Annotated in this window: 54 protein-coding genes and 1 pseudogene (1 of these 55 only partly in view); 34 read left to right on the top strand and 21 right to left on the bottom strand. The window is 59.9% G+C overall.

Features of this window, described 5'->3' with window-relative positions:
- The first annotated feature begins 144 nt into the window (after positions 1–144).
- A complete protein-coding gene (zigA, locus tag AC4LE2_RS10105) occupies positions 145–1362 on the top strand; it encodes a zinc metallochaperone GTPase ZigA (RefSeq protein WP_491825627.1) in 1218 nt (405 codons plus the stop codon).
- A gap of 126 nt (positions 1363–1488) precedes the next feature.
- On the opposite strand, the gene xopAK is transcribed toward zigA, so the two are convergent.
- The 4 genes from xopAK to AC4LE2_RS10085 form a co-directional block, all read right to left on the bottom strand.
- Positions 1489–2658 carry a XopAK family type III secretion system effector gene (gene xopAK, locus AC4LE2_RS10100; RefSeq protein ID WP_491825626.1) on the bottom strand — a complete coding sequence of 390 codons (1170 nt, stop codon included), beginning with the start codon at positions 2656–2658 and terminating at the stop codon, positions 1489–1491.
- Between the two features lie 254 nt (positions 2659–2912).
- Positions 2913–3590 (bottom strand): GNAT family N-acetyltransferase, encoded by a 678-nt coding sequence (locus tag AC4LE2_RS10095; RefSeq protein WP_491825625.1) that lies wholly within the window; start codon positions 3588–3590, stop codon positions 2913–2915.
- 39 nt (positions 3591–3629) lie between these two features.
- On the bottom strand, positions 3630–4613 hold the full coding sequence (locus AC4LE2_RS10090; protein ID WP_491825624.1) for an endonuclease: 984 nt from the start codon (positions 4611–4613) through the stop codon (positions 3630–3632).
- A gap of 59 nt (positions 4614–4672) precedes the next feature.
- Positions 4673–5200: a P-loop nucleotide/nucleoside kinase family protein gene (locus tag AC4LE2_RS10085; protein WP_491825623.1), complete on the bottom strand. Its 528-nt coding sequence runs from the start codon at positions 5198–5200 to the stop codon at positions 4673–4675.
- A gap of 137 nt (positions 5201–5337) precedes the next feature.
- Between AC4LE2_RS10085 and AC4LE2_RS10080 the strand changes: the two genes are divergently transcribed.
- Positions 5338–6522 carry an MFS transporter gene (locus tag AC4LE2_RS10080; RefSeq protein ID WP_491825622.1) on the top strand — a complete coding sequence of 395 codons (1185 nt, stop codon included), beginning with the start codon at positions 5338–5340 and terminating at the stop codon, positions 6520–6522.
- Between the two features lie 27 nt (positions 6523–6549).
- Here the strand turns inward: AC4LE2_RS10080 and AC4LE2_RS10075 are convergent, their stop codons facing one another.
- A complete protein-coding gene (locus AC4LE2_RS10075; RefSeq protein WP_491825621.1) occupies positions 6550–7014 on the bottom strand; it encodes a CGNR zinc finger domain-containing protein in 465 nt (154 codons plus the stop codon).
- A gap of 52 nt (positions 7015–7066) precedes the next feature.
- Here AC4LE2_RS10075 and AC4LE2_RS10070 point away from each other — a divergent pair.
- The 14 genes and pseudogenes from AC4LE2_RS10070 to AC4LE2_RS10005 form a co-directional block, all read left to right on the top strand.
- Positions 7067–7393, top strand: a pseudogene (locus AC4LE2_RS10070) (alpha/beta fold hydrolase); the annotation flags it as partial.
- 30 nt (positions 7394–7423) lie between these two features.
- Complete coding sequence (locus tag AC4LE2_RS10065; RefSeq protein WP_491825620.1) at positions 7424–8149, top strand: haloacid dehalogenase type II; 726 nt, start codon at positions 7424–7426, stop codon at positions 8147–8149.
- Positions 8150–8242: 93 nt separating this feature from the next.
- A complete protein-coding gene (locus AC4LE2_RS10060; protein WP_491825619.1) occupies positions 8243–9421 on the top strand; it encodes a DUF2252 domain-containing protein in 1179 nt (392 codons plus the stop codon).
- An 88-nt stretch (positions 9422–9509) separates the two neighbouring features.
- Complete coding sequence (locus tag AC4LE2_RS10055; RefSeq protein ID WP_491825618.1) at positions 9510–10640, top strand: metallophosphoesterase; 1131 nt, start codon at positions 9510–9512, stop codon at positions 10638–10640.
- A gap of 94 nt (positions 10641–10734) precedes the next feature.
- A complete protein-coding gene (locus tag AC4LE2_RS10050) occupies positions 10735–11451 on the top strand; it encodes a 2OG-Fe(II) oxygenase (RefSeq protein WP_491825617.1) in 717 nt (238 codons plus the stop codon).
- 118 nt (positions 11452–11569) lie between these two features.
- The gene (gene ada, locus AC4LE2_RS10045; RefSeq protein ID WP_491825616.1) at positions 11570–12667 is read left to right on the top strand and encodes a bifunctional DNA-binding transcriptional regulator/O6-methylguanine-DNA methyltransferase Ada; all 1098 of its coding nucleotides are present in this window, start codon (positions 11570–11572) and stop codon (positions 12665–12667) included.
- Positions 12634–12975, top strand: coding sequence for an Ada metal-binding domain-containing protein (locus AC4LE2_RS10040; protein WP_491825615.1), 342 nt, complete (start codon positions 12634–12636; stop codon positions 12973–12975). The genes ada and AC4LE2_RS10040 overlap by 34 nt, the downstream gene beginning before the upstream one ends.
- Positions 12976–13220: 245 nt before the next feature.
- On the top strand, positions 13221–14615 hold the full coding sequence (locus tag AC4LE2_RS10035; protein ID WP_491825614.1) for an iron-containing redox enzyme family protein: 1395 nt from the start codon (positions 13221–13223) through the stop codon (positions 14613–14615).
- Complete coding sequence (locus AC4LE2_RS10030; RefSeq protein ID WP_491825613.1) at positions 14530–14892, top strand: Rieske 2Fe-2S domain-containing protein; 363 nt, start codon at positions 14530–14532, stop codon at positions 14890–14892. Before AC4LE2_RS10035 ends, AC4LE2_RS10030 begins: the two co-directional genes overlap by 86 nt.
- 46 nt (positions 14893–14938) lie before the next feature.
- Positions 14939–15907, top strand: a complete 969-nt coding sequence (locus AC4LE2_RS10025; RefSeq protein ID WP_491825612.1) for a class I SAM-dependent methyltransferase — start codon at positions 14939–14941, stop codon at positions 15905–15907.
- A 59-nt stretch (positions 15908–15966) separates the two neighbouring features.
- Positions 15967–17253 (top strand): MFS transporter, encoded by a 1287-nt coding sequence (locus tag AC4LE2_RS10020; RefSeq protein ID WP_491825611.1) that lies wholly within the window; start codon positions 15967–15969, stop codon positions 17251–17253.
- A 14-nt stretch (positions 17254–17267) separates the two neighbouring features.
- Complete coding sequence (locus tag AC4LE2_RS10015) at positions 17268–18200, top strand: alpha/beta hydrolase (protein ID WP_491825610.1); 933 nt, start codon at positions 17268–17270, stop codon at positions 18198–18200.
- Entirely contained in the window at positions 18197–19471 is a 1275-nt protein-coding gene (locus AC4LE2_RS10010) for an ATP-grasp domain-containing protein (protein ID WP_491825609.1), read from the top strand. The genes AC4LE2_RS10015 and AC4LE2_RS10010 overlap by 4 nt, the downstream gene beginning before the upstream one ends.
- Complete coding sequence (locus AC4LE2_RS10005) at positions 19468–20388, top strand: alpha/beta fold hydrolase (RefSeq protein ID WP_491825608.1); 921 nt, start codon at positions 19468–19470, stop codon at positions 20386–20388. The genes AC4LE2_RS10010 and AC4LE2_RS10005 overlap by 4 nt, the downstream gene beginning before the upstream one ends.
- Here AC4LE2_RS10005 and AC4LE2_RS10000 read toward each other — a convergent pair.
- Positions 20351–20971 carry a FadR/GntR family transcriptional regulator gene (locus AC4LE2_RS10000; RefSeq protein ID WP_491825607.1) on the bottom strand — a complete coding sequence of 207 codons (621 nt, stop codon included), beginning with the start codon at positions 20969–20971 and terminating at the stop codon, positions 20351–20353. The two genes, AC4LE2_RS10005 and AC4LE2_RS10000, sit on opposite strands and share 38 nt — an antisense overlap.
- 226 nt (positions 20972–21197) lie before the next feature.
- On the opposite strand from AC4LE2_RS10000, the gene AC4LE2_RS09995 reads away from it, so the two are divergent.
- The 4 genes from AC4LE2_RS09995 to AC4LE2_RS09980 are packed head-to-tail and all read left to right on the top strand — an operon-like array spanning position 21198 to position 25461.
- Positions 21198–22940 carry a gamma-glutamyltransferase family protein gene (locus tag AC4LE2_RS09995; protein WP_491825606.1) on the top strand — a complete coding sequence of 581 codons (1743 nt, stop codon included), beginning with the start codon at positions 21198–21200 and terminating at the stop codon, positions 22938–22940.
- Between the two features lie 16 nt (positions 22941–22956).
- A complete protein-coding gene (locus AC4LE2_RS09990) occupies positions 22957–24384 on the top strand; it encodes an MFS transporter (RefSeq protein ID WP_491825605.1) in 1428 nt (475 codons plus the stop codon).
- The gene (locus tag AC4LE2_RS09985) at positions 24377–24856 is read left to right on the top strand and encodes a GAF domain-containing protein (RefSeq protein WP_491825604.1); all 480 of its coding nucleotides are present in this window, start codon (positions 24377–24379) and stop codon (positions 24854–24856) included. The genes AC4LE2_RS09990 and AC4LE2_RS09985 overlap by 8 nt, the downstream gene beginning before the upstream one ends.
- Positions 24853–25461, top strand: a complete 609-nt coding sequence (locus AC4LE2_RS09980; protein WP_491825603.1) for a nucleoside/nucleotide kinase family protein — start codon at positions 24853–24855, stop codon at positions 25459–25461. The genes AC4LE2_RS09985 and AC4LE2_RS09980 overlap by 4 nt, the downstream gene beginning before the upstream one ends.
- A gap of 217 nt (positions 25462–25678) precedes the next feature.
- Here AC4LE2_RS09980 and AC4LE2_RS09975 read toward each other — a convergent pair whose 3' ends face one another.
- Complete coding sequence (locus AC4LE2_RS09975) at positions 25679–26602, bottom strand: dihydrodipicolinate synthase family protein (RefSeq protein WP_491825602.1); 924 nt, start codon at positions 26600–26602, stop codon at positions 25679–25681.
- Positions 26603–26800: 198 nt separating this feature from the next.
- On the opposite strand from AC4LE2_RS09975, the gene AC4LE2_RS09970 reads away from it, so the two are divergent.
- The 3 genes from AC4LE2_RS09970 to AC4LE2_RS09960 all read left to right on the top strand — a co-directional run bounded on the left by AC4LE2_RS09970 (position 26801) and on the right by AC4LE2_RS09960 (position 29914).
- Positions 26801–27766 carry a GntR family transcriptional regulator gene (locus AC4LE2_RS09970; protein ID WP_491825601.1) on the top strand — a complete coding sequence of 322 codons (966 nt, stop codon included), beginning with the start codon at positions 26801–26803 and terminating at the stop codon, positions 27764–27766.
- A 31-nt stretch (positions 27767–27797) separates the two neighbouring features.
- Positions 27798–28583: an SDR family oxidoreductase gene (locus AC4LE2_RS09965; protein ID WP_491825600.1), complete on the top strand. Its 786-nt coding sequence runs from the start codon at positions 27798–27800 to the stop codon at positions 28581–28583.
- Positions 28584–28708: 125 nt separating this feature from the next.
- Positions 28709–29914, top strand: a complete 1206-nt coding sequence (locus AC4LE2_RS09960) for a pyridoxal phosphate-dependent aminotransferase (protein WP_491825599.1) — start codon at positions 28709–28711, stop codon at positions 29912–29914.
- A 45-nt stretch (positions 29915–29959) separates the two neighbouring features.
- Here the strand turns inward: AC4LE2_RS09960 and AC4LE2_RS09955 are convergent, their stop codons facing one another.
- From AC4LE2_RS09955 to AC4LE2_RS09925, 7 genes are all read right to left on the bottom strand, one after another.
- Positions 29960–31132: a M24 family metallopeptidase gene (locus tag AC4LE2_RS09955; RefSeq protein ID WP_491825598.1), complete on the bottom strand. Its 1173-nt coding sequence runs from the start codon at positions 31130–31132 to the stop codon at positions 29960–29962.
- A 1-nt stretch (position 31133) separates the two neighbouring features.
- Complete coding sequence (locus AC4LE2_RS09950; protein WP_491825597.1) at positions 31134–32234, bottom strand: mandelate racemase/muconate lactonizing enzyme family protein; 1101 nt, start codon at positions 32232–32234, stop codon at positions 31134–31136.
- Positions 32231–33400: a M20 family metallopeptidase gene (locus AC4LE2_RS09945; RefSeq protein WP_491825596.1), complete on the bottom strand. Its 1170-nt coding sequence runs from the start codon at positions 33398–33400 to the stop codon at positions 32231–32233. The genes AC4LE2_RS09950 and AC4LE2_RS09945 overlap by 4 nt, the downstream gene beginning before the upstream one ends.
- 9 nt (positions 33401–33409) lie before the next feature.
- Positions 33410–34168: an amino acid ABC transporter ATP-binding protein gene (locus tag AC4LE2_RS09940; RefSeq protein WP_491825595.1), complete on the bottom strand. Its 759-nt coding sequence runs from the start codon at positions 34166–34168 to the stop codon at positions 33410–33412.
- 12 nt (positions 34169–34180) lie between these two features.
- Complete coding sequence (locus AC4LE2_RS09935; RefSeq protein WP_491825594.1) at positions 34181–34906, bottom strand: amino acid ABC transporter permease; 726 nt, start codon at positions 34904–34906, stop codon at positions 34181–34183.
- A gap of 69 nt (positions 34907–34975) precedes the next feature.
- Positions 34976–35803 carry an ABC transporter substrate-binding protein gene (locus AC4LE2_RS09930; protein ID WP_491825593.1) on the bottom strand — a complete coding sequence of 276 codons (828 nt, stop codon included), beginning with the start codon at positions 35801–35803 and terminating at the stop codon, positions 34976–34978.
- A 200-nt stretch (positions 35804–36003) separates the two neighbouring features.
- Complete coding sequence (locus AC4LE2_RS09925; RefSeq protein WP_491825592.1) at positions 36004–37248, bottom strand: glutamine amidotransferase-related protein; 1245 nt, start codon at positions 37246–37248, stop codon at positions 36004–36006.
- A 981-nt stretch (positions 37249–38229) separates the two neighbouring features.
- Between AC4LE2_RS09925 and AC4LE2_RS09920 the strand changes: the two genes are divergently transcribed.
- Positions 38230–39456: a tyrosine-type recombinase/integrase gene (locus AC4LE2_RS09920; protein ID WP_491828107.1), complete on the top strand. Its 1227-nt coding sequence runs from the start codon at positions 38230–38232 to the stop codon at positions 39454–39456.
- Between the two features lie 16 nt (positions 39457–39472).
- On the opposite strand, the gene AC4LE2_RS09915 is transcribed toward AC4LE2_RS09920, so the two are convergent.
- The gene (locus AC4LE2_RS09915; RefSeq protein ID WP_491825591.1) at positions 39473–39607 is read right to left on the bottom strand and encodes a hypothetical protein; all 135 of its coding nucleotides are present in this window, start codon (positions 39605–39607) and stop codon (positions 39473–39475) included.
- 538 nt (positions 39608–40145) lie between these two features.
- Here AC4LE2_RS09915 and yghU point away from each other — a divergent pair.
- Both yghU and AC4LE2_RS09905 read left to right on the top strand, forming a co-directional pair.
- A complete protein-coding gene (gene yghU / locus AC4LE2_RS09910) occupies positions 40146–40982 on the top strand; it encodes a glutathione-dependent disulfide-bond oxidoreductase (RefSeq protein ID WP_491825590.1) in 837 nt (278 codons plus the stop codon).
- Positions 40982–41290 (top strand): DUF2845 domain-containing protein, encoded by a 309-nt coding sequence (locus AC4LE2_RS09905; RefSeq protein WP_491825589.1) that lies wholly within the window; start codon positions 40982–40984, stop codon positions 41288–41290. The genes yghU and AC4LE2_RS09905 overlap by 1 nt, the downstream gene beginning before the upstream one ends.
- A gap of 69 nt (positions 41291–41359) precedes the next feature.
- Here AC4LE2_RS09905 and AC4LE2_RS09900 read toward each other — a convergent pair whose 3' ends face one another.
- Positions 41360–42136: a substrate-binding domain-containing protein gene (locus tag AC4LE2_RS09900; protein WP_491825588.1), complete on the bottom strand. Its 777-nt coding sequence runs from the start codon at positions 42134–42136 to the stop codon at positions 41360–41362.
- 184 nt (positions 42137–42320) lie between these two features.
- On the opposite strand from AC4LE2_RS09900, the gene AC4LE2_RS09895 reads away from it, so the two are divergent.
- Entirely contained in the window at positions 42321–42545 is a 225-nt protein-coding gene (locus tag AC4LE2_RS09895; protein ID WP_491825587.1) for a hypothetical protein, read from the top strand.
- A 185-nt stretch (positions 42546–42730) separates the two neighbouring features.
- On the opposite strand, the gene araD1 is transcribed toward AC4LE2_RS09895, so the two are convergent.
- The 5 genes from araD1 to AC4LE2_RS09870 are packed head-to-tail and all read right to left on the bottom strand — an operon-like array spanning position 42731 to position 48281.
- Positions 42731–43726 (bottom strand): AraD1 family protein, encoded by a 996-nt coding sequence (araD1, locus tag AC4LE2_RS09890; protein ID WP_491825586.1) that lies wholly within the window; start codon positions 43724–43726, stop codon positions 42731–42733.
- 30 nt (positions 43727–43756) lie between these two features.
- Positions 43757–44932: an L-rhamnonate dehydratase gene (locus AC4LE2_RS09885; protein ID WP_491825585.1), complete on the bottom strand. Its 1176-nt coding sequence runs from the start codon at positions 44930–44932 to the stop codon at positions 43757–43759.
- A gap of 28 nt (positions 44933–44960) precedes the next feature.
- Positions 44961–45965, bottom strand: a complete 1005-nt coding sequence (locus AC4LE2_RS09880; protein ID WP_491825584.1) for a 4-hydroxythreonine-4-phosphate dehydrogenase PdxA — start codon at positions 45963–45965, stop codon at positions 44961–44963.
- The gene (locus tag AC4LE2_RS09875; RefSeq protein WP_491825583.1) at positions 45962–46912 is read right to left on the bottom strand and encodes an amidohydrolase family protein; all 951 of its coding nucleotides are present in this window, start codon (positions 46910–46912) and stop codon (positions 45962–45964) included. Before AC4LE2_RS09875 ends, AC4LE2_RS09880 begins: the two co-directional genes overlap by 4 nt.
- Entirely contained in the window at positions 46905–48281 is a 1377-nt protein-coding gene (locus AC4LE2_RS09870; protein WP_491825582.1) for an MFS transporter, read from the bottom strand. The genes AC4LE2_RS09875 and AC4LE2_RS09870 overlap by 8 nt, the downstream gene beginning before the upstream one ends.
- A 304-nt stretch (positions 48282–48585) precedes the next feature.
- Here AC4LE2_RS09870 and AC4LE2_RS09865 point away from each other — a divergent pair, with 304 nt between their 5' ends.
- The 7 genes from AC4LE2_RS09865 to AC4LE2_RS09835 all read left to right on the top strand — a co-directional run.
- Positions 48586–49602, top strand: coding sequence for a tripartite tricarboxylate transporter substrate binding protein (locus AC4LE2_RS09865; protein ID WP_491825581.1), 1017 nt, complete (start codon positions 48586–48588; stop codon positions 49600–49602).
- A gap of 53 nt (positions 49603–49655) precedes the next feature.
- Positions 49656–50189, top strand: a complete 534-nt coding sequence (locus AC4LE2_RS09860; protein WP_491825580.1) for a tripartite tricarboxylate transporter TctB family protein — start codon at positions 49656–49658, stop codon at positions 50187–50189.
- Positions 50186–51712 carry a tripartite tricarboxylate transporter permease gene (locus tag AC4LE2_RS09855; RefSeq protein ID WP_491825579.1) on the top strand — a complete coding sequence of 509 codons (1527 nt, stop codon included), beginning with the start codon at positions 50186–50188 and terminating at the stop codon, positions 51710–51712. Before AC4LE2_RS09860 ends, AC4LE2_RS09855 begins: the two co-directional genes overlap by 4 nt.
- 72 nt (positions 51713–51784) lie before the next feature.
- Positions 51785–52720: a LysR family transcriptional regulator gene (locus AC4LE2_RS09850; protein ID WP_491828106.1), complete on the top strand. Its 936-nt coding sequence runs from the start codon at positions 51785–51787 to the stop codon at positions 52718–52720.
- 403 nt (positions 52721–53123) lie between these two features.
- Positions 53124–53774: a hypothetical protein gene (locus AC4LE2_RS09845; RefSeq protein WP_491825578.1), complete on the top strand. Its 651-nt coding sequence runs from the start codon at positions 53124–53126 to the stop codon at positions 53772–53774.
- Between the two features lie 103 nt (positions 53775–53877).
- Complete coding sequence (locus AC4LE2_RS09840) at positions 53878–55503, top strand: methyl-accepting chemotaxis protein (RefSeq protein WP_491825577.1); 1626 nt, start codon at positions 53878–53880, stop codon at positions 55501–55503.
- A gap of 136 nt (positions 55504–55639) precedes the next feature.
- Positions 55640–56393 carry the 5' portion of a CopD family protein gene (locus AC4LE2_RS09835; RefSeq protein WP_491825576.1) on the top strand. The gene runs 92 nt beyond the window's last position, so only the first 754 of its 846 coding nucleotides appear in the window; its start codon is at positions 55640–55642; its stop codon lies beyond the right edge, outside the window.

Below are 56393 nucleotides of genomic sequence, written 5' to 3'. Positions count from 1 at the left end.
TCTGCCCTCAACCCCCGGTGACCTTAAAGGCCGCAACTTAGGCACGGACTGTAAGTGAGACAAGCCGCGCGAGAAAAGGCTGTCGTTATTATTTGTTATAATATAACATTTGAGCTTATCGCTTTTCCGCCTGCTGGAGCCTCCATGAACAGCCTTGCTATTACGCCCACAGAGGGCCTTACACGCCTGCCCGTCACCGTGCTCTCGGGGTTTCTCGGTGCAGGGAAAACCACACTCCTCAACCACATTCTGACTAACCGTGAGGGGCGGCGGGTGGCGGTGATTGTCAACGACATGTCCGAGGTCAACATCGATGCAGCTCTGGTGCGTGGTGGCGGAGCGGCGTTGTCGCGCACGGACGAAACACTCGTGGAAATGAGCAATGGCTGCATTTGTTGCACGCTGCGCGAGGACCTGCTGATCGAGGTCGCGCGGCTGGCTAAAGAACATCGTTTCGATCAGCTGGTGATCGAATCCACGGGCATTTCAGAACCTCTGCCGGTGGCAGAAACCTTCACCTTCACCGACGAGGAGGGCGTTTCGCTGTCGGCTTTCGCCCGCCTGGACACGCTAGTAACGGTGGTCGATGCCTTTAACTTTCTGCGTGACTACAGCAGCGAAGACAGTATTGCCCAACGCGGCGAATCACTGGGGGAAGAGGACACCCGCAGCGTGGTGGACCTGCTGATCGAGCAGGTGGAATTCTGCGACGTGATCCTGGTGAACAAGCTGGACCTGATAAGCCCTGAGCAGCAACACCAACTGTGCACCCTGCTAACCCGGCTGAACCCCCGGGCCCGGATCGAGTTGGCCGAATTTGGCCAAGTGGCCTTATCGAAAGTACTGAACACCGGCCTGTTCGACTTCGACCAGGCTGCCAGCGCACCGGGTTGGCTACAGGAACTGCGCGGCGAGCACCTACCTGAAGCCGAAGCCTACGGCATTGCCAGCTTCGTGTACCGGGCTCGCCGGCCGTTCCACCCGGTACGCTTCTATACCGCGGTGAATGAAGGCTGGCCGGGCGTGGTACGCTCGAAGGGCTTCATATGGATCGCCAATCATCCCGCCGAGGCATACGGCTGGTCCCAGGCAGGCGCGATCTGCCGCCGCGAGCCAGCCGGCCTTTGGTGGGTGGCGGTGCCCCGCGAGCAATGGCCTGAGGACCTTGCCGAGGTGGCGGCTATCGAGGCGCTGTGGCAGGCCAATGTGGGCGACGCCCGCCAGGAATTAGTGCTAATCGGCATGGGCATGCAGCCCGATTCGCTAACCGCCATGCTTGACCACTGCCTGCTGACCGACGCAGAAATGGCCATGGGGCCCAGCGTCTGGGAACGCTGGCAAGACCCGGTATTACCCGAGTGATAGCCTGTTCTGTAGCAGGGTCAGTTCCGGCTGTGAGCGAAATCTGGCGGCACCTCTAACCCCTTGTTTCGCCGTTCTGCAACCAAGGGCACAGTTCGATGCAGGTGTAACAAGAGCTTCTATCTCTCAGCGGTAGAGTGTGTCGCGACCGTACAGAACCCGGTTAGGCATCAGCAGAACATTGACACTGTTGTCCTCGCCGGTATGCGCGTCCTCTTCGCCTTCGGACACATGCAAGCGCACGCCTTCGATTGAATAACTGCCTTTCAATGCCAAAAAGCTTTGCTCGTCGGCATAGCTGCCAGCCTCTTCCTCTTTGGGCATGATCCTGCCACCTACCAGACAGTACCTGATGCGCACAGCACCTTTGTCACGCATCGCCCGGTCGAGCGTAGCCATCGTTTCCTCTGGTAAACCGATCCCACTGTGGTGGGACACACCCAGCACCGGAAGCCCTTCTTTATCCATGCCTCTTGCACAGACCGCAATGCAGGGCCCCAGGCCGCTGGTACCAATGCCTTGACAGCCGTCTTTCGAATTGATGACATCGAACTCGTCCATGTCGACATCCCTCACGTTTTTGGCCGACACGTTGCTGCCTTCAGGCACACATTCAATCGGCCCACCTCTAAACAACTCGGCGTGCAGCCGCCCAAGCTCCCTGAAGGGCGCGCGGTCCTGATCATTGACCGGGCGGTGGCTTAAGTTGGCGAAGGCAACCTGGAAATTTATCGTTTCCGCCTTCAACTGCTGATCAATGATTTGCAATTGTTGGCCAATGCCCTCACGCGACACCCCTGGCTGATTGAGCTGCGCGCCCCATTGAGATTGGAGCCGCAAAAGCCGCTGAATTTTTTGCTGCACACCCGCCGTGGCGGAGAAGCGCTGGCGGTACAGCTCAGACTTTTCTTCCAATTGTTGTTTCAGCGGATGGTCGTGGCGTAGCGACTGCGCTGCTACCTGGTGGGCACCCATTTGCTGATGCAGATACCACATCAATGCATCAGGTGCCGCGCCCTTTGCAGGATGTTGTACGTTGACAGCGGTACTGTTCACAGGCCGCCGCCATACCATGTTTTCACCAAACGTCACGGCAGCCAGGTGCAGGTCACTGCTGCCCGGTACTGAATGAAAGTTCAACAGCACCGGGGCGCGGGTTCCGTCGGCTCTCGTCAAGGCAATATGGTAGTCAGCGCGGCTGGCGGATGCTTGTTGTGTCTGTAGGCGGCCCTCGCTTATTTCCTTATGAATACACGCACCCAGTTGAGGGTCATGGCTATTGACGAGCCAATTCATCGAAGAAGTATCGGCAACCTGTCCATTCAGCAACGGCGTTGAACCCTCGATGTTGGGCCGCAAGGGTGTTGTTTGAGCGTTAGTCGCATAAGAGGGGGTGCCGCGTGCAACGCCATCCATATCGGGCCTTTCAGTCAGTGCAGTTAGCTTGCTGAGTCGTCATGCGGGATGGGCGGTTCCATTTTTCCAACGTTGTTGATGAGACGCTTGATGCGGAGCGTTAAGCGATAAAACGGAGCGTGCGTATCAGCAAACTAGGGGCGTGATGTGAGCAGCCGTTGCGCCTGGCGCTCCAATTGGTCGAGGCGATAGTCGCGCTGCTTCTCGGCCTCTACCATGGCCTTGCGCCCGTGCTGGTTGAGCAAGTAGGTATGGATCTGCTGCACTTCCAGAGTCTGATAGATCCGCGCTGTGTCCAGGCGGGTGCTTTGCACCGGGGTGCGCACCTGCCGAGTGCTCATCACGACCTGAGGGCCAACTGCCCCCACCAAATGCCAGCCCTGTGCCTGAAACCAACCCGCCACGCTGATCGCGCACGCCACCTCGGTATGGGGATAACGCGCGCCCACTTCAGCCAGGAGCGCTTGGCCGATGCCATGACGTCGATGGCGGGGCAGCACCGCGAGGTACAGCACTTCGCTCGCGCCAGTGGCGCCTGGGGCGGGGAGTAGAAGGGCGAAGCCCAACACCGTGCTGGCCTCTTGCTTATCCAGCGCCAGTACGCACTCGACCGTCAGGTGCTCATCGCTGCCCATAGCCTGAAGGTACTGGTGTACTTCAAGGCCCAGGCCATATTGGTACAGCGGGTACAACCGATTGCTCGGCGCCAGCGCGACGCTGCTCAGCACGGTGAGGTGGTCCATGGCCAGCCGTTGTACCTGGCTGGCCATGGCTTCAGAGGGTGGGGTAACGAGGTAGCTTAGGGTGAACATGGGCGCTCGCGTATTAAAAGGGCCGGCATGATACCAGCACTACCGACCGCAATTACCGGCTTTGCGGTAGCCTGCCGCCAGCGCGTCGCGTTCGGAGTGGAAGGTGATACGGTTTTTGTTGGCCACCTTGGCGTAGCTCGGGCAGCCAACAGGCAGGTGATACACGTGGCTATTAAGGTTGCCAATGATCGCCCCAGTGGAGGCGTCGCTGGGCTGCGCGTTGGCGTTAGTGCTGGCTGTAGCCGGGGCAGGAGTGGAGGCCGGGGAGGGAATCGGGCTGACCACACCGTCACCTACGGGAATATAACCCTTTACCCACGTGCGCTCACCGGTCACGAAGGGGTTGGGGTGGCCCATGATGGCGGCAATCCGCGTGTTGCGTTCGCGCTCCCAAGGCGTGACCGGGAACTGTGCGCTCCACCCCATGAGCAGCTGCTCTTGCTGGCGGGAGAGGTTGAGCTTGTAGCGGTCGAACATGTAAAAGGTGGTACGTGCAACCAGGCCTTTTACCTCGTCACGGGGCTCGGCCACCCGTTGGTGGAAGTCTACTTTGGTCTTGCACTGACCATATTGCGGCGCCACCCCAACGGCCACACCGTAGTTAAGGTTGCTACGGTCGCCGTTCACTTCACCTACGGAGGGGTAGAGGTTGAACAGGTCTGCTTCCATGGCCTGGAACACCGGGTCATCGCTTTCACAGTAGTCACGCCCACCCCGTTGCCAGCACTGCCGCTGCTGACCAAACGTCCAGGCCGGCACAATATGCTCCCACTCGGTACGCTGCGCGCGGTTCGCCTGCGTGCGCGTCTTCAGGCCACAGGACTGCGCATCGATCCGCCCGCCCGATTTACCGACCCACGTCCACTGGCAGCCACAATACAACTCACCCAGGGTGCTGTTGCCCTGATCGTAATACACGGCTTGTTTAGCAATCACCTTGGCCTCCGCAAAGGTTGCAGGAGGCTCGGCAAAGGCCGAAAAAGACACGAAAGAGACGAAGGCAGCGAGCAGGTAGGTTTTCATGAATAATGCAGTAACAAAATGATGAAGGGGTGCATTATGCCGGTATTGAGAAGCGGGCGTCAGGCCTCACTAATGTCGGCGCCCATCACGCGCAATCGGTCGCTAATCATCGCTACGGCATGGGCAGGTGATACCAGGGCGGTATCGAGCGTCCATGGCGCTTCAGCCCACGGCTCATAGTCATGGTTGAGCACAGCGCTCCATGAGGGGGGCAAGAGGCCAGGGATATCAGTCGCCCGACACTCGACCCTGCGCTGATGTTCACGCCTATCCGAGCAGATGATCTGGATATCAAGTAAGCGTGTGCCCGCCCGCAGCGCCACGTCTGCCCAGGCGTTCCGGCTTTCAGCTACCGGGTTGACGCAATCTACAATCACCGTGGCGCCCAACTGCAGGTTACCGAGCGCCAGCCCGTTGGCAACGAAATAACCACTGCGCCCTACGTCGTGTAGCCCAAATGCGCCCGAGTCCCGAATCGCTTGCTCGATGGTGTCGAGGCGCACGTACACTGCACGTGTCCGCGTGGCGAGTTCACGGGCCAGGGTAGTTTTGCCCGTACCGGGCAAGCCGCTGAACACAATAAGCATGGCGTGACCTTTGTTAAGCGAGAGGCGGTATGGGCGTGGCATCTGACCATGAAACCCAGCAGCAATACACCCCATTGGTTTGACTATCCCTGCCTATATCCCTAGGGTGGCCAGCCGTTTTCATACTTGAGACCACGATGACCAACCGCTCTACACTGCCACCCACCGTCTATCTCCTAGGGTTGACCATCTTCACCCTGGTGACGGCGGAGTTCATGGTGGCCGGCATCATGCCCGCCCTGGCGCAAGCCTTCGGCGTGAGCCTTGCCCAGGTGGGCAACCTGATTGCCTTTTATGCGCTGGGCATGGCCTTGGGTGGGCCGCCCGTTACCATGCTGTTGATTGCCCGTGGCATCAGTACCAAGCGAGCGTTGATCGGCCTATTAGGTGTGTACGTGGTGGCAGGGGCACTGGCGGCGGCAGCGCCCAGTTATGACGTACTGCTCGTCGCGCGAGTGGCGATGGGCATCGCCAGTGCCGCCTGTATCGGCTTGTGCATGACTATCTGCGCAGGGCTCGTGGCGCCGGAGGCGCGGGGCAAAGCCGTCTCGGTGGTGCTGGCCGGCCTGATGTTGTCCCCGGTGGCCGGTGTTCCCATGACCACCTGGATCGAGCACAGCTTCGGCTGGCGGCCCAGCGCCTGGTCGGTGGTGGTGCTGTCGCTGGTCTGCACCCTGATGGTTGCCATTAAACTGCCCCATGGTCACGCAGAGCAGCAACCCGGGTTACAGGGGCAACTGAACGCATTGAAAAACCGCAGCCTCTGGGCCGCCTACCTCACCAGTGGCCTGATTATCGGGTCAACCTTTGCAGCATTTAGCTACATCACACCGATCCTGTTGGAAGAAGTTGGCATTTTGCCAAGTTACATCGCCCCGTTGCTGGCCTTGTATGGCGTGGCCAACCTGGTGGGCAATACCGTGATAGGCCGCATCGCTGACCGCCATACGCTACCAGCGCTGGGCTGGGGCCTGGGCTTGCTGGTGCTGGCGCTGGTGGGCTTTGCACTGGCGGGCCAGCACCGTTGGCTGAACCTGCTGTGCTTCATCAGTGTCGGGCTCACCGGCGTTGCACTCAACCCCGCCATGGTGGCGAGGGTGATGAAGGCCGCCGAACCGGGTGCGCTGGTTAACACGCTGCACACCTCGGTGATTACCGCAGGCCTGGCGCTGGGTAGTTGGGCCGGCGGTGAGGCTGTAGACGCCGGGTATGGCCTGCGTGCGCCCTTGTGGGTAGGTGCAGGCATGGCGCTGGTTGGGCTGATCAGCGTGTTACGCCCCTGGTTGGCACCCACGCCGGCGCCACGGGTGTGTGAGGGCTGACGGTAGTTGCAGGGCATCAGGTAGCGTCTAAAGCTGATCGGCCTTTTTTCTGGATCGGAACGCCGCCACCTTCATGCGGTTTCCACAGGTAGCCATACTGCACCAGCGCCTGCGATGCGACTTGGTCAGGTCGTTGAACCAGAGCACGCAGTCATGAGCTTCGCATTGGCGCACATACTGCACCTGCTCGCACGTGAGCAGGTCGACCAGTGACTGCGCCACGGGCTGCAAGAGGCTGGCCGCACTGTAGTTACGCCGCCCCGTTTTCACATAAAACGCTTTTGTCTGCGTGTCCCACGCCAGGGCGCTGATCGGCCCGGCCTCCAGAATGTGGTTCACCACGGCAAGGTCTGGGGGCGGTGCGTTATCGACGCGCGTACCTACTGCGGCCCTGGCGCAGGCACGCAGCTGGCGAGCCAGCGCAATCAAGCCAGGTGGGCTTATGTGCTCAGCATCCGCGGCCAAAACACCTGCTGTGTTAAGCCAATTCACGACGCTATCGTCATCGACCAGGCCATCTTGGTGCTGCTCACCGGTTCCGTTGGTGGCACCCGAGGCCTACACGCTGGAAGGGCTTCACGTAAGCCGCCCCGGCAATGCGGACATCCAGCTTGACCTGGTGTTGGACTATGCCTCTAATGTGGAAATGTACCCTGCACTCCAGGGCTATTTTCGGGCCTTTCAGCCGCCGTTGTTGGCGGTCTGGGGGAAAAACGATCCGTTCTTCCTGCCGGCAGGCGCCGAGGCCTGGGCGCGAGATATACCGGCTGCGGACATTCGTTTCTACGACACTGGCCACTTTGCTCTGGAAACCCATGGCAATGTGATCATCCCGGCTATTGGCGCATTTCTCGACACTCACCTGCCATAGCCCCCATCGGCGTAAGGGTGCAGGCTCCGTATGAAGTCAGGCTTTGAGCAGGTAGGCTTTCTTGGATTTGATGTGTTTGGCACCCTGGTGGATTGGCGAACCAGTGTGGCCAAAATCGCCGAGCCGTTCTTGCGTCAGTACCGCCTCGACATTGATCCATTCACGTTCGCAGACGAATGGCGCTCGCTGTACCAGCCCTCCATGGCGCCCATACGGGAGGGCCGGCGGCCGTTCGTGACGCTGGATGTATTGAACCGAGAAAGCCTTGAGACCTTACTGGTGAGCCGAGGTATAGACACCGCCTGTATTCCCGGCGAGGCGTTGGACGCACTCAACACAGCCTGGCAGCGGCTGGCCCCCTGGCCAGACACCGTGGAAGGGCTGACCCGGCTCAAAACCCGCTTTGCGCTCGGGCCACTGTCCAATGGTCATATCGCAGGGATGATGCACCTCGCCCGCCATGCCAGCTTGCCGTGGGACATGATCGGCGGCGCCGAGCTTAGCCAGAGCTACAAGCCCCAACCGCAGACCTACTTGCGTACCATCGCAGCCGTGGGCCTTACGCCCGAGCGCACGGCCTTGGTCGCGGCGCACAACCAAGACCTCAAGGCCGCACGCGGCCTGGGCATGCGCACGGTGTTCATACGCAGGCCTACCGAGCACGGCCCTGGGCAGGTCACGGACGTGGAGCCCGAGCAGGACTGGGATGTGGTGGCCGATTCCTTGACCGAGGCCGTGCAGGTGCTGGGGTGTTGAGTAGGACTTATCAACGCCTCCTGTTTCTGAAATGTCTTGAAACATTCACACAGCGAAGCGGGTCCATGTGATACCTCTTTTTCAGGTTTCTCTATGAAAACCCCTCGCCCTAGCGCTCGCCTGCAATCACTTACTCAACTGCGCAACCTCAAGATGGCAAGGTCTGCCCATGCCTACGTTAGGGGTAATACCGCACAGTTTTATGAGTGGCTCAACAGCCAGACGGGCCGTCGCCTACCAAGCGGCCCGCCGGTATGGATTTGCGGTGACTGCCACGCGGGTAACCTGGGGCCTACTGGGGACTCGAAAGGGCGGATCGATATCCATATCCGCGACCTCGACCAGACCGTGGTTGGCAACCCTGCCCACGACTTGGTCAGGCTAGGGTTGTCCTTGGCCACCGCAGCGCGCGGGTCTGACTTACCCGGCGTGACCACGCCGCGGATGCTCGAAGAAATGATGCAAGGCTACGAACAGGCGTTCGAGCATGGCGGCGATGAAGAGCCGGCGCGCCCGACACAGGTAAAAGCCGGGATGCGCAGTGCGGTTCAGCGCACCTGGAAGCACCTGGCCGAAGAGCGCATGGGCGACATGCGGCCGACCATTCCACTGGGCAAGCACTTCTGGGGGCTGTCCAAGGCTGAGCGCGAGGGAATCAAAGCGCTGTGCCTCACACCGGAGATTCACACCTTGGTCACCTCGCTCAAAGGCCGCTCGCCCAGCGACCGGGTGGAGTTACTGGACTCAGCCTACTGGGTAAAGGGTTGCAGCTCCCTGGGCTTGTTGCGTTACGCGGTACTGGTCGGCGTGGGCGACGACGATGAACAGGAGTACTGCCTGCTGGATATCAAAGAGGCCGTTGCGGCTGCGGCACCCCGCACCGCCAGGGCAGGCATGCCGCGTGACAACGGCAGGCGGGTAGTGGAGGGCGCCCGGCACCTGTCGCCAGGCCTTGGCGGGCGCATGATTGCTACCCGCATGCACGGTCACGCGTTTTTCGTTCGTGAATTGTTGCCCCAAGACATGAAGCTTGAGCTCGATCAGCTTACCCAGCCCGAAGCCATTCAGGCAGCAGGCTACCTGGCCAAAGTGGTGGGAATGGCCCATGCGCGGCAGATGGACGTGGAGACCCGTGCGGCGTGGATTCGCGACCTTCAGACCAATCGTTCGCGCACCTTGGACGCGCCTTCCTGGCTGTGGTCCAGTGTGGTGCAATTGGTCGGGAGCCATGAGCAAGGGTATCTGGAACATTGTCGGCGTTATGCGTTGTAGTGAATGGCGGCTAAAGGCTGCTCCTCGGTAGGGCCATGGCGTATGCCCACATGGCCCTGACATACCCTTGCATTTAAAGGAGCAAGCGATGTTCCACGTAATGTTTAGCCTGCCGTGCCTCTACGTCGTCCTGTGTTACATAGGGCCTATGCCGTGGCCGTTGTCCGCCAAACTGGTGGCGGCCGTAGCCCTGTTGCTCGGTTCGCAATATCACCTGTATGCACGGCTTTCCTCAGGCAGCGTGTCGTCACCGGAGCTTCCACGGCCGCTGTTGATTTTTCTCAATTGGGCCTTCGGTGCCATTCTGCTGCTCGCGGTACTGCAGATTGCGGTAGATGCAGGGACCTTATTGACCATACTGGTGCGCCAGCAACTGCTGACCGTCCCCACCGGCCTACGCTATGGCATTGGCGTGGCTGCCATGCTGCTGGCTGCCGTGGGGGTGCAGCAGGCGATACGCGTGCCGCCAGTGAAAAACATCGATATCAGGATCAACCACCTGCCCGCGCAATTCGAGGGTTACCAGATCGTGCAGCTCACCGACCTGCACATCAGCCGGCTGTTTGACAGGGCGTGGACCGAGTCGGTGGTGACGCGCGCCAATGCACTGGGTGTTGACATGATCGTGGTCACAGGCGATCTGATTGACGGCTCGATCCTCCATCGGGCGTCGGCAGTAGAGCCATTACGCGCTTTACAGGCCCCTGATGGGGTGTACGTGATTCCCGGCAATCATGAGTATTTCTTTGACGGGGCCGCCTGGATGCGCCATTTCGAGGGCCTGGGCATGGTGCCGTTGGAAAACGCGCACCGGTTGGTGAACCGGGGGGGCGCTACCTTGGCCGTGGCGGGGGTGACTGACCTCTCCGCGCCGCGCACCGGCTTGGCGCCACCTGACCTTGAGCAGGCCCTCAGCGGCGTACCTGAGGGGGCCCCGGTCGTTCTGCTCGACCACCAGCCGAGAGACGCTCGGCTCACCGCTAAACGCGGCGTTGCGCTGCAACTCTCTGGCCACACCCATGGCGGCATGATCCTGGGCCTGGACCGGGTGGTGGCGTCAGCCAACGCAGGCTTCGTGTCTGGCCTCTACCACGTTAACGGCATGCAGCTCTACGTCAACAACGGTACCGCGCTCTGGCCCGGTTTTGCGATCAGGTTGGGGCGCCCCTCAGAGTTGACGTGCATCACCTTGCGCCGAGCCGCCGGCCTGGATGGTTAGTCGTCGGATGATCTCAAATGTATTAGCAATAAACGGGAGGAATTCGTTCCTAGGGCAGGATACGGTGGCTTGACCTACAGCCCTAGGCACACCGATGAACGATCTCGCGTTGGATTCAAAGCTTGACGCCGAGCACTGGAGCGAACACTTCGCTGAATTGGACGCCAAAGGATTCACCCTGCTGAAAGGCTTGCTGCCCCTGCAAGCTTGCCTCGCCCTGAGGGAGGGGTACGGAGAGCAGGGGGCATTCCGTGCCTGCATCGACATGAACCGTCACGGATTCGGGGCAGGGGAGTACAAGTACTTTGCCTATCCGTTGCCCGCCCTCATCGCAAGGCTAAGGTCCCATTTCTACGCCCAACTCGCCCCCTTGGCCAACACCTGGAACGAACGGCTTGGCGTCGACACACGCTACCCTGAGCGTCACGACACGTTTTTAAGCCACTGCCACCAGGCTAACCAGATGCGGCCGACGCCCTTGCTGCTGCGTTATGGCCCGGGAGACTATAACTGCCTGCATAGAGACCTATATGGCGAGGTGTGTTTCCCACTGCAGATGGCGGTATTGCTCAGTGCGCCCGCTGCTGAGTTCACCGGGGGAGAGTTCATACTCACCGAGCAACGGCCGCGTATGCAGTCCAGAGCGCACGTGGTGCCATTGAGCCAAGGCGATGCAGTGCTCTTTGCGGTCAATCGAAGGCCCGTAAAAAGCGCGCGAGGGTTCTATGGCGTGAACACGCGTCACGGGGTGAGCCAGGTATTGTCAGGAGACCGGTACACACTAGGGGTCATATTTCACGACGCCCAGTGATCGATGTAGCGCGGTTGGATAATCGAATCGCGAGCGTTTATGGATATGAAAGCAAGACTTGGAGTTTCAAGCCGCGAGCACAGCGATAAGCTTGCGAAAACGACAAAGGGACGGTGCCATGAATAGCGTCAAACCCCAGGCCAGCGACAGCGGCCCCAAAGCTGAAGACGACCCCCGCTGGCAGGTATTGGTAGGGCGCCTCGCAGACGCTGACCTCAACTTTGTGTATGGCGTACTCACCACCGGCGTGTATTGCACGCCGTTTAGCCCCACTAAGCTGCCAAGGCCTGAAAACGTCGTGTTCTTCGAGACCGCACAAGAAGCAGAAAGGGCGGGCTTTCGGCCCTCCAAGCGCCATAACAGCACGCCAGCGGTGGTTGCCCAAAAGCACGCGGCCACGGTGGCCGAAGCCTGTAGGCTTATCGATACGTCCGACGCGGTACCCTGCCTTACCGACCTGGCCGCTAAAGTAGGGCTGAGCAGCTTCCACTTTCACCGCATTTTCAAAAAGCTCACAGGGCTGACGCCTAAAGCCTACAGCGTTGCCTCGTTACGGACGCGCGTAACAGATCAACTGGCACTCAGTGGCACCATCACCGATGCGCTCTATGAAGCCGGATACAACTCCAACAGCCGCTTTTATGAAGCCTCGCACAAAATGCTCGGGATGAAACCTGCTCAATACCGGGCAGGCGGCGCCAACGTGGACATCAAGTTTGCCTTGGGGGAAAGTTCGCTGGGGTCGATCCTGGTCGCCACCAGCGCTCGGGGTATCTGCGCGATTTCGCTGGGTGATGACCCTCACGTATTGGTCGAGCACTTCCAGGACCGGTTTCCCAACGGCAACCTGATTGGCGGAGATGCCGAGTTCGAGCGACTGGTGGCTACGGTAGTAGGGTTTGTAGAGTGCCCGGCTATTGGGCTATCACTGCCCCTAGATATACGAGGTACAGTTTTCCAAGAGCGCGTCTGGCAGGCGCTCAGGGACATCCCCGTTGGGGCGACGGCCACCTATACCGAAATCGCGGCCCGCATCGGCATGCCGAGTGCTACCCGAGCAGTCGCCAATGCGTGCGGGGCGAATAAGCTGGCTGTCGCGATCCCGTGTCACCGCGTGGTCCGCAGTGACGGGTCGTTGTCCGGTTATCGCTGGGGGGTTGAGCGCAAGCGCAAATTGCTCCAGTGCGAAAAAGAACTGATCGAAGCAGCCCCTTGAGAGAGGCGAAGCAGTGGACATTGCTGAAGGCGACAGGCGAGTTCGTACTCAGTGAGGCGCCTGGCCAGTTTGGCGGGCATAGCAAAAGCAAGATTTTTGGTCGCCTGGACTGCCCGGCTGCATTGCTTGCCCTGAAAAAAGGGGGCTACACACAGTATCGAGTGTTCTTCTTGGATATGCAGGCAGCGCGTGCCGCAGGCTATCGCCCATGTAGCAGGTGCCTGCCCGCGTACTACAGACAATGGATTTTATCAGCATCAAAATCAAACGCATTACAGACAAATAAAACCTGTAAGCCCGCGCCGTAGAGCATAGAGCGCCTTAGAAATATCGCCAATTAAAATTTAACTTTTTAAAATATCAGAGCAAGAAACAGGGTTTTCTTAATCGCTATTAAGCAATAGTTTAATCCACCGCCCGCTGTTGCACTCGCTGCCCAGGTAGTGAATACGTGCGGGGCAAGGCTAATCCTGCCAAAAGGTTTGGGGGATTGTCAGGCACGTTATGAGTCTTCAGGTCAATCGGCTAAATCTCATTATCTGGGAGTCGTGCAATGGACGCGTGGTTGAAGAAAGACGTTGAGCGGAATATGGCGCAGCTAGGTGAACTAGAGATCTACCACGATGGGGAGGACTGGACGGAAGCAGAAAATGTGTGGAAACGCCCCCTTCGACCCCAGGCCTTTCCCTACACCACGTTTGATAGCGTCACGCGAGAAACGCTTTTTGACTATTCATCACTGACGATGAATAGAACCCTTACGGCTTTATACGAACAAGATTTCCTCTATCTGCCAGCGTCCTCGACAAACATTGTGGAAGGCTTGAAAAGCGCTTACAGCAACACCCAGCGGGCTTTGTCAGATGCGCTTATTCCACCGCTGCAAGACAGAGTGCTTGGCTGTATCGAAAGAGAAGTAAACGTTGGAGGCGAATGGACGCAAGATTTATTCAAGCGTTTTCTTGCAACCAGGCTTGAGCCTTCCAGCGAAGCGCCAGATGACTCACTTGCACTCATTGATGGCGCGAGCGACCCTAAATTGTTGGTGCCCTTGCTACTGATGCAACACGCGGTAGACTTTCTTCCTGAGTCGTCACACATGGCACGGTTTGCCAAAGGCGATTATGGCGAGGTTCAGTCTGCAGTCTTCCGGGTACTGCTTGATGAATTTGGCTATGGGAAACATGCTGTCAAACACAGCACGCTCTTCAAACAGACCCTGAAATCCATCGGGCTACTCGATAATTCCCATGCGTATTGGAATTACTACCTCACGTCCTCTCTACTGAATAACAACTACTTTCACAAGCTGACTCGGAACCCTGAGTGTTTCTTTGAGTATGTCGGTGCCATTACTTACGCAGAAAACGCTTTCGGGCCCTACTGCGCAAGGGTCAAGCACCTGCTGCTCAAACACTTTCCAGAGGCAGATGCACGGTATTACACGGAGCACGTACACATCGATGGCTTCCATGGCTCGATGACACTTAATGAAATCCTGCTCCCGTTGGCAGATAAATATGGAGCCTGCGTTTATCCAGAATTCGTCAGGGGCATCGAGATGAGTTGCCTTCTGCAAGGCATCATGGAAGAAGACCTGTGCGCGCAGCTCACCTGGATGGACAAGCGCCCTCAGTACCGACAGCTGGCCATGGACATCAAATCCGCAGTGCTCTCGAACATCGAAAACATTCCAGTGGCTCACCTCAATGAACCAAAAGGCGAATTGTCTGTACCTCACGTACATGATGGCGATGAATTTTGTATCGTCGATGAAGGCCTGCTGAGGTTTTGCCACGGCCCCGATTGTTTCAGCGACCTTTCACCTGGCGACTGTGTCGTGATTGCAAAAAACAGATTGCATGGCGCATTGGTATTGTCTGATTTTTGCAAATATCGAATTCTCTCTATCGGGGATTATCGCCACTATGCGACTTATAGCCTTTGATAGATCAGATACCACGCCAGTGATCAAAACAACGATCAAATACATTCAAATGTTACGGGGGGAAGACGGGCAAATACTATTTAGAGATATGACCTGTGCCCACCGAGGAGGGCCATTGACGCATGGCAGTGAAGACATGGGCTCCATCATATGCCCGTGGCATGGAAAAAAGACCAAGACGTGCCGAATACGCTATCTGGATTTACCCTTCGTAGAAAACGCTAACACGGTTTGGGTAGGGCTACGGGATTTTGAGCGCCTTATACAAAACGTCTGATAAACGTCGCTTGAACTGGTCATGATGCCCAAACTGGAGATATAGCATGTTGAGTAACAACAACGAAGCTGTCTTTGAAGCGAATGCCATTACCGTACCCAGCCCCTTGGTTAGCAGCATTCCACGTTGGCACTTTTCCATGCTCAACGATCGGCAGCGTAATCAAGCCTTTTACGACTCGATTGTGGCCACGGATTTTAGCGATAAAACGGTTCTCGATATTGGTACTGGCTCAGGCCTTCTGGCCATGCTTATCGCGCGCAAGGGGGCCAAACACGTGTATAGCTGTGAATCTAATTCACTGGTGGCAGCCAAAGCGCAGGAGATTATCCGCGCAAACGGGCTGGACCACCGGATCACTGTCATCAATAAACTGTCAACTGACCTCGCCCCAGGCCAGGATGTACCACGAAACATGGACGCCCTGATCTCGGAAACAGTTGATTGCGGTTTTTTTGGCGAAGGGTTTGGCCACGCACTCACTCATGCCAAGCGGGAGTTGATGAGCCCGCAGGCTATCATCATTCCGGAAGCTGTTAGGCTTCATGCATGTTTATTGTCCAGCCAGGCGGTCGCTAACCTGAATTACGTCTATGACGATATTTTTGGGCTGGATGTCAGCGCCTTCAACAAGTTTAGAACGGCGGGGTACTTTCCGGTAAGGCTACAAACATGGCCGCATCAACTTGTGAGCAACAGAATCGAGTTTTACAGCGCGCGCTTTGAGAGCAGTTTTTCCTTTGATTCACAGCGTGAATTGACCTTTACTGCAAACGCCAATGCCCTCGCACACGGCATTGTGTTCTGGTTTGACCTGTTCCTTAAAGACGACAATTGCCTTTCCAATGACCCCCATAACGTTCGTTCGCACTGGATGCAAGCCGTCCAGCTGTTCGATACCCCGCTCAACGTCAGGAAGTCGCGGGACTATCACCTCCCGGTGTCGCTGAGCTGTGATGGGGTGAAGTTTGGCCAGCACTTGACGGCCAGGACGTTGAACACCATTGCCAGTTGAGGTGCTTGCCGTCTGGCCTTGGTCAGGCGGCCTCGCTTTCGTTTACAAGGAGACGCTGTATGGACGCTGAACCCAACACGCCGCTGCCAAAGGCCGCCCATAGAAATTTCAATCTGCTGTGGTCTGGGCAGTCCTCTAGCTTAATGGGCAATCAATTCCTGGTAATCGCGCTTCCGTTTCTTGCAGTGCAGGTAATAGGGGCGACGCCGGCCCAAGCCGTGCTCCTGCCGTTTCTGATGTTCATACCCTTTTTGGCGTTTGGCCTCCCAGTAGGTGCGCTGGTCGACAGGCTGCCCAAGCGCAAGACGATGATCCTGGCTGATCTGGTGCAAATGGGCGTGTACGCCGCAGTTGCGTTACTGGCGATGAGCGGGATGCTGACCTTCGCTGTGCTCATGGGCTTCATCCTTGCCGCAGGGATTGCGACCGTGTTCTTCCAGGTGGCGTACAACTCCTTCCTGCCAGAGATTTACTCGGCAACGTCTGATCTGCAAAAAGGTAATGCAAAGCTGTTTTTCTCGGAGTCCATCGCCCGCACCTTAGGGCCAGTGGCGGCCGGGCCGTTAATAGCGGTGTTCGGCCCGCCGATCGCCATCCTCTTGAATGGAGGCTCGTTCCTGGTATCGGCCATCACGCTCGGCCTGATCCGCGACCAGCAGGCGTCCCGTGAAAGCACGGCGCACAGCACGGGCCCAACCTCAATCATGGACGATATAAAGGCTGGGCTCAGGTTTGTATTTTCTCATCCCAAGCTTGAGCCGGTGTTTTTCTGTGGCGCGGTGTATGTGTTGTTTCTAACCGTCATCGAAACCAGCCTGGTGCTGTATTGCAAGGACGTTCTGCTGCTTTCACCCAGTGCCATTGGCATCGTGATAGGCGCAGCCGCCGCAGGTTTCCCTATTGCCAACCTTATCGCCGCCAGGTTGATGAATGCCTTGGGCGTGTCGCGCACGTTGGTACTGGCGGCTGCTACCTCGGTCAGTGGGCTGTTCCTGATCGCAGTGTTCGGTGCGTCCGGATCAGTCGTTGGGCTCATTGCCGCCAGCGTGCTGCATGGGTTAGGCGAGGGCGTCTTTGGCCCTACGTCGTTGACGTTGCGGCAGACCGAGACGCCGCTGCCACTGCTAGGCCGGGTCAACTCGGTACAGCGCTTCATGATCTGGGGCGCGATTCCCCTTGGCAGCCTCATGACATCGTTGATCATCAAGGTCGCCGGGCTTGAATGGACCCTCTGGGTGGGTGGGGTAGGTACCGCGTTGTGCCTGTTACCGCTGATTCGTCGCGGAATCCTGGCAGACCTGCGCAGGCCGGAAATACGTTTTGCGCCTGACTCATCACCTAGCTGACTGGAGCCGCCTTTATGACCTATGCCCCTGGTATCGAAGAGTTCGTCGACCGTTGCAACGCCATTATGCCCGCTGATTTCTTTACGTATGAGGTGCATGAACAGCGCCGTCTCTATCAGAGCCTGATCGTTGAGTTCCCCTACGAAGTGCCGACGGATGTGCGTTGGGAAGAGCAGACCGTGATTCACAACGGCGCCCCCTTGCGTTTCAGGTTGTATGAGCCCACCCGCATCGCAAGTGATGGGCTTGTGCTCTATATTCGCGGCGGTGGATTTGTCTTGGGGTCACTCGACACCCACCACTCGGTCTCGGCGGAAATCGCGTCCAAGGCCGGGGTAAAAGTCATGGCCGTGGATTTCAGGCTGGCGCCGGAGCACCCGTTTCCCGTCGCGCTGGAAGACTGCTACCAGGCCTTGATGTATGCCAGTGAACACGCAGCCGCTTTAGGCATCGACCCCCGAAGTATCATCGTCGCGGGCGACAGCTCAGGCGGCAACATGGCGGTAGTCGTCTCGATGATGGCGCGTGATCGCAATGGCCCTGTGCTCGCGGGGCAGGCGCTGATCAGCCCGGTTCTGGACTTCACCCGGTGGCGCCACGGTGGCGCTGACGCGCCGTTACTCACCGGCGGGGAGATGGAGTTCTATACGGCGTGCTACGCGCCAGATCCAGACACTGCCTCCCAGCCTTACATCTCTCCGCTGATCGCGGGCGATTTCAGCAGGCTTCCCAAAGCCTATGTCATGGGCGCCGAGAAGGACTCTCTGGCCATTGATGCACAATTGTATGCGCAGGCGTTGCAGCGTCAGGGCATTGAGGTAGAGCTGGTGATAGAGCCGGGCATGGTCCATGCCGCGATTCGCGCACGCGCACTGAGCCCTACCGTGGAGGACGCCTGGACGCGTTTTTGTTCGAAGGTCGGCGAAATGACCAGGGTGGCCGCATGATTTCCTCCGGTGGCCGCTTCGCGGTGATCGTCGATCCCTATTCGTCCGGCAATCTGTTCGCTGCCCAATTCGCGTTGTCAGGCGTTCGGCTTATTGCGGTATTGTCCAGCGCCGAACCTCCAGAGGTGTATGCGGCGTCCTATAAGCCGGAAGATTTTTTCATGGTGCGGGTGGCAACCGCTTCGGGTCTGCAATCCCTGGTCAAGGAGCTGCAGGCCTACGCGCCTCTTTGTGTGCTGACGGGATGTGAGTCGGGCGTGGAGCTTGCCGAGCGCCTCACGCCGATGCTTGTACCTGCGACCTCGAACGCTACACAGCTCGCAGGCGCCAGGCGTGATAAAGGCCTCATGGCCGCCGCCGTGGTCGCGGCCGGCGTACCGATGATGAAGCAAATTTGCACCAGTGACTTTGTCGAGGTGGAGCGGTGGCGCCTGGAACAGGGTCTGGCAAATAAGCATCTGGTCGTCAAGCCACCAAAGAGCGCAAGCACGGACGGGGTGAGCAAAATAAGCCCTGCCCACAGCCTTCAGGCTGCGTTCAAACAGCTACTTAATAAGCCGAATCGCCTTGGCATCATTAATGACCGGGTGGTGGTCCAGGAATACCTGGAGGGCACCGAGTACGTGGTGGATACCTTTAGCCATGGCGGCGTGCACACTCTTTGCAGCCTGTGCAAGTACACCAAGCTGGCGAATGCCCACGGCATGGCCATCTATGACCGGATGGATTGGGTAAGCCCCGATGACGCGGTGGTTGAACCGCTGGCCGCTTACGCCGCACAGGTGCTGGATGCCTTGGGTATCGAGTGGGGCAATGCCCACATTGAGATCATGCAGACTGAAAACGGGCCGCGTTTGATTGAGCTGGGCGCCAGGCCTCACGGAGGCGGGCATCCACGGTTGTGTTACCTCGCAACCGGTGACAGCCAGGTCCACCGAGCCACCCGGTACTTCGCCCAAGGCATCGTTCCACCGCTACGCTTCACCCTACGCAAGCGTATGTCGGTGGTGTTTTTCCGAGCCTTGGCACCCTCTGTAGTGCGCGATGTCAGCAAGTTACACAGGCTGGCAGCGTTGCCTGGCTATGTCGATGCCAGTATCCAGGTGCGGGACCACCAGCGGGTCCCCGCCACGCAGGATTTATTCGCCACCCTGGCCCTTGGATTTGTGGTGCTGGCCCATGACGATCTGCAGCAACTGAGTACTGATATACAGGCGGTCCGTCACGCTGAAGCCGAGGTGTTCGAGCACCTGGCGCAGGGGGTTGCATGATACCCCATAGCCCCCATGCGCCAGGTGCACTGCATAGCGTCCGAGCGAAGCGTCTATGGGTCGAGGAGGCGGGGGCAGGGGAGCCGTTGATGCTCCTCTCAGGGCTGGGCCCGGCCGGCTCTCATGCCATCTTTCACCCGCACTTCGACGCCCTGCATAACCACTTTCGGGTGATCTATGTGGACCTGTACGGGCGTGGGCGTTCTGATACGCCAGATGATCTGTCAGGTATCACCTTTGAAGAGGATGTGCGCGATGTCATAGCGCTGATCGAGCTTCTGTGCCCAGAGGGCGCTCACCTGTTCGGATTTTCCTATGGTGGCTTGATCAGCCTGCAGGTAGCGTTGCACGCACCTCATCAGGTGCTGACGCTATTACTTTGCAACACGCTGTATAGCCCTGGGATGTGGCAAAAAAACCATGAACACATTAACCACGTCATTGCCCACCAGTTGCCACAGGTATGGGGGCAGATCCTCGCATTGCGCGACGCGGGGCAGGTGTCTACCTCAGCCGATATGCAGGCGTTATTCGGTGAAGCGGCTACGCTCGTCAGGTTCTACGCGCCCGACAATGCCAAACGGCTGTTCACCGAACCGGGCGCGCGTAATACGGCGCTGTATCCGCTATTCTGTGGCGCTGACGTGGATTTCGACATTGGCGGGCAGTTGCTGGCAATCCCTGACTTCAGGCCGTTGCTGGGTAAGCTTGCGATGCCCGTGAAGGTGTTGGCCGGGCGTCATGACCGTGCCCTGTACCCCGATCTGCAAATGGGTTTCCAGGCGCCAGGCATAACGCTAGTGTTTTTGGAGCGCAGTGGGTCGTTCGGTTTTATCGAGCAGACCGAAGCCGTACTGGCGCACATCAAGGCCCATTGCGTTACCCGCGCTGCCGAACCCCTGTCAGGTGCTCCCTGAGTGCCTCGGTGGCGCGCTCCGCGTCACGTGACGCAATGGCCTGCGCAATCGCTTGATGCTGTTTGCCAAAATACCTGCGGTCTGCCTCCGACAGGGTGGTTTTCCGGAAATGAGGCTTGGCGCGCACGCTGTTGATGAGCTCGACCAGCGCGACGATCGCCGGGTTACGGGTCGCCTTGGCAATCAGCAGATGGAAGTTGTGGTCGTAGAGCTTCCAGTCAGTGTCTGACATTGCGGCGCTGCCCATCTTTGCAAAGCGCATCAATTCGGTCAGGTCTTCAGGGGTTGCTTTGAGTGCCGCAAGGCCTGCCAAGGAGGGCTCTACCATCAGGCGCATCTCTGCGATGTCCGATGGGCTGGTGCCCACCTTCAGGCCCTGCAGGGACGGGCTGAATTTCTCCGGCCGCCCCCCTACGTAAGTGCCGCGGCCAACCCCTCGCCAAATCAAACCGGCCACCTCCACACGCGCCAGTTCGGCGCGCAGCTTCGCCCGGCTGATACCTAACTGTTCAGCCAGCACGCGTTCGGGTGGCAGCGCTTGCCCGGCCGTGAGCTGATTATCACGAATGTAGGCCTCGATCATTAAACCAATCCTTATTGGTATAGAAGCGTGATGGTGCAGTCTCTAGAGAGATGCTGCCATTAGGTGCATTATCCTGTCTAATATCCAGGTAAATGTTGACACTCCTGGAGTGGCACCTATATTGCTATTCCACCTGCAGACACTTCAAATATAAAACCAATCTGCATTGGTTGGAGATTCTACGATGGCCTTTACGACGCGTCCAGAGATCCTTGGGACCTTTGGTATGGCAACTTCTACCCACTGGCTGGCATCTACGGCAGCGATGGGCATTCTTGAAAAGGGCGGTAATGCCTTCGATGCTGCCGCTGCTGCAGGCTTCGTGCTGCAGATCGTCGAGCCGCACCTCAATGGGCCGGGCGGGGAAGTGCCGATCATTTTTTACAGCGCCGCTCAAGCGCAGGTAAAGGTGCTCTGCGGCCAAGGTGTCACACCGGCTTCCATGACGTACGAGGCGCTGGCCGCGTTGGACCTGAACGTGGTGCCCGGCACAGGCATGCTTCCCGCAGTGGTGCCAGGGGCCTTCGGGGCCTGGATGACCCTGCTGCGTGACTATGGCCAGCTGCCGTTGGAGGACGTGCTCAGCTACGCGATCGGGTATGCCGAGCACGGCTACCCTGTGGTGCCGCGCATGTCGGCGTCCATCATGGCCATTTCGGATTTTTTCAATCGAGAATGGCCGACCTCTGCCGAACAGTGGCTTGTGGCGGGCCAGGCGCCGCGCCCCAATTCGCGCTTCGCCAATCCGACCATTGCGGCCACCTACAAGCGTATTCTGGCGCACGCCAAAACCACGCCTGATCGCAGTGAGCAGTGCGAACGCGCTCGGCAGGCCTTCTACGAAGGCTTCGTTGCCGAAGCGGTGGATGATTTTTTCCGCCACAACGCCGTACTCGATACGTCCGGTCGCTACAACACGGGCCTGCTCACCGGCCAGGACATGGCCGAATGGAAGGCCACCTATGAAACCTCCACTCACTATCACTATCAGGGGTACGACGTTCACAAAACCGGCCCCTGGGGCCAAGGCCCGGTATTCCTGCAGCAGCTCGCCTTGCTGGAGCACTTCGATGTCGCCGGCATGCCCCCCAACAGCCCTGAGTTCGTACACACCGTCATTGAATGTTCGAAGCTCGCCTTTGCCGACCGGGACGTGTTTTACGGCGACCCTGATTTCTCCACCATTCCTATGGACCACTTGCTGAGCCGTGACTACAACCGCGCACGCGCCGGCTTGATCGACCCTAATCGCGCCTCCCTTGCATTCCGCCCCGGCGTACTGGACGGCAGCAGGGCAGGGGCTGAAATCGTATTGCGCAACGCTGGCCGGCAGCAGCTGGGCGGCGCAGGGCAGGGCGAGCCTACCTTCGCTGACCTGCCAGAGCTGCGAGGCGACACCGTGCACCTGGACGTGGCAGACCGTTGGGGCAATGTGGTGTCGGCCACGCCCTCGGGCGGGTGGCTTCAAGCAGCCCCAGCCGTGCCGGGCCTTGGCTTCAACATCACCACCCGCGCCCAGATGTTCTGGATGGAGCAGGGCCTGGCGTCGTCCATTGGGCCGAGACGCAGGCCTCGAACGACGCTCACGCCCACCTTGGTAATGAAAGACGGCAAACCCCATTGTGCCTTTGGCTCGCCGGGAGGTGACCAGCAGGACCAGTGGACCTTGCAGATGTTTCTCAAGCACGTGCATCACGGCATGAACCTGCAGGAAGCGATCGATGCGCCCACCTTCCAGACGGCGCATTTGATCAACTCCTTCTACCCCCGGAATTTATCGCTCGGCAAGATCAGCGCGGAATCGCGTTTCCCTGAGCGAACCCTTGAAGCACTGCGCCAGAAGGGGCACGACCTGACCGTCAGCGGCGCTTGGTCCTTGGGGCGCGTGTGTGCCATTGGCTGCAGCGACGGCCTGCTTCGTGGCGCCGCCACCCCCCGACAAATGCAGGCCTACGCGGTCGGTCGTTAAGCCCAGGAGAAGCACTATGTCCACTATTGCCGCACGCATCGAACGCCTTCCGCTCTCTCGCTTCCACTTCATGCTGCTGATGATTGGTGGCTGTGGGTACCTGTTCGATGGCCTGGACTCCTCATCACTGGCGTTCATCTTGCCGATGGTCAAGCAGGCCTGGGGGTTGAGTAGTTCGCAGGTTGGCCTGGTGGCCAGCAGCACCTACATCGGGTACTTCTTTGGCGCCTTTCTCTCAGGGGTGCTCGCCGATGTGCTCGGGCGCCGGGTCATCATGATGAGCGCACTGGCCATCTATTGCGCCGCGTCGCTGGCCAGCGCCTTCATGAATGACTGGCCCACCTTCTTCGCCTGCCGCATCCTGGCAGGCTTTGGGTCTGGCGCAGAGGCGGTGGTGATCGCGCCGTTTTTGGCTGAATTCATCCCTCAGCGCTACCGGGGCATGTTCTGCGGCGCCCTGGTGGGGTTCATGTCCTTGGGCTATTTCTCCTCGGCCATCCTGGGCTACACCGTGGTCAGCGCCTTCGCCGATGGCTGGCGCTACATCGCGATCATTACCTCGCTGCCGGTGGTGATGCTGCTGTGGTGGCGCCGTAAACTGCCGGAATCTGCCCGCTGGCTGGAAAGCCAGGGCCGTACCGACGAAGCTGAAAAGGTTGTGGCGAAGATAGAAGCGCAGTTTGCGGCGCGCGGGATTACCTTACCCGCCCCAAATCCCACGTCGATTCCAGCCTTCGAACCATCGTCCAAAACCAGTGCATTGAGTAACGTGAAAGCTATCTGGAGCCCGCCGTTGGCGAGCACCACCGCGCTGACCTGGTGCATGTGGTTCACCGTCGCCTTCGCGTACTACTCGTTCTTCTCCTGGATACCCAGCCTGCTGGTAGCCCAGGGGCATACCATTGCCAAGAGCTTCTCGTACTCGATCGCTATTTATGGCGCTCAGATTCCGGGGTACTTCAGCGCGGCCTACCTCAATGAAAAGCTCGGGCGCCGCCGTGTGGTTGCCTTGTATATGACGTGTGGCGGCCTGTCTGCCATTGCGCTGGCATTTTCCAGCAGCGTGCCGGCCATCATGGCGGCAGGCATGTGCCTGTCCTTCTTTATGAACGGCGCCTTCGCGGGCGTGTACGCCTACACGCCAGAGCTGTTCCCCACGCACCTGCGTACAACAGGTGTGGGTTCGTCATCCTCGTTCGGGCGCCTGGGGTCGGTGAGTGCGCCCATTCTTGTAGGCTTCGTGTACCCCATCGCAGGGTTTGCAGGGGTATTTGGCATGACTACCACGGTGCTCGCTATTGGCGCCGGCGTAGTGATCGTCTTTGGCATCGAGACGCGCAACCGGTCGCTCGAAGACATTTCTGAGCAACGCCTGAAAGCAAAATCCAGCAGCGCTGGTGTAGGCTCTAGTGCCCAGCCCCCTATCCGAGGTAACAATGCTTAGCCCTGCCCAGGTCACTGAGCTGAGCGCCGCCTTGCGCAGTGGCCACGCCGCGCAGGTGTTTGCGGCCATAGACGCGATTGCATGCGCCGCCATTGGCTGCCAGATGCTCACCATCATGCGCTATGACCGCACACATTCGACCTTGGCGCGCGTGTATAGCAATCGCCCGGATGACTACCCGGTAGGCGGCTCTAAAGTCAAACAGCAAACCCCGTGGAAGCAGCAATTGCTGGATGAGGGCAGGGTGGTGCTGAGCAATGACGCCGGGGTGCTTCAGGCCAACTTCGACGACAGCACCACCCTGATCGCATTGGGGATAGAGGCAATCCTGAACATTCCCGTTCTCGACCGAGGGGCCTGTATAGGCACCCTTAACTTCGGCCACCGTAGCGGGTGGTTCACCCAGCAGCATGTGGATATCGGTACGGTACTGGCGGCTCTGCTGGTGCCGGCCCTTGGGCCGAACGCGTGAGCCGCCCGCTGTTCATTTCGATGGACGGGCCAAAGGGAACACGCAAAACCACCTTGTTGGAGGCGGTGACCCGTGTACTGCGTGCCGACCAGCATACGGTCATACGGCTCTGCGAGCGTAAACGTGACCCGCACCGGGCCGAGACCATGGCCATGGTGAACAGGCTGGCTAAACACCCTGACCCGGCGTTGGAGCTGAAGGTGTGTGAGCGGCTGGCCGCCAGCCGGGGTTGGGTGTCTGCGCATGTGCTTACCCAGCAGCCAACGGGCAGTATCATTCTGATCGACCGCTGGTACCCGTCAGACGCCGCCTTCCGCCGCACTGTCCCGTTTGCGGACATCCTCAAGCTCAACCTCGATCAACAGGTGCAAGTGCCGGACCTGCACGTGGGCGTGATCACCGCGCCCGAGGTGTCATGGGCCAGGGCAGCCGCCCGTTCCCGAGGGCTGGGCAGCACCGTGATACACCACGTGGAAGAGCAGTACGCCTGCACTGAGGCGTTCGAACGCGTAAGTGAAGAGCAGGGGTGGTTTCTGTGCCGGAATGAAGGCACGGTTGAGGAGGCTACTGAGCGGGTGGTGGCTGAGGTTTGCAAACTCTTTTGAGGGGCGGGGGTTGAAGCGTTAGGTAACTGGCACTGGCTCCAGCACATGTTCGGGCAAAGAGGCTGATAAGGAGGGAATCAACGACGTCTGAGTACGGTGTACCGCCATGCTTGGGCTGCGTCTGGCTTCATGAAGTTGAAGCCAGAGGTTGCCGGCCGCCTGGTTCGGCAGGAGCCGCACCACCTTAAACAGCAGGGGCAGCGTACATCTGCCTCGCTCAGCGTGGCATCGCTATCCCCGCCATAGGCTCGGCAGCCAACGCCTTCAAGGCCTCGGCGACCTCTTCCAGTGCTGCCCCTTGCAAATCCAGCAACGGCTGGCGCACAGAACCGCCTTTGAACCCGCGCAGGTTCATGATCGCCTTGGTCGTCTGCGGCTGGCCATGCTTGCGCGCCAATTCACGCAGCGGGAACCACAGCGCGTGTAGGCGAGTCGCGGTTTTGGCATCGCCGTTTTCCAGCGCCCGGTAGGTGGCGAGAATCAGCTCCGGCAGCGCGCCACTGTTGGTCGAGCTGATACCGTCGAAACCGGCCATCATTGGCCCCGCAAACACCAGGTCCGAGGCGCAGAACAGTTTCAGCTGGTCACCCAGAGTATGGGCGATGCGGTCGATGACGGTAGGTGTCAGGTCGCCTTGCTTGAGGCCCACGACGCCTTCGATACGGGCCAGTTGTTGAATGACCGGCACCGACAAGGTGATACCGATGCCGGGGGCGTTATAGATCAGGATGCCGGTCTTCGATAGCGGTGCTACCTGCTCGAAGAAACTGACGATTTGCGCGTCGGTGATTTCCGAGACGAAGGGCGGTGTCACCATTGGCAGCCCGCCAAGATCGCCGGCCAGTTGGGTCAACTCGCGCACGGTGCGGGCATCGGAACCGGCGGTGCAGAGCATGACCGGGACCCGGTCACCCACAATCGCCATGACCCTACGAAACAATTCGGCCCGCTCCTCAGAGGTCATCACCGGGAATTCGCCGTAGGTACCGCCAATCAGTAGGCCATCGTAGCCAAGGCCAATGACGCGCTCGATGTTTTCGGCCAGGGCGGCGAAATCGAACTCGCCGGCGGTAGTGAAGGGCGTGACGGTGATGTTGAAAATGCCGTTGAGGCGTTCACGGGTTTCCTGGATCGACTGCATGGGGGCTCCTGTAGAAAAGCGGTGTGGAGTGGCAATATTGTATTATTTGACATTACATGTACAATGAAAATTATCACGCCATTGGTCAATGTCACCGCCGACAGGTTGGGTTGCTCTGGCGAGAAGGGCGAGGGGGCCTGCGCTGTCTTTGTTACGATAGAGCCCCCCTTAACAGGCTTGACTTGAGGTTCATCTTTCATGGTTCCTTCAACGGGTCAGAACAGCCGCCGCTTGGCTAACCAGATCCTCGATGTAGTGCGCAAGGCTCGTTTCGAGCCGGGGCACCACCTACGTGAACAGCAATTGGCCGACCTGCTCGGCGTGTCCCGCACGCCAGTGCGCCATGCCCTGACGCTGCTGGCTGAAGAAGGAATCGTCGAGCGCCGGCCCCACCAAGGTTTTTTCCTGCTCAGGGCGTTCGATACCTTGCAGCGGGTCGAGCTTTCGGTATCGCAGAGCCTCGACGCCTCGTTGTACGAGCGCCTGGTCAATGACCGCCTTGCCGGCACCATTGACAATTCGCTAACCCAGACCGAAATCGCCAAGCGCTATGACGTCGATCGCGTCACCTTGACCAAAACCCTCACGCGCATGGCCGAAGATGGTCTGTTGATGCGGAACAAGGGCCATGGCTGGCGTTTCATGCCGACACTGGACAACGACGAAGCGTTGCGTAACGGCTACCAGTTTCGCCTGATGATTGAGCCAGCCAACTTTCTGAGCGCGCAATTCAAGCCGGACAACGCCGCGCTCGAACGCTCCCGCCTGCAGCACCTATACCTGGCCAGCCATTCGGATTCCGCTGCGCTGAGCAATGCGCAGCTGTTCGAGACCGACGCCGCATTCCATGAAATGTTCGCCGAGTTCGGTGGCAACAGCTTCATTCTGCAAGCGATTCAACAACAGAACCGGCTGCGCAAACTGCTCGAGTTCGCAGGCTATGCCAACCGACGCCGAGTGCGCGATTGGTGCACCGAGCACCTACAGATCATCGATGCGGTAGCGGAGGGGGACTTTCAGCTCGCCAGCGAACGCATGCGCAAGCACTTGAGCCACGCCGACAACGCGGCACAGACAGGCAAGAAGACTCAGGCCAAGGCCTCCGGCAGCCGGCGCAAGGCGGCAGTGGCAGGTCAGACACCCGCTATTTCAAGCAGCCCCTGACGGGCTGCTCTATTCCAGTGGAGACGTAACGATGGACATGGGGTTGCAGGACAAGCGCGCATTTGTATTGGGCTCGAGCCGAGGTCTGGGGTTGGCCATTGCGCAAAGTCTGGCGGCAGAAGGGGCGAGCGTGACCCTCTGCGGGCGTAATCGCGAGGCATTGCAGCAAGCCGTTGCCGGCCTGCGGGCCAGGGGCGCTCAGGCTGACTGCATCGAACTGGACCTGGCTAATCCGAGCCAGCGTGGCGAGGCACTCCAGGCACTGCTCGCTGACGGCCGCGAGTATGACATTCTGGTCAATAACGGTGGTGGGCCAGCGCCTGGCGCGGTTTCGGCGGTCGCTGCGGAGCAATGGCGCGCCGCGTTTGATGCCATGGTCGCGGCGTTGTTCGATGTCACCTCGCACATTCTGCCAGGCATGCGCGCCCGCGGCTGGGGTAGGGTGATCAATGTCGTATCGTCCGGCGTAGTTCAACCGATCCCTAACCTGGGCGTCTCCAACACGTTGCGCGCCAGCTTGATTGGCTGGGGCAAAACACTGGCCGCCGAAGTCGCTGGCGATGGCGTCACTGTCAACGCGGTGATCCCTGGTCGCATCGGCACCGCCCGCGTCGGTGAGCTCGACGCCGCCGCCGCCGAACGTAGCGGCACCACTGTCGAAGCGATCGCTCAGGCATCGCGCGCCACTATCCCCATGGGCCGCTACGGCGACCCCGCCGAATTCGCTGATGCCGTGTGCTTCCTGGCCAGCGCACGGGCTAGCTACATCACTGGCTCCACCGTGCGCGTGGACGGCGGCCTGATTCGCAGCATCTGATCATTTTCATCCGTTACTGACATTTCTCCACGTTCGGCCTTCGAGTCGATGGTGATTTAAATTGGTCCTCTATTGCTCTTTATGTACCAATAGAGGCAATTACTTCGAGGCACTTGAGTACCGCTATGTTCACACCCGTATTGGCTCAACGCATGGGGCGGGTCAGACCGTCCCCCACCGCAGAAATCTCGGACAAGGTGCGTGCACTCACTCAGCAAGGGCATTGCGTCATCAACCTAGGGGAGGGCGAGCTGGACTTTGCTACGCCCGCGCACATCTGCGCTGCCGGCATCGCCGCCATCGAGGCCGGGCAGACCAAGTACACCGCCGTCGCTGGCACTGCCCGGTTGAAGCAGGCGATCATCGACAAATTCCAGCGCGAGAACGGCCTCAGCTTTACGCCACAGGAAGTGATCGCCGGCTGCGGTGCCAAGCAGATCATTTTCAACGCCTTGCTGGCGACAGTGCAGGCCGGTGATGAAGTGATCATCGCCGCGCCGTATTGGGTTTCTTATCCTGACATGGTCGCACTTGCCGAGGGCACCTCACGCATGGTCGAGTGTTTCGAGCACGATGGCTGGAAGCTGCGGGCTGAAGCCCTGGAAGCCGCTATCACACCGAACACTCGCTGGGTATTGCTGAACTCGCCTAACAACCCTACGGGCGCGGTGTACAGCGAAAGCGAGCTGCGCGCCCTGACCGACGTACTGCTACGCTACGAGCATGTACTGGTGTTGGCCGACGATATTTACGAGCACACCCGCTTCGACCGCGTTTTCCACACGCCTGGGCAGGTCGAGCCGCGTCTATTGCCGCGCATGCTCACGGTCAACGGCCTGTCCAAGGCATTTTCAATGACGGGCTGGCGCATCGGTTATGCCGCTGGCCCGCAGTGGCTGATCGACGCGATTCAGGTGCTGCAATCGCAAAGCACGTCCAACCCTTCGTCGATTTCCCAGGCTGCGGCGGTGGTCGCGCTCGATGAAGGCACCGCATTCATCGAAGAGTGGGTCGCGCGGTTGGCCACGCGTCGTGATCGGGTCTTGAGCACCTTGCAACGCATCGACGGCGTCAAATGCGCGATGCCGGAAGGCGCCTTCTATCTGTTCGTCAACTGCGAGGGGCTGCTAGGCAGGAAGGCCCCGGATGGCACCTTGATCGACAGCGACCTGGCATTGGCGAGCTATCTGCTGGAAGCGGCCAAGGTCGGTACAGTGCATGGTTCGGCATTCGGTACGCCGGGTTACCTGCGCATCGCTTACGCGGTGGATGACCAGGTATTGGACACTGCTTGCCGTCGTCTCGAAGAGGCATGCGCACTGTTGCGCTAAGAAGCGCAGGGCACCGTCGCTTCAGCGAAGGTGCCCTGCGTTGCATCAGACCACCTGCAGGGGGCGCTCCAGCGTCCCGAGTACTCGGTAGCCGGTTTCAGTGATGACTACCGTTTCGCTGACGCCCACGGTGAATTCACCGTAAATGCGCAAGGCTGGCGGGATGTGAAAGCTCATGCCCGGCTGCAGCAACGTCTTGACGCCGCTGTATAGGCTCAGGATCGAACCTTCACCCCAGTCAGGCGCAAACGAGATACCCACCGAGTAGCCAGTACGTTTCTTGAACGCATCGGTATACCCGGCTTTGTCGATCACCGCCTGGCAGGCCAGGTGCGAGACCTCGCAAGGCTCGCCCGGGCGCAGCGCATCGAGGGCGGCCTGCAGGGCGTCCTGGCAGACTTTCTCCATGTCGATTGCCACTTGTGGCGGCTTGCCTAGCCAGGCCGAACGCATCAGCGCGGCATGGTAACGGTCGTGGCTGGCGGCCATTTCTAAAAACGCCGGCTCGCCCTGATTCAGCACGCGGCGACGCCACGTACCGTGGGGAATGCCACTGCGCGGGCCGCTCGAGACCAGCGGCTCCATGCCCATGTACTCAGACCCTGCTGCGATGGACGCCTGCAGCATCGCCGCGACCAGATCGTTTTCACTGGCACCGGCGCGCACTGCGGCCATGCCCGCGCGCATGCCAGCGTCGACGTAACGCGCAGCGTGCTCGAGTTTTCCGATCTCGGTGGCGGATTTCACCGCGCGCAGTTGCTCGACCAGGCCGGCACCGTCGTGGATATCGCCCAGGCGCGCCTGCAAGGCTTCGTAAACGGCAATCGGGAGGAACCAGCCGCGCTTGTCGATGGCAATGCGGCGTTGGCTCCAGCCTTTGCCTTGGATGGCCATGACCAGGACGTTTATTGGGTCATCGCCGTCCAGATACACTTGGGCATCGCTGATATAGGTGTTGGAGACGAAATTGAAGTATTCCAACTGGCGGATGATGAACAGCGGCTCGCCGTCGACCGGCAACACCAGGGCCTGGAAGGTGTAGTAGCCGGGGGTTTGCTGGCCGGTCAGGTAGAAGATGTTTTCGGGGCCGGTGACGATCATCACGTCGATGCCGGCCTGTTGTAAATTGCTGCGAGCGCGGCGTTGACGCTCGGCGTACTCCTCGGGTGCGAACGCCGACTCGGCGCCTTGGCGCAGGGAAGGGGGGAGGGCTGGCATGCTAGAAACTCCGGATCAATTGGGTGTCGGTAAGATTCAGGGTAACGCCCAGGCCTGGCACGGCAGCTAGCTGCGCGCAACCTTGAGCGTAATCCACGGGGCTCGCCGGGTCGTTGTCCAGGCCATCGGCACCGTACAACTCAGCGAACTTTGGCGTGCTCGCACACGCCAGGTGCAGGGCGGCGGCTGTAGCGGCGGCGCCTTCGTTCATTTGCCCGACCATGCAAACCACGTTGGCGTCTTGCAGTCGGCGCAGCGCCGCCAGGCTAGGTGCCAGGCCGCCGAGTTTGACCAGCTTGACGTGCGCCCAGACCGCGCCACCCAAGGTGCAAACACGCTCGATATCGGCATTGGAGGCCAGGCTTTCGTCCAGCATCAGCGGCATCGGCGCACGCGCGGCTAACTGTTCGATGGCTTGCCAATCGCCTGCGGCGATCGGTTGCTCGACATAGGCAAGGTCGAAGCGCGTCAGTTGTTCCAAGCGATGGAGCGCCTCGGCGGCAGACCACTGGCCATTAACGTCGACGGCGACGTTGATCTGGTCGCCGAAGCGCTCGCGCAGGGCATTCAGGCGTTGCACGTCGGCGGCGAAATCGGCAACGCCGATGCGCACTTTGAGGTCGCGAAAGCCGCGGTCGACATAACCTTGGGCTTGCGTGATGAACTGCTCGAACGGCGACCAGAACAACGTCTGGTTGGTCGCGTAGCGAACCATTGGGTTGGCCGCCGGGTTGAGCCACGCCGCCAATGGCACGCCAGCACGCTGGGCCAGGAGGTCGTGCAAGGCGCAGTCGATCAGGTTGCGCACCGGTGCGCCGATCGACCGCGCCCAGTCCGCCATGCTGGCCAGCAACTGGGCCGGATCTTCACGCCAGTCGATTGCCGCCAGCGCCAACTCGGCATCGGCGATGACTTGGGCTGGCGTGTAACCATTGAGGTAACCAATGTTGATGCGCACCTCACCGATTGCTCGGTACTGGCCGTCATTTAGGCACAGGTACAGGGCATGCAAGTCGGCGATGCTGCCGGACGCGGCGGTGTGCAGCTGCACACCGTTGCCGTAGCGCAGGTGGGCACTGCGCAGGGTGGCACGCAGCCTCACAGCGCGGCCTTTGGCAACATGCGCAAGGCGATGTCACGGTAGATCAGCGCCGAGGCGATGAACTCGTCGATGGGCACGAATTCGTCAGGCTTGTGCGCCACGGCCAGGGTGCCGGGACCGATCACGGTGCCGGTGGTGCCCAAGCTACGGAAGTGCACAAGATCGCAACCGCCCTGGAAGCCAAACGGGCCGGCATTGCCGTCGTTATGTTCGCGGCAGGCGTCGAGGCTGGCCTGCACGATCGGCTCGGCCAGCGCGGTTTCGGTGGCGCCGCCGGTGGTGGGCTTGTATTCCAGTACTTCAGCACGCACGCCGAAGCGCTCGTTGGCCAAGGCTAGCAGTTGGTCAATCTCGGCCTTGACTACGGCTTCATCCTCACCTGGGACCATGCGCCGGTCCAGCAGCAAATCGCAGGCGCCGGGCAGGACATTATCGGCATGGCCGCCATTGATGCGGGTGACCGTAAGGCTGGCTTCGCCGACCAGCGCGTGACAATGGCACTTGACCTCGGTGTGGTGGTGCTCTTCGATCAGGCCCAGCAGCTGCCCGGCGCGGTAGATGGCGTTTTCACCCAGGTGCGGGGTGCCCGAGTGGGCTGTCACGCCGTGCACACGCACCAGCGGCCTCAAGCTGCCCTTGTGCGCGGTATAGGCGCAGTTGGAGGTGGGCTCGCCGATTACCGCAAAGTCGATGTGCGGCGGCTGGTGAGCAACATAATGCTTGGCGCCTTCGCTGGCGATTTCTTCGTCGGCGGTAAAGATCAGCATCAGCGTACCTGACCATTGCTCGCGCACGCCGAGCAGCAGGCGCGAGCCTTCGATCATCGCAACCATCGGGCCCTTGGCATCGCAACTGCCGCGACCGTACAGCTTGCCATCGGCTTCATGCAGCACGAACGGGTCGGTTTTCCAGCCTTCGCCGGCCGGCACGGTGTCGATATGGGTGTTGAACGCGAAGGTCGGGCCGGGGCCGTTCACCAGGGTAGCGATAACGTTGACCCGGCCCGGTTTGTACTCTGACAGCGACAGGTCGAAGCCTTCGGCCTGTAGCAGATCACGCAGGAACTCGGCAGCCACGAGTTCTTGGCCCGGTGGGTTTTCGGTGTTGATCGCCACCAGGGCGGCGAGGTCATGTTTCATCCGGTTGAAGTCCGGTTGCTGGCTCATGGCAGGCTCTCAGTGCAGGATCTGGTCAAGGAAATGGCGGGTGCGAGGATTGACCGCGCCGTCAAAAAAAGCCGTCTTGCTGGCGTTCTCGATGATCTCGCCGGCCTCCATGAAGACGATACGGTCGGCGGCTCTGCGGGCGAAGCCCATCTCGTGGGTCACCACCAAGCTGGTCATGCCTTCGGCCGACAGGTCGGCCATTACGTCGACCACTTCACGGATCATCTCGGGGTCGAGCGCTGAGGTGGGTTCATCGTAGAGCATGACTTTAGGTTTCATTGCCAGTGCGCGGGCGATGGCCACGCGTTGCTGCTGGCCGCCGGAGATCTCGTCAGGGTAGGCGTCGGCCTTCTCCGGGATACGTACTTTGCCCAGTAGTTCGAGTGCCAAGTCGTGGGCGTCGAAGCGGTTCATTCCAAGCACCTTGATAGGCGCCAGCATGATGTTTTCGACCACCGACAAATGGGCGAACAACTCGAAGTTCTGGAACACCATGCCAATGTCGCGGCGCAGCAGGTGCACGTTGCGTTTGTCGAAACCGATGTGCCTTCCTTCAAAGAACATGTCGCCACCATCGGCCGGCTCAAGCTGGTTGACGCAGCGAAGGAGGGTGGATTTGCCCGAACCCGACGGGCCGATGATCACCATGGTTTCGCCGCTGTTAACGTTCAGCGAGCAGTTTTTCAGAACCTGGAAGGCACCGTAGTGCTTGTCTAGCCCAATCAATTCGAGCACCGGCTTGGCAGCAGTTTTTGCAAGGTTGTTCATGCCATAGGTCTCCTAGCGGACAGTAGCGCCGCGCGAGGTGCCCAGCACCCGCTCGGTCAGCGTCTGGGAAGAGCCCTTGCGACGCCGTTTGGGGTCCAGCTTGCGCTCGATCAACGCTTGTATTCCCATGAACAGGGTCGTCAGGATCAAGTAATAGATGCCCGCCGCAGTCAGTGCTTCGAAGTAGCGGAAGTTGGCGCTGGCCGTCTGGTTGGCGACCAGCATCAACTCTTCCACCGCCACGACTGAAACCAGCGCGCTGAGCTTGAGCATGCCGACCATCTGGTTGCCCATCGGTGGCAGGATCATGCGCGCCGCCTGAGGGATGACGATGTAGCGCATGACCGCGAACGGTTTCATGCCCAGCGCCAGGCCGGCAGTACGTTGGCCTCGCTTAACTGCTTGAAGGCCCGAGCGAATGATCTCGGCCATGTAAGCACCCTCGTTGAGTGACAGCGCCAATACAGCGCTGACGAGTGCCGACAGCCGGATGCCGAAGGTGGGCAGCACGTTGTAGATGAAAATGATCTGGAACAAAACCGGCGTACCGCGGAACAGCCACAGGTAGACCAGCGTGATGCCATTTCCGATGCGCGTGCGCGACTCTTGCAGCAGAGCGATGACCAAGCCGACGAGAACGCCGAAGAACAGCGAGTACAAGGTGATCTCCAAGGTAATCAACGCACCATGGAAGAACGCTGGAGAAATCAGATATTGCCAGACGAGTTCGAATGACATTTTACCTCCTCAAATGCTGGAGTCGGTCTGGCGAGCAGGCGAGATAGCCCAATGCCAGACCGTTCAAGATCAGTCAAACAACGAAACGCTTTTCGGGAATTTCCAGGTTTCAATCAGTTTCTTGTAGGTGCCGTCTGCTACCACTTCCTCGATGGCGGCCTGCAGGGCCGCGTGCATGGTGCCGTTGCCCTTTTGCACCGCCAGGCCAATCTGAGTGCCTGCCTCGAACTCCGGGCCTACGGTCTTGAATACGCCCGGTACTTCGTTCAGCAGTTGCACCACGCCTGGGGTTGAATCGAAGAATGCATCGGCACGGCCCTGGCGCAGGCTCAGTACCGAAGCCTGCGCGGTTGGCAGGGTTTGTACCTTGACCGCTGCCAGGCCGGCGGCCTTGCAGCGGGCGTCGTCCTGACGGGCGTAGGTTTCCTCGATGGCACCGAGCGTCACCGCAACGGTCTTGCCGCACAGGCTGTCGTCGCGGCCGGTAATCCCAGATGGATTATCTTGAGCAACCACCACTTGGTTGCCTATACGCAGGTACGGCACGAAATCGACTTGAGAGGCACGCTCGGGGTTGATGTACATCGCTGAGTTGATGACATCCAGGCGCTTGCCTTGCAGCGCAGGAATCAGCCCTTGAAATTCCATGTTCATTGGGAGGGTCTTCAGCCCCAGCTTCTGGCTGATGGCCGCGATAAGGTCAATATCGAATCCGGTCAGCTTGCCGTTGGCTTGAAATTCGAAAGGGGCAAACGTGGCGGCGGTACCGTAGGTCAGGGTCCCAGCAGTCACCAGGGCTGAAGGCTCAATCGTTGCCGCGCCAGCATGGTCGACAAGCAGGAAAGCGGCAGCGCAAAGCGCCGAGAGGCCTTTACTTAATCGGGTTTTGCGGATCATGCAGTTCTCCAATGCTAAATTGCACTAAATGAAGCATTTAGTACAAAAATTTCAAGACCCAAAATAGAGCCTTATCAAGGGACGAATGCCCTAGAGTGGGGCAATTTTTGACAATTTAGGCGTTAGTAGCGGGTTATTACGGGCACCAAACCGATGCTAGGGAGGATGGAGCAATATCCATTCCAAGTATTAACTGTTGCCTATTGTACAATTCGCCCTACTTCACTCTTCTCTCCTTTAGCCACCTTTCTAGAGCCTTGCGCGAAGTTTTTGGCCGCCATGACGAATGCGGCTATCAATGGGTGCGGCCGCCCTTGGCGCGAGGATTGCTCTGGATGCCCCTGCATGCCGCGAAAGAAAGGATGCGCGCGAACATCTATAGCGTCGGCGATGAGGCCTGACTCGTCCGTTGCGGTGACTTGCATGCCGCCGTCGCTCAAGGCATGAATAAGCTGCGGATTCAAAAAATAGCGATGATTGCAGCGCAGTCGCGTCTCTGCCCCGAGCAGCATTGCTAAGTCAGGGGCAGTGATTCGCAGTTGCCGGTCGCCCAGCCGGTGTGTCGGCAATTGCGGATAGGGTGCCATGGCTACGAAACTCTTGATCGGCACTGCCGGATCGAGTTCCTCAAGATTGGCAGGAATGCCCAATGTCTGCGCAAATGCCGTAGCCATACTTTGCATGCCAAGGCACAGGCCGAGTACCGGAATACCTTGTGCTAGGCCATAGTGCGCTGCGCGCAATTGGCCTGGTACGTTGGCCATGTCCGAACCGCCGGGGAGCACGATACCGTCGACGCCTTCCAGCGCTGCACGCTGGAACGATTGGGCATCGATACACCGAACTGCCACATCACCACCGCATGCCTCTATCGCATCACCCAGTGCCGCTAACGCGGCAGGATAGACGGTAAGGTGCTCATGGGCAGTGCCCAGCAAGGCGAGGGTGTAGGAGGGGGGCTGCGCAGAATGGCGCAGGCCCGCTTGGAAACGACCGAAGGCGTCCCGGTGCCACAGGCCAAACTGTAGGTAATCGATATCCTGCGCGATGCAGAGTTCGCCATCAGCCTGTTGCTTGACTGTTAATTGACGCACTTGGATGTCTCGCTGAGCAGCACTGGCCATGAGCTGCTTTAACTCGCTATCAAGGTTTATACCGGGATGCCAGGCAAGAACAGTCACTTGCTGTGCGCTAGCGTCCATTATCTCGTCGATAGTGCTTGGCGCACTCACACTCTGGCTGGTCAGCCGTTCATACCAAACCAGGCCGCTGGGCACCAGGTGGCCGTCAGCGCTGACCCATTGCGCGGCGTCCGCATCTGCCCAGAGGTGGTGACGGTGAGGCAGGTAGCAAAGACGGCCACCGACGGTATACGCGACCGCGGCTGCCATGGCACCGAACAGTGCAGGCTCAGCGGCGGTGTGAGAGACAAGTATGAGGGGCATCAGTGCATTCCAAAGCGTTGATTGGTTTTGTTGTACAAGAAAAACCAATGCATGCACAGAGTTGATTACGAAAGGAGAGACATAAACACTGTATTTAACATAATGTGCATTATAGGTAACAAGATATTACAGTAAGCCAGCCTGGCATAGGGCGCGTTTCATTAGGGGTCGCACCTGTCACAAGCCACCCCCAACCCTACACAACCATACCGTAGTGCCGGTGAATCGTAGACTAGACAGCAACAGGCTCTTCTGATGATGCTCCTGGGCTTGTGCCAGATAGCCCATCCATCACTGTAGCCATCGTAGCCCAAAGTCCAAGGACACCTGCAGCAACGAGTTTGGTCCGCAGCTCAGCACCGCTAAGCATGGGGCCCCTGCACCCATAACGCTGTGCCACATTGCAGGCAGCCAGTAACGTGGCAACCTGCCGATCACCACCTGCGAGCCCTCACTGAGGCTGCCGGGTTTAAATAGCGCTAGCCCGTTTGCGCTTGTAACCCTGCGCAAGCCAGGCTTGCTCTGTAACCCCGATGTACTTGGCGAACCGCATCATTCACACATAGCCGCTAGTGTTTCTTGGTACTGGGCCAGGCCATAATGCCCAGCACGGTATGCCGTGCATTGCCAGGCCCGACCTGGGCGGTCCGACCTACGAGGCCTGATCACCCTGTACCCATCCGACGTCGAACCAGCAGCCCACTTGAATCACATCATTCAGGCCAACCTTCCTTTGGTTAACCTCTTCCCCTGTTTACTCGCTTTGCTTTTAACGGCCTGTTTGTCACTGAAGATTTTAAGTCGATTTGTGTACGTTTATTTACCTATGCAATATCCGATAACCGCCAGACCTGGATATTGCTTATTGCAATAATTTAACGCACCCTTACCTTCTTGAAGCTATTCAGTTGAGTGGTTATCGTGCGCCCGCATCCCTTATTCGAGACCTACGATCGTTTTCTGGACCTGCATTTTCGAGGTATGAGCGGCGAGCTTCCGGCTGTCGTCAGTTACCTCGACACCTGCCCTGCTTCCACGCAGCCCTTGGAGGGTTATCAGGCGGTACGAGGCTTCTTGAAGTCGTACGCTGGTAATGAAGCCACCTTTACGTCTTATCGCACCCATGTTGAGCGGCTGTTGTTGTGGGCACTGGCCGTGGCGGGCAAACCGCTGCTGGCCTTGAAACGCCGCGATGCCGAGGCGTTTATGGAGTTTTGCCTTAACCCCCCTTCTGACTGGGTAGGCCCTGTAGTGAAGTCGCGGTTCTTAAGGGAAGGTGGCCGTAAACAGTTGGAATCCGATACCTACCGGGTTAACCCGATGTGGCGACCCTTCACCGTTACCATTGCGAAACGTGAACGCAAGATTGCTGAAGAGACGCTGCAACCCCTACCCCCGCCGGCGTACAAGATGAGCCAGGGATCAGTGGCGCAGGTGTTTGCTGTGTGCGGCAGCTTTTATCAGCATGCCATTGATGAGGGCCTAACCGAGGTCAACCCCTTCCGCGCAGTGAAGCAAAAGTCGGTGTATAAGCAGCGGAACACCGTTGACGTGGCCTCACGTTCCCTCACTCAGTTGCAGTGGACGTTCGTAATCGAAACAGCGGAAGTCATGGCATTTGAGGCGCAGGAACACGAGCGCACGCTCTTTATAGTGGCAACGCTGTATTCCATGTACTTGCGGATTTCAGACTTGGTGGGCCGTGATAACTGGGCGCCAAGCATGGGGGACTTTCGCCGGGATAGCCGTGGGAATTGGTGGTTCCATGTAGTCGGCAAAGGCAACAAGGCGGCCAAGATCAGCGTGCGCGATGATTATGTGAATACGTACTTGGTGCGTTACCGGCAGTCTCGTCACCTGTCTGCCCTACCCTCGCCTCACGAAAAGCTGCCACTACTGACATCGCTAAAAGGCCGGGCCGGCCTGTCCGACCGGCATGTCCGCCTATTACTGCAGGAAGTGTTCGATCGATCGCTTCAGCGCATGAAGAGAGAAGCATGGACTGACGACGAGATCGATCAGCTACGCTCGGCATCGCTGCACTGGCTGCGGCATACCTCTGCAACGTTCGACGCTGCTCACCGCGAGATGAGAGATTTGCAGGCTGACCTGCGTCACGAGAGCCTCAGTACTACCCAAAATACCTACTACAACTCCCTGGACGAACAGCGTTCGCATTCCGTCAAGGACCTCAAGGTTAAACGCTAGTGCCCATACGCCCGTGTCATTCGACCATGCACACCCAGCGGTGGTTGTGGCGATAAGGCGCACGGGTAAAATGGATATCAGACACAAGCTTCATGCCTTTTTGTTGGAGCACAAAGGTCAGTTGCTCAAGGGTGTCGGCTTCTATGGTCATGGCGGCTATCTCTACAAATGTTAGACAAGGGCTGTGCAAGGCTTTTACAAATAGCCCGTATACCTACTTGACTGCCCACATTTGAGGGTAATTCCCTGATCAAGATCAAAATGCCGCTCCTGCCAGACGAGCGGATCTTTGTCAATAGTTCAATGCGCCGTTGCGTTTCTATACTGGCAAGGGGTAAAGCCGGTTAACCCATTGAACTACTTGGAAAAAGCGCTGCGTTCCGTGTAGCCGCATTGGAGCGCGACCTCAATGAAAGGCAATAGAATGCACGGCGGGGCAGTGCTGGTCTTCGGTCATCAGCACGTGGGCATTACCCAAGCCGCTATTACCGCAGACCCCATCACCGAATGCGCCATGCCCCCTGCCCCGGCATCCCCTTGCCCCCTAGAGCACCTTACGGGTTGGGGCGGTCCCACCTACCCCTTTGAACGCTCTTACATAATGACAATCTATTCTCCACAAACGCGGTGAGGCCGATGCGTCGCGCCGCTACACTGTCGTGGCTATCAACTATTGGAAGGCTTTGCCCATGAGTGACTCCGCTTACGTCCCCCCCAAGGTCTGGAAACACGAGGAACCCTCCGGCGGCAAGTTCGCCACCACCAATCGTCCAGTAGCCGGCCCTACCCATGAGAAAACGTTGCCCGTAGGTGAGCACCCGCTGCAGCTGTACTCCCTGGCCACCCCCAACGGTGTAAAGGTCACGGTCATGCTCGAAGAACTGTTGGCGCTTGGGCATGACGCTGAGTACGACGCCTGGCCCATTCGTATTTCCGACGGCGACCAGTTTTCCAGCGGCTTTGTGGCGGTGAACCCGAACTCGAAGATCCCGGCCCTGATGGACCATAGCGGCAGCAAGCCGCTTCGAGTGTTCGAATCCGGGTCGATTCTGCTGTACCTGGCCGAGAAGTTTGGCGCTCTGCTTTCGAAAGATCCGGCCGCGCGCACCGAAACCCTGAACTGGCTGTTCTGGCAGATGGGCGCAGGCCCTTACCTGGGCGGTGGCTTTGGGCACTTCTATGCATATGCCCCGGAAAAACTAAAGTACCCCATCGACCGTTTTACGATGGAGGCCAAGCGCCAACTGGACGTGCTTGAGCGCCGCCTCGCCGAGCAGGCCTACCTGGGTGGCAGCGAGTACAGCATCGCCGACATCGCCGTCTGGCCCTGGTATGGCGAACTGGTGCGCGGCAACCTTTACGGGGCGGCCGAGTTTCTGTCGGTGCAGGAGTACCCCCACGTACAGCGCTGGGCCAACCAGATCGCCGAGCGCCCTGCCGTCAAGCGTGGCCGTCGGGTGAACCGCACCTGGGGCGAAGACAGCGAACAATTGGCCGAACGCCACCAAGCCAGTGACCTGGACTGATGAAGGCTTACCTGGGAGGGATGATGGGCGTGCTGTTGCTAACCGGCTGCCTGTCGGCCCAGGCCAGCGATACCCTGCGCTGCAACAGCACGATCGTGTCGGTGCGCGACAACATGACCACCGTGCTGCGCAAATGCGGTGAGCCCACAGGGCGCGGGCCAGTCAGCTACATTCGCGACCGCGACACGCGCGGCCGACGCGCCACCGTGCCAGTAGAACAGTGGACCTACGGCCCCACTAATGGCATGTACCACTACCTACGGTTCGAAGGTGAGCGGCTGGTCGACATTCGAAGCGAACGGGGCTGAGCCTTTTCTGCCCCTGGGCACAAGCTGTTACGCAAGGTGGGCCTGATTACGCGCCGGCGGGTCAGGCAGTCACTGAGCTACCGAGTCCAGCCCCGTGGCCTGCACCTGCCCTTGCACAGAGGGCGACGCCATGTACTCAAGCAGTGCCTTGGCTTCCTTGGGGTGCTGGGCGTTACGCGGGATGCCTGCGGCAAACCGCGTAACCGACTGCACGTCTTCAGGAATCTTGCCTGCGAAGGTAATGCCCGGCACCGGCAACAGTTCGGCCACCTGCTGGAAGCCCACCTCGTAATCCCCCTTAGCGACCACCGAGCCCACGGGGATGCGCTCAATCATCTTGCTCTTGGGCAATAGCTGCCCCTCAATGCCCAGCTTTTTGAACAGCTCTTTCTCCACGTACACGCCACTGGCACTGTCGGAGTAGGCTACCGATTTTGCGTTGAGCAGCACCTGTTTGAGCGCGGCATCATCCTTGATCGCAGGCACGGCAGCCCCGTCCTTCACCACCATGCCGATGCGCGAATCGGCAAGCTCCACGCGGCTGGCCGGGTCCACCACCCCTTGCTTGATCAGTTCATCCAGGGCGTAGCCCACCATGATCACCACGTCGGCCTGTTCGCCACGGGCCAGGCGGTTGGGAATGGCCTGGGGCGCCTTGCCCATGGACGGGCCCGGGATGGTAGTGAGGGTATCGCCATGGTCCTTTGCAAACTGCGGGCCCAAACGCTCATAGGCCGCATTGAAGCCTCCGGAAATCATCACATTAAGCGTTTCGGCCTGGGCCGCGCCGAAGGTGGCGCCGCTCAGCGCCAAGGCAACAAAAGCGTGTTTGCAGACAGTATTCATCAGAGGGTTCCTTTTTTATTCGGGGGTATAAGAGAAGCGAGCTCATGACGGCGGAGAACCAATGGATTGTGCGTGACACCTCTTGAAACGATAAGGCTAATTTTGCATTGATTGAAGCATGACAGTTATCAATTAGCCCCTCCTAGCACGGCTCCAGCACACAAAGCCAGCACGTTCAGGTCGAGTGAACCAAGGGTCGGTCGAGGACCATTCCATCAAGGTGCGTGAAGGCGACAACGTGAAGGTGCTGCTCAAGGACAAGGACATGCGCTGGCCAGACACCTTCATCCAAGGCCCAGACGGCACCGTCTACGTGACAGACTCACGTATTCCGGACATGAGTTTCTTCGATCCCAAGCAAGGCCCGGCGCTGAAAACCACGCTGTTCAAAATCGTTAAAGACGATTGAATCTCATGTAGGAGCCAACGGCAGTTGGCGAAGATGTCCGCCAACGCTTTCGCCAACTGGCGTTGGACACCTACAGAGGCTGGCTCGTTACCCCCTTACACCCTGTAGCAGCCCGGCTTCCCGGCGACCGGCTTCCCGGCGACCGGCTTTACCACCAAGGTAACGCCGGTCGCAAAACACTAACGTCAGAGCCCTTTCACCGCCCCGCTCTCCAGCACCCTGGCCCCTTCCCCTACCTCGTTTTCCAAGGGCGCCCCGAACCCTTCCAGGCTGATATGAAAGCGGTCACCTGGCTGAGTCTTTACACCGTCGGCAAAGGACAAGGTGGCGGTGCCGAAGTAATGGATGTGCACATCCCCGGGCCTCAGAAACTGGGCGTACTTGAAGTGGTGGTATTCAAGGTTGGCCAGGCTGTGGCACATGTTGCCTTCGCCACTAAGAAACGGCTGCTCCCATAACGTCTCGCCGCCTCGCGTGATACGGCTGGTGCCTTCCAGGTGCTCGGGCAGAGGCCCTACCCGCAGCTCCGGCCCATAAGCGCAGTACCTGAGTTTGGAATGAGCCAGGTACAGGTAATTGCGGCGTTCCATTACATGATCGGAAAACTCATTGCCCACCGCATAGCCCAAGCGGTAAGGCTTGCCATCGTCACCGATCACATACAGCCCTGTAAGCTCAGGCTCCTCCCCGGCATCTTCAGCGAAGCGGGGCACCGGGAAGTGGCCGCCTGGGCGCACCACGATGCTGCCGTCGCCCTTATAAAACCACTCCGGTTGCGCGCCCACCTGCCCTGGTTCAGGCTTGCCGCCCTCCACCCCCCACGTGAACATCTTCAGGGTGTCAGTCATGGCCGCTTCAGCCTGCTGGCCCTGCTGGTGCATCGTGTCCCTGGCCGCGGCACTGCCCAGGTGCGTAAGCCCCGTGCCGCTTACCAGGCAGTGCGCCGGGTCTTCATGGTCCAGCGGCGGCAGTACCTGCCCTGCGGCCAGTAGCTGCGCGTAGTCAGGGCCTGGATCAGTGCCGCGCAGGGCAACTTCTTCGGCAAGGCTGCGCCCGGCGGCGATGGCCACCAGGGCCAATTGCCGAGTAGACAGCGTCACGCGCACCACCTGCACCTGCTCGCCGTCCACAACACCCACCTGGCGCCGCCCGGCTGGGCTTTCGAATTGAATCAGGCGCATGACGCCCCTCCCCTCAGGTTAAGCCGCAGCCTATTCAATGATATTGAACTCGCTCAGGTATTCATCGGACACCTCAAGGCCCAGGCCAGGGAGGTTGTCGTCCAGTTGCAGGTAGCCGTTCACCGGTTGCGGCTCGCCCTTGAACACGTAATAGAACAGCTCGTTACCTACCTCCACGTCGAATACGGGGAAGAACTCGGCCATGGGCGACGCGGTGCTGGCCATGGTCAGGTGGTAGTTGTGCATCTGCCCGGCGTGAGGGATGACTGGCACTGACCAGGCTTCGGCCATGGCGTTGATCTTGCGCGCCGCAGTAATGCCGCCCACCCGGTTGGTGTCGTACTGAATCACGTCCACCGCCCGGCGCTCGAGCAAGTCCTTGAAGCCGTAAGACGTAAACTCGTGCTCACCACCCGAGAGGGGCATGAGGCCCATTTTCTTAAGCTCCACGTAGCCTTCCAGGTCGTCGGCAATCACCGGCTCTTCCAGCCAGCGCGGCTCGAACTCCGCCAGCTTGGGCAACATGCGCCGGGCGTACTCCAGCGTCCAGCCCATGTAGCATTCGAGCATGATGTCCACGTCTGGCCCTGCCAGGTTACGCAGGGCACGCACCTGCTCGATGTTCTTGCGCATCCCCGCCGGCCCGTCCTTGGGGCCATAGCCAAAGCGCATCTTCAGCGCAGTAAAGCCCTGGTTCAGATAACCCTGGGCTTCTTCAAGGAACAGGTCCAGGTTGTCATTGGCGTACAGCTTGGAGGCGTAGGTCCAGATTTTCTCCTTGGTGCGCCCGCCCAGCAGCTTGAATACCGGTTTGTTGACGGCCTTGCCCATCAGGTCCCACACGGCAATGTCGATGGCCGAGATAGCCGCCATGCCAATGCCTTTGCGGCCCCAGGCGTGGCTTTGGCGGTACATCTTTTGCCAGATGTACTCGTTGTCGAAGGGGTCTTCGCCAATGGCAATAGGGGCCAGGTAGGTATCGATGATCTGCTTGGCGATGCGCGGGGCTAGCGCACAGTTACCAATGCCTACCAGCCCATTGTCAGTCTCGACCTCCACTACCAGCCAGCCGTGGAAGCGGAACGAACCCATGGCGTCGCCGCGCTCGAACAGGATGTCGCTGGCATTGGTGCAAAAGTGCGCCTGAGGGGGCACCACCTTGCCTTTCCACTCGAACACACGGGTACGGATCGCTGTTATTTTCATGAGGGTTTCCTTGCCAATGCACTGACGGTTAAAGGTTGCTCTGGCCCATGCGGCAGGCAATTTCAAAGGCTTGGCGCATGGCACCGACATTCGCTTTGCCTTGCCCGGCGATGTCGAAGGCCGTGCCGTGGGCGGGCGTGGTAATGGGAATGGGCAAGCCGCCCTGCACCGTCACGCCACGGGAAAAGCCCATGAGCTTTATCGCGATCTGGCCCTGGTCGTGGTACATGGTCACCACGGCATCGAAGGCGCGGGCGTCACCCTGCACCTTCAAAAAGATCGTGTCTGCCGGGTATGGCCCTTCGGCCTGCATGCCCTGGGCCTGGGCGGTTTTTACCGCTGGGCCGATGATGTCCAGCTCTTCCCGGCCGAAGGAGCCGTTGTCGCCATTGTGCGGGTTCAGGCCGCACACCCCGATACGCGGCGCGGCCAGCCCGTTACGCTTGAGGGCCGTGTCGATCAGGCGAATCGCTTCTACCACCCGCTGCTGGCTGAGCAGACCGGGCACCTCGGCCAGGGCCACGTGGGAGGTCACACGGGAGGTCCAGAGGTTATCCAGCACGTTGAATTCACAGAACGCCCCGTCGAACCCCAACAGCTCTGCGAACCAATGCAGTTCGTCGTTATGGGCCATGCCGGCCATGTGCAGAGAGGTTTTATTGAGCGGGCCAAAGAGCACGGCGTTGGTGGTCTTCGCCGCCGTCAGCTCAACCGCCACCTTCAGCGTCTGCAGGCTGTACTGGCCACCCACTGCGCTGGCCTGAGCGCGCACGAACTCAGCTTCGGCGCTGCCCCAGGGGTTGTACAACAGCGGGACATCATCCTCGAAGCTCAGCCCGTCCAGGGTCTCGATCACCTTGTAGGGGAAGCGCAGGCCGGCGATGTCCATGCCACGCTGGGCCTCGGCTTCGTCCCCGATCAACAGCACCCTGGCCTGCTGGCGCACCTCAGGCTCGGCCAATAGCCGCGCGACCAGTTCCGGGCCTATGCCGGCCGGGTCGCCCAGCACCATAGCGATTTTACTTGCGTTCATGCCTTGCTCCTTGTGTCCACTGACTGCGCCACAGCCGCCGGCTCGCACCGGTAAATGCGCTGGGCGTTGCTGTAAAAAAGCCGCGCCTGCTCTAGCTGGGGCAGGTCGCGGACAATCTGTTTGAAGCCGCTATAAATGTCGTCGAAGGTGCCGCACAGGCTGTCCACGGGGAAGTTGCTGCCAAACATCACCCGCTCGCTGCCAAACAAGGCGATTACGCTGCGCACGATCCAGGCATTGGCCGCGGCCTGCCAGGCGCTACCCCGTTGGCCAAGGCCTGAGATTTTCACCCTCACATTAGGGTGCTCGGCAAACTGGGCCATCGCCTGGCGCCACCCGGCCAAGCCCGCCTTGCTGCGGTCCGAAGGCAGGCCGGCGTGGTTGAGAATCAGCGTGGTGTTGGGGAAGTCTCGGGCCAGCCGGCCGGCTTCGGCGAGGTTCCACCAAGGCGTCTGCAGGTCGAAGTGCAGCCCTAATGCTTCCAGGCAGGCATAACCACGCCGCCACGGCTCGGTGCTCATCAGGCTGTGCTCGCGGCCTACCTCCACTGGCGTGCTCGGCCCGCCCGGCTTGTGCCGAACGCTGCGCACCAGGGCAAAGCCTGCCTGCTCCGCCAACAGGGCCTGGGCGTCCGGGGCATCGAGCCAGGCTTGAGCGACCACTGCATTGGGGAATCCGTACTGCGCCGCAACCTGATGGATATAGCGGGTTTCGCCCACCGGGTCGGTCGGGTCCCATTCGGTTTCCACGTAGACGCTTTGCACCACCTGGTGTGTGCCTACGTCTGCCAGGTACTCAGGCGGCAGGTAGCGCCGTTTGAGGGCTGAGTAGTCCCCATAGCGGAACGGAATGTTTGCACCTTCCGCCAACCAGGGGTGCAGGTTCACGCGAGGGTCCCAGAAATGATGGTGGGCATCGACCACCGGCCCGCTCCAGCACTCAGACATGATCGGCTCCTGGCGTGCTATCCAACGGGGTGCCGTCCAAACTGATCAGCAGTGTGGCCAGTACGAACAGCGCTGCGCACAGGGCGAAAAACCCCAGCACCGCGCCGAAGCCGCCAAAGAATTGCACGATCAGCCCCACCAGGATGGGCACGAAGATCCCGCCAATACTCCCGGCCAGGTTCATCACCCCACCGATCAGGCCCACCCGTGCGGGAGCCGCCAACAGCGCCGGGAAGCTCCAGTACAGGCTGCCCCACATCAGGAAGAACGCCGTGACCGCGAGCACGCCCACGGCGGCAACCGGATCGGAAAGGCGCGGCAACAGCAGCAACGCGCCCAGTGCGATGATGCCAGAGAACGCCAGCAAGCCTTTGACCGCCAACCCCCGGCGCACGCCCTTGCGAATCAACCCATCACATAAAAAGCCACCGGTCAGCGAGCCCACCGAGCCGCAGATGAAAATCACGAAGGTGGCGAAACCGATACCCTTGATATCGAAGCCCCTCGCCTGCGCCAGGTAGCTGGGGCCCCAGGTGAGCAGCCCGAAATACACCATCGCCCAGGTGGCACGTCCCACCAGCAGGCCGCTGAGCGAACGCCGGGCAATGCCAAGGCCCTTGACCTTCGCCCGGGCAGCCGCCGCCGCAGGTGTTTCGCGCCCGGCATTGATCTTGTCAAGTTCGGCGCCGTTGACCTGCGGATGCTGCGCCGGGTCATCGCGCAAGTAACGCCAGGACACCAGGCCCAAGGCCAGGGTCGCGATACCGGCGACCACGAAGGCGGTGCGCCACGAGTCCAGGGACACAATCAGCCACGCGATGATCAAGCCACCCAGCGCCACGCCCAGCGGGCTGCCGCTGTCCATCATCACAGCGCCCCGGCTACGCTCGTTGGGTGCCATCCAGAGGGAAATCAACTTGCCACCTGACGGAAACAAAGGCGCTTCCGCAGCGCCGAGGAACATCCGCGCAAATAGCAGCGAAATGCCCCCGGTGGCTAACCCTGCCACCACCTGGAATGCGCCCCACAAGCCTGTGGACCAGGTAATCACCCGGCGTGGCCCAAAGCGGTCGATCAACCAACCGCCGGGAATTTGTAACAGTGCATAGGCCCAGAAGAAGCTGCTCAGGATCAACCCCTGCATCGCAGGCGAAAGGCTGAACTCCTTAGCGATGGTAGGCATGGCGATAGACAGCGACACCCGGTCAATGAGGTTGACCATGGTCAGTAAGAAGACAATGGCGAAGATGCGCCAACGCACGGAAGTGGCACGGCCTGTATGGGCACGGCCTGTAGTGCTGCTGGCCAGGGGCATCGGTTGAGCGTGTGCCGCACTGGGTACCTGGGCAGTGCCATCAAGCCTGGCCATGGAGGGTCCTCTGCATTGTTGTTTTTATGATCGGCGTGGCGTTTGTGCCCTGCCGTGATGCGCACTATCGAAGCCTGAGCGATAACCGTCCAATCAAACCTGGTGATAGACCGATACCCCATGGTTATTGGTAACAGCCCGTGCCCCGGCAACGCAGCGTTCGGCCACTGCGGCCGGTAGCGATAACCTCAGGCTATCGCTATATGCGATGTTTTGAGTGGACGTGGCATAGCAACTTTCCCACACTCGGCCGCAGGGCTGGTTCAACCAGCGCCCTCACATAACTACAACAATGAGGACACCCATGCGAATCCCTTCCTTGCGCCACGCTGGCCGCCTGCTAGCCGGTACTACCCTATTGGCCGTCGCCGCGCTGCCCACCCTGGCACTGGCGGCCTGGCAGCCGGACAAGAACCTGGAAATCGTGGTCGCGGGCGGCCCTGGCGGCGGTACCGACCAACTGGGCCGGCTGATCCAGTCCATTATCAGTACCCACAAACTGTTGGACGTGAACACCGTGGTGCTGAACAAAGGCGGCGGTAACGGGGCCGAGGCGTTTCTGGACATGAAGGTGTCCAAAGGCGATGCCGACAAGCTGGTCATCGCCACCAATAACATTTACCTGCTGCCTCTGGTGTCCAAGCTGGGCTATGACTGGCAGGAGCTGACGCCCGTTGCGGCCGTGGCCGAAGATGACTTCATTCTCTGGACCTATAAAGACGCCCCCTGGCAGGACGCTAGAGGCTTCTACCAAGCCGCCAAAGCCGACCCCTCGGCCCTGCGCATGGGCGGCAGCCAGTCCAAAGACGTAGACCAGACCCTGACCCTGCTACTCAACCAGACCAACGACACCAAGCTGGTGTACATCCCCTTCAAAAGCGGCAGCGAAGCCGCCACGCAACTGGCGGGCAAACACATCGCCGCCAACGTGAATAACCCCGCCGAAAGCATCAGCCAGTGGCGAGGGGGCCAGGTCCAGCCGCTGTGCGTCTTCAGCCAGGCGCGGATGGCCTACACCGACAAAGTAGCGGGCGACAAGGCCTGGGCTGACGTGCCCACCTGCCATGAGGCGGGCCTGGGCGTGGACCAGTATCGTTTCCCGCGCACCGTCTTCATGCCGGGTCAGGTCACGCCGGAGCAGCGGGCTTTCTACACCGAGCTGATGCGCCAGGTGACGCAAACCCCTGAATACAAAGCCTACGTCACGCAAAACGCCTTAGTGCCTACCTTCCTTGAGGGAGACGCCCTCACCGCCTACATCCAGAAGGACATCACCCGCGTCACCCCGGTGTTCACGCAAGCGGGTTGGCTGCGTAACTGATTCCTATGGCTGCCGGCGCGCACACGCCGGGCAGCCCATTGCGGGAGGTGTGTATGGACAAGGCAGTGGCCGAAATGGCCCTGGTGGGCACTCGCTGGGTAGAGCTGGGCCTGGCGCTCTTCACGACCGGCATTGGCGCCGTGGTGATGTATGGCTCGGCCGAGCAAGGCATTGGCTGGGGCAGCTCAGGCCCGGACCCTGGGTATTTCCCGTTTTATATCGGCCTGCTGTTGGCCGTGGCCAGCGTGGCCAACGCGGCGCTCACCCTGTGGCGGTGGCAGCCATTGGCGGTGAGCTTTGTCAGCCGTGGTGCCTTCAGGCAGGTGGTGTCGGTGTTCGTGCCCATCGCCCTGTTCATCGCCGCCATGCCGTTTATAGGGCTCTACCTGGCCTCGATGGCGTTTATCGCCTGGTTCATGTGGCGTGACAAGGTGCGTGAAACACCCTATGGCCTGTGGATGATTGCCCTGGTGTCCGTGGGCGCGGTGACCGCCAGCTACCTAATCTTCGATCTATGGTTCAAGGTGCCGCTGCAGGCGGGGCCCCTGCGTGAGCTGATAGCCATGGCCGAGAGGGCACTGAAATGACGGAATTCGATTCGTTGCTCCAGGGCATGAACCTGATCCTTACCCCTGGGCACATCGGCCTGATGGTGGTGGGTGTATTGCTCGGCATTCTGGTGGGCGTGCTACCGGGGCTGGGTGCGCCAAACGGGGTGGCGTTGCTGCTGCCCATTACCTTCACGCTGTCACCGGTGTCGGCAATCATCCTGCTCTCGTGCATGTACTGGGGCGCACTGTTTGGCGGGTCCATCACCTCGATCCTGTTCAACATTCCCGGTGAGCCTTCCTCAGTGGCGACCACCTTCGATGGTTACCCCATGGCTCGTGAAGGCCGCGCCGCCGAAGCCCTGACCGCCGCCTTCTCCTCTGCGCTGATCGGCGCGCTGGCGGGGGTGCTGTTGTTGACCTTCTTGTCCACCCGTATCGCTGAATTCGCCATGACGTTCAGCTCGCCGGAGTTTTTCGCGGTGTACCTGTTGGCGTTCTGCACCTTCATTGGGATGAGCAAGAACCCGCCGCTTAAAACCCTGGTGGCCATGATGATCGGCTTTGCAATGGCTGCCGTGGGCATGGACACGGTGTCGGGCAACCTGCGGCTGACGTTCGACCAGCCGGTGCTGATGACAGGTATCAGCTTCGAGGTGGCGGTCATTGGGTTGTTCGGCATTGGTGAAATCCTCTGCACCGTGGAAGAAGGCCTGGTGTTCCGAGGCGAACACGCCCGCATTACCCCTATGGTCATCCTGCGTACCTGGGCCAAGCTGCCGCGCTATTGGGTCACCCTGGTGCGCAGCACCCTGGTGGGGTGCTGGATGGGCATCACCCCAGGCGGGCCCACGGCGGCGTCCTTCATGAGCTACAGCCTCGCCCGGCGATTCTCCAAGCGCCGCGATCACTTCGGCAAAGGTGAAATCGAAGGCGTAATCGCCCCAGAGACCGCTGACCACGCGGCAGGCACCAGCGCCTTGCTGCCTATGCTGACGTTGGGCATACCCGGCTCTGCCACCGCAGCGGTCATGCTGGGCGGGCTGATGATCTGGGGGCTGCACCCTGGGCCTACGTTGTTTACCGAGCAGCACGACTTCGTGTGGGGCTTGATCGCCAGCATGTACCTGGGCAACGTGGTCAGCCTGCTGGTAGTGCTGGCCACCGTGCCGCTGTTTGCGTCCATCCTGCGTATTCCGTTTAGCATCATTGCCCCGATCATCGTGATGGTCTGCGCCATTGGTGCCTACTCGGTTCACAACTCCATGTTCGACGTAGGCCTGATGCTGGCCTTCGGCGCCCTGGGCTACCTGTTCAAAAAACTGGGCTACCCCATTGCACCCCTCGTGTTGGCAGCGGTGTTGGGGGATAAGGCCGAGGACGCGTTCCGCCAGTCCATGCTGTTCTCCGATGGCCAGATGGGCATCTTCTGGAGCAACCCGCTGGTGGGCAGCCTCACTACGGCAGCGCTGCTGATGCTGTTCTGGCCGCTGATCTCGGGCGGGCTGGCGGCGTTGCTCAACCGACGCGGGCAGCGCAACGCCAAGCCCAAGGTGGTGTAAATGGCAACCCGCGCTGGTAATGGGTGGCGGTTCTTGGCAGGCTCGTCGCATTCTTTTCCGGAGGCCGAGCTGATGACCCGAATACCGCCTGCCAGCGTGATACACGGCCGCCTCCGCCTACGGCAGTTGCGGCTGATGCTGGCCCTGCAGGAACTGGGTTCGCTGCGCCGCGCCGCCGATCACATTGGCATGACCCAACCCGCTGCCACCAAAATGCTTCATGAAGCCGAAGACGTGCTCAAGGTAGAGCTGTTCGAGCGCTTGCCCCGGGGCATGCGCCCTACCCCCTTTGGCGAAACCGTTATCTACTACGCGCGTATGGTGTTCGCGGAGTTGACCGGCATGCGCGAAGAGCTGGTCGCACTCGAGTCCGGCAACCTGGGCCGGGTGGCCGTCGGGGCCATTCCGGCGCTCGCCTCCGGGCTGTTGACCCGCACCATCGCTAACCTCAAGCAGAGCCACCCGAGGCTGTCGATGAGCATCCAGGTGGACACCAGCGACGTGCTGGTGCAAGCGCTGCTACAGGAACAACTGGATGTGGTGTTGGGGCGTATCCCGGCCGGCGCTCGGGCCGAAGAGCTGTTGTTCGACAGCCTGGGCGAAGAAGCGCTATGCGTGATCGCTGGGGCGCAAAACCCGCTGGCCCATACCCAAGACCTAAGCTGGGCGGCCTTGCAACAGGAAACCTGGGTACTGCAACAACACCCCAGCCCCATGCGCGCGATCATCAATCAGGTGTTCCACGATGCCCGGGTGGACATTCCCAACAGCATCGTGGAAACCACCTCCATCATGACCCTGCTGTCGTTGGTGCAGCAGACCGACATGATCGGTGTAACCCCCTTGTCAGTAGTGGAGGACTACCCCGGCCGGCACCTGCTAGCGGTACTGCCCATTACCTTCGAGGCGCGCTTGCCGCCCTATGGGCTGATTACCCGCAGGCACCGCCTCCAAAGCTCCGCCATGCAGGCGTTCATGCAGTCGGTGAAGGCGCAGCAGTTGGGCTGATACGTAAGGGGGTAAAAGCTAGTTGTTGGTTGCTAACTAAGCACCTGATGGAACCCTCTACAAGTCAGGGGCCACTCAGCGAGTCTATTCACTCGCCAGGTGCGTTTTAATGACCTCTGTCAATCGATCCAACAGCATTCCCAGCATGCCCTTGTCAACGGCCGAAGAGCCTACTACCGCCCCCCTTCAGGCTCCGCGCGCACGTTCGCAGTCAGCGCCTCCCCCAACTACACGGCCAGATGCGCCTCCCGCCAGGCCTAGGGCTAATTCGTTCCAGGGGCTCACAGCCGCCCGCCTAACAAACGGCTCGGCCCAGCAGGCTACCCCAGGCAGCGCTCCCCGATTGTTGACAGGCGCGTGGAAAGATGCCAACGCCGATGTCCTAAACGTTGTAAGCAGCCACTTGGCAACGCAGGATAAACTGGCACTTTCCCGCACTGGCGCTCAGATAAATAACATGCTGCATAGGGATCTGAACAAGGTTCCTGAAGATATACGCAAGGCATGGACGGCCTTTAGCAAAGGTACAAACAACACCCAAGACCTTGAGATATTGCTTGACCACTTGTTCGGACCGAGTGCTAGCGGACCCAATAAGCAGACGACTACCGCCCTGGATAAACAGGCTGTTCTCGCTCAATTCAACACGCATATGGACGTACTAAAAACGCCTGGCGCGCCAAATATAAAACCTCTCCAAAAACTATACGACTCGCTCGAAAATCCGAGCACGCACGATGCTCAGACCACCTTGGATTTAATCGACTGCCTATTCAAATATGGCTTTGGCAAGCTACCAAAAACGGACCACTTACCCGAAATTTCAAACATAATTAACGCGCTCTTGAAAGTTGCTGAGGAGAACTCTACCCCACAGGCTTTAAAGCATCCGGATCAACAACAGGCCAGGCAGGCTACCATTGATAAGCTTCGGGCTAAAGCCGCGGAATCACTCGAACAAGTTAAGCACCTGAGCGAGTTAACGGTCCGTGACGTTTTGCCTCTACTCCTGGCGTTGAAAAAAATTGAAAAAATCAGCGCTTCGGCCGTTTAGTAGTCACAGCGTGGGCAAGGCTGATTAAACATTAACCCGCCGGGCCTACAGCTCGGCGCAATGCTGCCGATAGCGCGACATACCCTCTCATGAGTATCCGCGCATGTTGCTACGTCAACTGGGCATTGCCCCTCGATCCGCCTTAGGCTTCGCCAGCATTGCCCTGTTGATGGCGATAGTAGGCGTGTTCTGCCTGCGGCAAATGGCCCAGCTCAGCGACAACACACAGGAACTGAGTGAAAACTACCTTGCCTCCACGCGCACCCTTGGCCAGATGACCGACATCATTGGCCGCTACCGCACCATGTCCTACTTTGTGCTGGTTAACCGGGCCAAGGAGGACGTGGCAAAGTCCGACACGCGGTTGGGCGAGCTCACGACCCAGGGCCAGCAGTTGGTCGATCAGTATGCGAACTTGGTAAACCCCGGTGAGGAAACCCAGGCCTATAGCGAACTCAAGCAACTGCACAGCGGGTATGTCGAGGCGCTGGCTCGGCTGCGCCAAGCCTCGGTGGCCGGTCGCGAGGATGCACTGGCACCGTTGATCGCGGCGGACCTGAAGGGTTTCTCCGATAAAATCACCCCCGTTTTAGCCCGTATGACCGAGCTCAACGGGCGTGGCGGTGATGAGGCGGTGAAGCTGGCTCACGCCAAATACGAAAATGCTCGGATGTGGGTGTGGTTGCTATTGGCCGCAGCCTTCGTGCTCACCGTGATATTGGCCATGGTGCTTACCCGTAGCATCGTTCGACCACTCCAGGTCGCGGTGGGCCTGGCGGAAAAAGTAGCGGCAGGCGACCTCACTCAGCGCATCGAGCCTCAAGGGCGTGATGAAGTCACCCGCCTGCAAACGGCCCTGGCGCTGATGCAAGACAACCTGCGCAGCACCTTGTCGCGTATCAGTGGTTCGGCGACTCAGCTGGCGTCTGCCGCTGAAGAGCTCAATGCGGTGACCGAGGAAGGCTCACGAGGCCTGCAGCGGCAGAACGACGAGATCGAGCAGGCCGCCACCGCCGTCAATGAAATGACCGCAGCCGTGGAAGAGGTGGCAAGCAACGCGGTGTCCACCTCCAACGCCTCGCAGCAGTCCACCAGCGCGGCAGCCGAAGGGCAGCAGCGTGTTAGCCAGACCGTGCTCGCCATTGAGCAAATGAATACCGACGTGAGTGCCACCTCCACGCAATTGCGCGAGTTGGCTACGCGTACCCAGGAGATTGGCAAGGTGCTGGACGTGATCCGGGCCATCGCCGAACAGACCAACCTGCTGGCCCTTAACGCCGCTATCGAGGCAGCGCGTGCGGGTGAAGCAGGCCGTGGTTTTGCCGTGGTGGCCGATGAGGTGCGCGCCCTCGCCCACCGCACACAAGCTTCCACTCAAGAAATCGAAGTCATGGTCAGCGGCATTCAGCACGGCAGTGGCCAGGCCGTGGCGTCTATGCAAACCAGCAGCGAACGCGCCCAGCACACCCTGGAAGCGGCTCGCAGTGCGGGTAGCGCCCTGGAAGAAATCAGCCGGGGCATTGGGGAAATTTCCGAGCGCAACCTGGTGATCGCCAGCGCTGCTGAAGAGCAAGCGCAAGTGGCCCGAGAGGTGGACCGTAACCTCATCAACATCCGTGACCTGTCCTTGCAGTCGGCGGCGGGTGCCAACCAAACCTCCGCGGCCAGCCATGAGCTGTCCAGGCTGGCGGTGGAGCTGAACGAGATGGTTGGGCACTTCAAGGTGTAAGCCAGCGTGGCCCGGCCTGCGTGGCCCGGCCTGCGTTACGCGGGGGTGCGTTGGCCGTGGCGGCCGGGGCTGGTAGAGTAGCGCCCCCCTGTCGGCCTCGCCGACGGCCCTTTTACCCTCGGAACACCCCGCTGCCATGACTGCCCTGGTCGTATTTCGCTTTCTGCACTATTTCGCCGTGCTGAGCCTGTTCGGTGTCAGCTTCTTTCGACCCTTGCTGCTCAAAGACGCCCCGCAATTACCGGCGCTGCGCCGGCGCATGGACCCGGTACTCTGCCTGGTGGCGCTGCTGGCGTTTCTGTCGGCCGTGGGCTGGCTGGTGGCCGTAAGCGGCAACATGGCTGGGGATTGGCGTACCGGCGTTCAACCCGACACCCTGCGCACGGTGTTATTCGACACCGCCTTCGGCCGGGTATGGGGGGCCCATGTGGTGATTTGCCTGGTGCAGTTGGTGTGGTGGCGGCTGCCAGGGCAGCGGTCGCCGTTGCCTGCCTTAGCGTTGGCCACCCTGGCCCTCGCAACGCTCGCCCCCGTTGGCCATACCGCCATGCTCAGCGGCGACGCTGGCGTGCTCCTGGCGCTGAACCAACTGGCTCACTTGGCGGCAGTCGGTGGCTGGGTGGGGGCGTTGGCACTGCTCGCCTGGGTAGCGGTGCAGCCCCTGGGCTTGCACCCAGGGCGCCTGGCTTTGGCGTTCGGCCGCTATGGGCTTCCCCTGGTAGGCGTGATTGGCGTTACCGGGCTGGTTAATCTGTGGGCTATCACCGGCACGCTGTTGCCGGGTTCGGGCCCTTACACCTGGGCACTGTGCGCCAAGCTGATAGCGGTGGCGGGCATGTTGGGCCTGGCCGCCTGGCACAGGGCCAAGGCACGGGCCGCGACCGAGCAGA

This window comes from Pseudomonas sp. 9.3L, assembly GCF_058536285.1.
The sequence above is the reverse complement of the archived record's forward strand: the minus strand, read 5'-3'. Positions and strand labels throughout refer to the sequence as shown.

Coding starts and splice junctions, on each gene's coding strand:
- AC4LE2_RS09875 (WP_491825583.1), bottom strand. CDS start 46,912: ATGTCTGAGTGCTGGAGCGGGCCGGTGGTCGATGCCCACCATCATTTC.
- AC4LE2_RS10090 (WP_491825624.1), bottom strand. CDS start 4,613: ATGAAAACCTACCTGCTCGCTGCCTTCGTCTCTTTCGTGTCTTTTTCG.
- AC4LE2_RS09885 (WP_491825585.1), bottom strand. CDS start 44,932: ATGAAAATAACAGCGATCCGTACCCGTGTGTTCGAGTGGAAAGGCAAG.
- AC4LE2_RS10055 (WP_491825618.1), top strand. CDS start 9,510: ATGTTCCACGTAATGTTTAGCCTGCCGTGCCTCTACGTCGTCCTGTGT.
- AC4LE2_RS09855 (WP_491825579.1), top strand. CDS start 50,186: ATGACGGAATTCGATTCGTTGCTCCAGGGCATGAACCTGATCCTTACC.
- AC4LE2_RS10065 (WP_491825620.1), top strand. CDS start 7,424: ATGAAGTCAGGCTTTGAGCAGGTAGGCTTTCTTGGATTTGATGTGTTT.
- AC4LE2_RS09880 (WP_491825584.1), bottom strand. CDS start 45,965: ATGAACGCAAGTAAAATCGCTATGGTGCTGGGCGACCCGGCCGGCATA.
- AC4LE2_RS09975 (WP_491825602.1), bottom strand. CDS start 26,602: ATGCAGTCGATCCAGGAAACCCGTGAACGCCTCAACGGCATTTTCAAC.
- ada (WP_491825616.1), top strand. CDS start 11,570: ATGAATAGCGTCAAACCCCAGGCCAGCGACAGCGGCCCCAAAGCTGAA.
- AC4LE2_RS10085 (WP_491825623.1), bottom strand. CDS start 5,200: ATGCTTATTGTGTTCAGCGGCTTGCCCGGTACGGGCAAAACTACCCTG.
- AC4LE2_RS09995 (WP_491825606.1), top strand. CDS start 21,198: ATGGCAACTTCTACCCACTGGCTGGCATCTACGGCAGCGATGGGCATT.
- AC4LE2_RS09965 (WP_491825600.1), top strand. CDS start 27,798: ATGGACATGGGGTTGCAGGACAAGCGCGCATTTGTATTGGGCTCGAGC.
- AC4LE2_RS09930 (WP_491825593.1), bottom strand. CDS start 35,803: ATGATCCGCAAAACCCGATTAAGTAAAGGCCTCTCGGCGCTTTGCGCT.
- AC4LE2_RS10035 (WP_491825614.1), top strand. CDS start 13,221: ATGGACGCGTGGTTGAAGAAAGACGTTGAGCGGAATATGGCGCAGCTA.
- AC4LE2_RS09955 (WP_491825598.1), bottom strand. CDS start 31,132: ATGCCAGCCCTCCCCCCTTCCCTGCGCCAAGGCGCCGAGTCGGCGTTC.
- AC4LE2_RS10095 (WP_491825625.1), bottom strand. CDS start 3,590: ATGTTCACCCTAAGCTACCTCGTTACCCCACCCTCTGAAGCCATGGCC.
- araD1 (WP_491825586.1), bottom strand. CDS start 43,726: ATGCGCCTGATTCAATTCGAAAGCCCAGCCGGGCGGCGCCAGGTGGGT.
- yghU (WP_491825590.1), top strand. CDS start 40,146: ATGAGTGACTCCGCTTACGTCCCCCCCAAGGTCTGGAAACACGAGGAA.
- AC4LE2_RS09990 (WP_491825605.1), top strand. CDS start 22,957: ATGTCCACTATTGCCGCACGCATCGAACGCCTTCCGCTCTCTCGCTTC.
- AC4LE2_RS09940 (WP_491825595.1), bottom strand. CDS start 34,168: ATGAACAACCTTGCAAAAACTGCTGCCAAGCCGGTGCTCGAATTGATT.
- AC4LE2_RS10030 (WP_491825613.1), top strand. CDS start 14,530: ATGGCGCATTGGTATTGTCTGATTTTTGCAAATATCGAATTCTCTCTA.
- xopAK (WP_491825626.1), bottom strand. CDS start 2,658: ATGAATTGGCTCGTCAATAGCCATGACCCTCAACTGGGTGCGTGTATT.
- AC4LE2_RS10050 (WP_491825617.1), top strand. CDS start 10,735: ATGAACGATCTCGCGTTGGATTCAAAGCTTGACGCCGAGCACTGGAGC.
- AC4LE2_RS09905 (WP_491825589.1), top strand. CDS start 40,982: ATGAAGGCTTACCTGGGAGGGATGATGGGCGTGCTGTTGCTAACCGGC.
- AC4LE2_RS09860 (WP_491825580.1), top strand. CDS start 49,656: ATGGACAAGGCAGTGGCCGAAATGGCCCTGGTGGGCACTCGCTGGGTA.
- AC4LE2_RS09935 (WP_491825594.1), bottom strand. CDS start 34,906: ATGTCATTCGAACTCGTCTGGCAATATCTGATTTCTCCAGCGTTCTTC.
- AC4LE2_RS10025 (WP_491825612.1), top strand. CDS start 14,939: ATGTTGAGTAACAACAACGAAGCTGTCTTTGAAGCGAATGCCATTACC.
- AC4LE2_RS09850 (WP_491828106.1), top strand. CDS start 51,785: ATGACCCGAATACCGCCTGCCAGCGTGATACACGGCCGCCTCCGCCTA.
- AC4LE2_RS09925 (WP_491825592.1), bottom strand. CDS start 37,248: ATGCCCCTCATACTTGTCTCTCACACCGCCGCTGAGCCTGCACTGTTC.
- AC4LE2_RS09900 (WP_491825588.1), bottom strand. CDS start 42,136: ATGAATACTGTCTGCAAACACGCTTTTGTTGCCTTGGCGCTGAGCGGC.
- AC4LE2_RS09960 (WP_491825599.1), top strand. CDS start 28,709: ATGTTCACACCCGTATTGGCTCAACGCATGGGGCGGGTCAGACCGTCC.
- AC4LE2_RS10000 (WP_491825607.1), bottom strand. CDS start 20,971: ATGATCGAGGCCTACATTCGTGATAATCAGCTCACGGCCGGGCAAGCG.
- AC4LE2_RS10060 (WP_491825619.1), top strand. CDS start 8,243: ATGAAAACCCCTCGCCCTAGCGCTCGCCTGCAATCACTTACTCAACTG.
- AC4LE2_RS09945 (WP_491825596.1), bottom strand. CDS start 33,400: ATGAGCCAGCAACCGGACTTCAACCGGATGAAACATGACCTCGCCGCC.
- AC4LE2_RS09865 (WP_491825581.1), top strand. CDS start 48,586: ATGCGAATCCCTTCCTTGCGCCACGCTGGCCGCCTGCTAGCCGGTACT.
- AC4LE2_RS10010 (WP_491825609.1), top strand. CDS start 18,197: ATGATTTCCTCCGGTGGCCGCTTCGCGGTGATCGTCGATCCCTATTCG.
- AC4LE2_RS10005 (WP_491825608.1), top strand. CDS start 19,468: ATGATACCCCATAGCCCCCATGCGCCAGGTGCACTGCATAGCGTCCGA.
- AC4LE2_RS10015 (WP_491825610.1), top strand. CDS start 17,268: ATGACCTATGCCCCTGGTATCGAAGAGTTCGTCGACCGTTGCAACGCC.
- AC4LE2_RS09915 (WP_491825591.1), bottom strand. CDS start 39,607: ATGACCATAGAAGCCGACACCCTTGAGCAACTGACCTTTGTGCTCCAA.
- AC4LE2_RS10020 (WP_491825611.1), top strand. CDS start 15,967: ATGGACGCTGAACCCAACACGCCGCTGCCAAAGGCCGCCCATAGAAAT.
- AC4LE2_RS09840 (WP_491825577.1), top strand. CDS start 53,878: ATGTTGCTACGTCAACTGGGCATTGCCCCTCGATCCGCCTTAGGCTTC.
- AC4LE2_RS09870 (WP_491825582.1), bottom strand. CDS start 48,281: ATGGCCAGGCTTGATGGCACTGCCCAGGTACCCAGTGCGGCACACGCT.
- AC4LE2_RS09920 (WP_491828107.1), top strand. CDS start 38,230: ATGAGCGGCGAGCTTCCGGCTGTCGTCAGTTACCTCGACACCTGCCCT.
- AC4LE2_RS10080 (WP_491825622.1), top strand. CDS start 5,338: ATGACCAACCGCTCTACACTGCCACCCACCGTCTATCTCCTAGGGTTG.
- zigA (WP_491825627.1), top strand. CDS start 145: ATGAACAGCCTTGCTATTACGCCCACAGAGGGCCTTACACGCCTGCCC.
- AC4LE2_RS09985 (WP_491825604.1), top strand. CDS start 24,377: ATGCTTAGCCCTGCCCAGGTCACTGAGCTGAGCGCCGCCTTGCGCAGT.
- AC4LE2_RS09970 (WP_491825601.1), top strand. CDS start 26,801: ATGGTTCCTTCAACGGGTCAGAACAGCCGCCGCTTGGCTAACCAGATC.